Source organism: Pseudomonas sp. Z1-29 (genome assembly GCF_051131995.1).
Lineage (GTDB): Bacteria > Pseudomonadota > Gammaproteobacteria > Pseudomonadales > Pseudomonadaceae > Aquipseudomonas.
Window position 1 is genome coordinate 2,512,397 of record NZ_CP071645.1, and the last position, 57,671, is coordinate 2,570,067.

Sequence of the window (57,671 nt, forward strand, 5' to 3'; positions counted from 1 at the left end):
CCATGCGCGGGTTCCAGCGCTTGAGGTGCTGCATTTCGACGTTGAAGCGCTTGGCAACGACGTAAAGCGAGTCGCCTTGCTTGACCTTGTATTGGGTCTGCTTCTTCTGTTCGTTGCTCTTGGCGGCTACGACAGTGTTGATGCGTTTGCCGCTGGCCTTGGTTGCCTTGGTGGCCTTGACGTCTTGCATGACCAGGGTCTGGCCGACCTTGAGCTTGTTGCCGCTGAGCTTGTTCCAGCGTTGCAGGTCCTTGGTCTGGACGTTGTTGGCCTTGGCGATCTGGGCCAGGTTGTCGCCGCGCTTGACCCGGTAGCTGCGCCGTACACCTTCCACTTCGCTGTCATCGGCGTTTTCGAAGACCGGCTTGAGCGAGCGCGGGCTGATCAATTCTTCTGGGCGCATGGTCGACAGGCTGGCGGTCAGCAACTGTGCCTTGGAGGTCGGGACCAGCAGGTGTTGTGGGCCGTCGACGGTGGTGCGTTGCTTGAACGCCGGGTTGAGCTGGAACAGCTCGTCTTCGTCGATGTTCGCCACCGCTGCGACTTTTGAAAGGTCCATGCGCTGGTTGATCTCGACGACCTGGAAGTAGGGTTCGTTGGCGATCGGGTTGAGGTTCACGCCGTAGGCATCGGGGGCCAGTACCACTTGGGACAGCGCCAGCAGCTTCGGCACGTAGGCCTGGGTTTCGCTGGGCAGAGGCAGGTTCCAGTAGTCGGTGGGCAGGCCGAGCTTTTCGTTGCGCTCGATGGCCCGGCTGACCGTGCCTTCACCGGCGTTGTAGGCCGCCAGCGCCAACAGCCAGTCGCCATTGAACATGTCATGCAGGCGCGTCAGGTAATCCATGGCGGCCGTGGTCGACGCAGTGATGTCGCGACGTCCGTCGTAGAAACGCGTCTGGCGCAGGTTGAAATAACGCCCGGTGGAGGGGATGAACTGCCACAGGCCCACCGCGTTGGCGCGGGAATAGGCCATCGGGTTATAGGCGCTTTCGATCACCGGCAACAGCGCCAGCTCCAGCGGCATGTTGCGCTCTTCCAGGCGCTCGACGATGTAGTGGATGTACAGGCTGCCGCGCTCGCCGGCGTTTTCCAGGAAGGACGGATTGCTGGCGAACCACAGGCGCTGCTGCTCGATGCGCGGGTTGACCCCGGCGGTTTCCTGCAGCTGGAAGCCCTGGCGCATGCGTTCCCAGACGTCCTGGGGCACTTGCGGGCTGGGTTTTTCCGTCAGCCAGACGGGTTTTTGCTTGGCTCGCGCGGCGATATTCGGCGTATGCGCGACATCGGCCTGCGGCACCTGGCTGGTGCTCTGGCAGCCGGCCAGCGTGGCGGACACAGCCACCGCGATGGCTTGAGCCAAGCGGGTCAATGTGTCTGACTGGACGGACCTGCGAATAGATGACGACATTGGCTGGAAGTAAGTTCCGGGCAAAAATGTCGGCCGATTCTAGGAAGCGCACCCCAACAGGTCAACCATTCAGAATTTTTGTATCAATTGATAGCGGGCTTAGAACTTATCTTTCCAGGCCCTCAAGGCCGCAAAAACCTCACTCGCCGTCTGGTTACGCTGGCCGTTCCGTTCGTCTGCTTTTTCTTTAACGGATGTTTCAGAGATGCGCAAAAACGGATTGGTGAGCTTTTCCAGGGCCAGGGTCGACGGCAGGGTGATGACACCCTGGCTGCGCTGCTCGGTGACTTTCTCCAGGCGCGCGGCAATGTCCGGGTTGGCCGGCTCGACCGCGACGGCAAACTTCAGGTTGCTCAGGGTATATTCATGGGTGCAGTAGACGAGCGTATCGTCGGGCAGTGCGGCGAGGCGGCTCAAGGAGTGGTGCATCTGCTCGGGCGTGCCCTCGAAGAGCCGGCCGCAACCGGCGGCGAACAGCGTGTCGCCGCAGAACAGCAGGCCGCGATGGTAGTAGGCGATATGCCCAAGGGTGTGTCCGGGCACGGCGTGAATATCGAAGTCCAGGCCCAGCACGTTGACCTTGGCGTTGTCCTCCAGGGCGATGTCCCGCGCCGGGATGTTTTCGCTGGCCGGCCCGTAGACGGTGGCGTTCGTCGCGCTTTTCAGCGCCGCGACACCGCCGACATGGTCATGGTGGTGATGAGTGACCAGGATGTCGCTCAGGACCCAGCCCGGATGGGCGTCGAGCCAGGCCCGTACGGGGGCGGCGTCGCCCGGGTCGACCACGGCGCAGCGCTGGGTCGAGTGATCCTGTAACAACCAGATGTAGTTATCGGTAAACGCGGGCAGGGCACTGATCTGTATCATCGCTGAATTCGCCAAGCTCAAAACAAAGGCGCATCTTAGAACTTCCTGGCGCGTTGGAGAATGCAATGACCGATGAAGCGTTCGCTCAGGCTGATCCTGAATGGCTGGCATTGATCAGTTCCGCCCGTGAATGGCTGTCCGGCCCTGTCGGGCAATTCCTGCTGGAAGAAGAACGGCGCATGCTCGAAGACGAGTTGGGCCGGTTCTTCGGCGGCTACCTGGTGCATTACGGCCCCTCGGCGCAGACCCCACCGTCGGCCCCGCAGGTGCAGCGCAACGTACGCCTGGGCGCGCCGTTGCCTGGCGTGGAAATCGTCTGCGAGGAGCAGGCCTGGCCGTTGAGCGAGCATGCCGCCGACGTGGTGGTCATGCAGCACGGCCTGGATTTCTGCCTGTCGCCCCATGGCCTGTTGCGCGAGGCCGCCAGCAGCGTGCGTCCCGGTGGCCATTTGTTGATTGTCGGCATCAACCCCTGGAGCAGTTGGGGGCTGCGTCATGTATTCGCCGGCGACGCGCTGCGCCAGGCCCGTTGCATCTCGGCATCGCGAGTGGGCGACTGGCTCAACCTGCTCGGCTTCGCGCTGGAGAAACGCCGCTTCGGGTGCTATCGTCCGCCGCTTGCGTCGCCCAAGTGGCAGGCCCGTCTGGCCGGCTGGGAGCGCAAGGCCGGTGACTGGCAATTGTCCGGCGGCGGCTTCTATCTGCTGGTGGCGCGCAAGATCGTGGTCGGCTTGCGCCCGGTACGCCAGGCGCGGCGCGAGCCGGTGGGCAAGCTGATTCCCTTGCCGATGGCCAAGGTCAATCGCCGTCACATCGAGCCGTAACTTTTATTTCCAATGGTTCTGGCCGGCATTCGGCTTCGGGCGTCGAGCGTTCCCGGCCGGTGGGCCTTTGCATTTTTTCTGGATAGATTGGAATGAGCGATAGCGTAGAACTTTTCACTGATGGCGCCTGCAAGGGCAATCCGGGCCCGGGTGGCTGGGGTGCGTTGCTGGTGTGCAAGGGCGTGGAAAAGGAACTCTGGGGCGGCGAAGCCAATACCACCAACAATCGCATGGAACTGATGGGCGCCATTCGCGGCCTGGAAGAACTCAAGCGGCCATGTGATGTGCTGCTGGTGACCGACTCGCAGTATGTAATGAAAGGCATCAACGAGTGGATGGCCAACTGGAAGAAGCGCGGCTGGAAAACGGCGGCGAAGGAGCCGGTCAAGAACGCTGATCTGTGGAAGCTGCTGGACGAGCAGGTCAACCGCCACAACGTCACCTGGAAATGGGTGCGCGGGCACATCGGCCATCACGGCAACGAGCGGGCCGACCAGTTGGCCAATCGTGGGGTGGATGAGGTGCGGGGGTACAAGCAGGCTTGATCCAAAAGCGGTCCCGGGCTTATCCCACCGAATAGCGTGCTAACATCCGCGCTTTTGCAAGACTGCCCGTTTGAGAGCTGAACACTGATGGCCAACAGATCTGTAGTACTGGATACCGAAACCACCGGCATGCCGGTGACCGACGGTCACCGGATTATCGAAATCGGCTGTGTCGAGCTGATCGGTCGACGCCTGACCGGTCGTCATTTCCACGTTTACCTGCAACCGGACCGCGAAAGCGACGAGGGTGCCATTGGCGTGCACGGCATCACCAACGAATTCCTGGTGGGCAAGCCGCGTTTCGCCGAGGTAGCCGATGAGTTCTTCGAATTCATCCAGGGCGCGCAGTTGATCATCCATAACGCGGCGTTCGACGTCGGGTTCATCAACAACGAATTCGCCCTGATGGGCCAGCACGACCGGGCCGACATCACCCGGCATTGCACTATCCTCGATACCTTGATGATGGCGCGGGAGCGGCATCCGGGCCAGCGCAACAGCCTTGATGCCTTGTGCAAGCGCTACGGGGTCGACAACTCCGGTCGTGAGCTGCACGGCGCCTTGCTCGACTCCGAGATCCTCGCCGACGTCTACCTGACCATGACTGGCGGTCAGACCAGCCTGTCCCTGGCCGGCAATGCGTCTGACGGCAATGGCACCGGCGAAGGTTCGGGTAACCAGGCGAGCGAGATCCGGCGTTTGCCGGCAGACCGCAAGCCGGCCCGGATCATCCGCGCCAGCGAAAGCGACCTGGCCGAACATGCCGCGCGTCTGGAAGCCATCGCCAAGTCCGCCGGTGCCCCGGCATTGTGGACGCAATTGGTCGAGGCGCAGGCTGCCGCGAGTTGATGAGATATCTGTGGGAGCGAGCCTGCTCGCGAAAGCGCTGGGTCAATTGGCAACTGTCGAATGTGCCGACGCCTTCGCAAGCAGGCTCGCTCACACAAGAGCTTTCATCATGCAGTTTCCGGCGCAATCGCCAATACCTTCCAATCTGAAGTAAAGGCAGGCCATGGTTATCCGCGTGACGTGTGAAGATTCGACAAGCAAGGGCAATGGATGGCTTCGCGCCGTTGGTTGTCTCAAGGAATGAGGACCTTCCCCAGTATGCAACCGGTCATGAATCCCAAGCACCCCGGCCTGTCGGTGCGCGTCGCCGATGACGGCTTCGCCGCTTATATCTGGGGCAGCGATTTCAGTTTCGAAGTCAGCGTCTATGGCACGGCGCAGATCGGCCGGCCGGTGAGCCAGTGGCCGGTGACGCCGATCGTTCCCTACCGCAAGTGCTACGGCATCGACCCTGAAGAGTTCGGCAGTTTTCGCGATGCCCCGGACAGCGAAATCTTCATGGCCTACCTGGACGACCAACCGGTCGGCCATCTGGTCGTCAGCACCAATTGGAACGGGTATGCCCATATCGACGAGCTGGCGGTGCATGCCCCGGCTCGCCGGCATGGGGTGGCCAAGGCCTTGCTCGATGTGGCCCAGTTCTGGAGCCGCAAGAAAAAACTGCCGGGCATCATGCTGGAAACCCAGAACAACAACCTGGGCGCCTGCCGGCTTTACGAGCGCTGCGGCTATGTGCTCGGCGGCATCGATCACCTGCGCTATCGCGGCATTGACCGGCACACCGCCGAGGTGGCGCTGTTCTGGTACCGGTTGTTTGACGATCCGCTGGGCATGACGGTCAGTGGTTCAGCAACGCCTCGGCTTGTTCCGTGATCCGTTCCAGCAACGACTGGACCGCCGGTGAAGGCGTGGCACCGTTCAGGCTCAATGCATAGAGGCAGATGGGAACGGCCGGCGATACCGGGCAAATGTCCAGGTCGCCGCCTCTGGCCCCCGAGGCGGTAAACGGGTCGACAATCGCCAGGCCTTCGCCGGCCTCGACCATTGCCCGCATCATCTGATGAGTCTGCACGCGTATCTGCACCACCGGCGCCGGGCGCAGTGCGCCAAGCTTGTGGTCGAACGCCGGGCTCAGCGGATCATGCCCCTCCAGGCCGACCAGCGACTGGCCCGCCAGATCCTGAACCGACACGTATTTCTGTCGTGGTTGCAGCCAGCCATGGGGCGCCAGCAGCTGCAGTTTGCCTTGGGCGATCATCTGGCAATCGATGTCGGGATGTTCTGGGTCGTGCAGGCTCAGGCCCAAGTCGCTTTCACGCAGCAGCAGGCTTTTGACGATTTCCCGGATCGGCTGGCTGAGCAGGGTGCACGGCGCATCCGGATGGCGCCGACGCAGGGCGGCAATGCTCAGGGGTAACAGCTGTTGGGCCAGTGGTGGGGTGCAGATGATGCGCAGGGGCGGCGCCTGATAATGCTTCAGGCTGGCGGCCATTCGCTGTATCGGTTCGAGGGTGTCGTACAGCCGCGTGATGCCTTCGCGTAATTCCAGGGTTTCCCGCGTCGCCTGCAAGCGTCCGCGCACGCTGGCGAACAGCATGAAACCGAGCTGGGCCTCCGCATCGCGCAGGATCGAGTCGACTTCGGCCACCGGCAATTGCAGCCATTCGGCCGCGGTACCCAGGTGGCCAGTCTGCAGCAGCGCCTGGATCACTTCGATGTGGCGTAAACGCATGCAAGAGGTCCGTATTAGGCAGGTAAGCCATTGAGTGGCTGAATCCTAACCCAATTACGGGTGCGACTTCTGCTCATGCAAACAGTTATAGAGCGATCTGCGTTTCGACTGGCGCCTGAGGCTGCCGTGGCGTTTCAGGCTCGCGGGTCAGGTGGATGCCGGTTTGCACCAGGATGAACGTGTCCTCGTCGACTTTGCTGACCCGATCTCCAATGGCCAGCTTATAAGTGATGACATCCTTGCCAATGCCGTCTTGTGACGGGTCTGATTCTTGGAATTCATGCACCGAATAGACGCGACCTTCGGCGTCCCGTGCATGAAATTGTCCGACAAGTACTGCTGCCATTGCTTGGAACCTCTGAAAATAGATCACTCGATTTGCGGTTCTGTAGACCTTGGTCAAGTGCGGTAAGTTTTCCTACAGTAAAAAAATAGTCCGGTTGGCAGGTTTTGGGTGATCCACTGGTCCAATTGTGGTGCCGATCATCTATAACTACAGGCTCCCTTTGAGCCGATAGTCGAGAAGCCTCTCATGAGTAATGTCTACACAGTGGCGGTTTTAGTGGGCAGCCTGCGCAAGGCGTCGATCAACCGAAAGGTCGCGTTGGCCCTGGCGGACCTGGCGCCGTCCAACCTGAAACTGGAAATCGTCGAAATCGGCGAACTGCCGCTCTATAACGAAGACATCGACGTCTCGCCGCCGGCGGCCTATACCGCGTTTCGCCAGAAGGTCGGCGCGGCGGATGCGTTGTTGTTCGTGACACCGGAATACAACCGCTCGGTGCCGGCCCCGTTGAAGAATGCCATTGATGTCGGCTCGCGCCCCTACGGTCAGAGTTGCCTGAGCGGCAAGCCGGGCGCAGTGATCAGCGCCTCACCCGGCGCCATCGGCGGTTTTGGCGCCAACCACCATTTGCGCCAATCCCTGGTTTTCCTCGACGTGCCTTGCATGCAACAGCCGGAAGCCTACCTGAGCGGTGCGGGAACGGCGTTCGACGAGGCGGGCAACCTGTCGGAATCGGTGCGGCCGTTTTTGCAGAAGTTCATCGATGCCTATGGCAAGTGGGTGGAGCAGCATAAGAAGGTTTGATACCTCCGTGAAACCCGTGGCCAGGGAGCTTGCTCCCTCGCCACAAGTGCATCCATGACCGCATAAGCCGTTCAATTCCTGCTTTACCGAATATTCGAAACTCCCTATCTTCGCCGTTCGCTGGCGCAGTGGCGTCCTGCTGCTGGTTTTTTCTTTTTCTTTCAAGGCTGTAACGCATGCTCATCGCGTCATTGATTTTCCTGCTGACCATAACGCTGGTGATCTGGCAGCCCAAGGGGTTGGGCGTCGGCTGGAGTGCCACCCTTGGTGCACTGTTGGCCTTGCTGAGCGGCGTGGTACAGGTCGGGGACATTGCCCTGGTGTGGCAGATCATCTGGAATGCCACCGGTACGTTCGTCGCGTTGATCATCATCAGCCTGTTGCTGGACGAGGCCGGGTTCTTTGCCTGGGCCGCGTTGCATGTGGCCCGTTGGGGGCGAGGCAGCGGCCGCAAGCTGTTTGCGTTCATGGTGTTGCTCGGGGCGCTGGTCTCGGCATTGTTCGCCAACGACGGAGCGGCGCTGATCCTGACGCCCATCGTGATTTCCATGCTGCTGGCCCTGCGGTTCTCGCCGGCGGCGACCTTGGCGTTCGTGATGGGCGCCGGTTTCATCGCCGATACCGCCAGCCTGCCTCTGGTGGTATCGAACCTGGTGAACATCGTTTCCGCGGATTTCTTCGGCATCGGCTTCAACCGCTACGCTTCGGTCATGGTGCCGGTGAACCTGGTCAGCGTCGCGGCCAGCCTGGCGATACTGCTGTGGATGTTTCGTCGCGATATCCCGCGCGACTATGACCCGCAGCAGCTGGACGACCCGGCAAGCGCCATCCACGATACGGCAACTTTTTATGCCGGTTGGGTGGTGTTGGCGATCCTTTTGCTGGGCTGCTTTGCCCTGGAGCCGCTGGGCATTCCCATCAGCGCGATTTCGGCGGTCTGCGCTGCACTGCTGTTGGCGGTGGCGGCTCGAGGACACAAGATCTCCACGCGCAAGGCGATGAAAGAAGCGCCCTGGCAGATCGTGATCTTTTCCCTCGGCATGTACCTGGTGGTCTATGGCCTGCGCAACGCCGGCCTCACCGGCTACCTCGCCGCCTGGCTCGATGGCTTCGCCGGTTATGGGGTGTGGGGCGCGGCCATGGGGACCGGGCTGTTGACCGCGCTGCTTTCATCGGTGATGAACAATCTGCCGACGGTGCTGATCGGCGCTTTGTCCATCGATGCCAGCCAGGCCACTGGCGTGGTCAAGGAGGCGATGATCTACGCCAACGTCATCGGCAGTGACCTGGGGCCGAAAATCACTCCGATCGGCAGCCTGGCAACCTTGCTTTGGCTGCATGTGCTGGCGCGCAAGGATATCCGCATCGGCTGGGGTTATTACTTCAAGGTCGGGATTGTGCTGACGGTGCCGGTGTTGCTGGTGACGTTGGCGGCGCTGGCTGTGCGGTTGTCGCTCTAGGCCGTGGCGACGCCTTCGCGAGCAGGCTCGCTCCCACAGGGGAATTGATTCCTCCAAGGGCACTGCATTCCAGATGTGGGAGCGAGCCTGCTCGCGAAGGGCCCCTGACAGCCCCCCAAACCTCAACCATTACCCGGCACATCCGGCCAAAGATCCGCCACCAGGAACGCCCGCTCGGCTTCTTCCCATTCGCCCTCGGCATTTTCGGTCAGGCGCACCATCAGTTGCGCCGGTGCCATGGGATCAAGGGCGGTTCGCCAGGCCTCCAGTTGTCCGGCAGTCCAGACCTGGTCAACCGGGTAATGGGCCGGGGCCAGCCAGGCCGCGCGGGGCAGGGGCTGCCAGCGCCCCGGCGGGCGCTGGGTGACGAATCCGGGCCAGTCCCGCTGGTGCAACCAGCGGCCGCGCAAATGCCGGGGGTGCGCACCGCTCGGCGGTTCGGCCTCGCCAGGCCAGGGGTAGAGCAGATAGCCGCCGAGCCAAAGGTGCGAGCGAAACGATTCGATGCCCAGCGCTGCCAAGGCCTCGCGACTTTCCGGGCGTGCCGAGATCGGCAGTTGATGCTCATGCAGATGCGTCAGCTTGCGGTCGAGTCGGTCATGGCAGCCGGGCCCAAGCCATTGCGCGGTATCCCGCCCGCTGCTTTGTTGCGGGCCCAGGTACAACTTGATCGCCAGCTCCAGGTGATGCACACCTTCATCATCGCGCAGCAGCAGGTCCAATTCGCCCAGCGTATGGCCCTCGCGCCGGATCGGCAGGTTCGCCGCGATCAGTTCGATGCCCGGCGCATGCTGCACGGCAAATTGCCAGAGCCTTTCGTAATACAGCCCCAGGCGCCGCGTGCGCCCCTGGGACAGGCACTGCAACAACGGATAGCTGTCGCGGTCCAGTTCGCGCAACCAGTGTTCCAGGTGATGGGGCTGCTGCACCCAGCCGCTGCCCGCCAGCGGATGACGCTGGGGCCAGGGCGTGTCGATGAGCATCGGCGGGGCGACGATCACCCACGCCAGGTCCCGTACTTCGGGATGGCGCAGGCGGCGGGGCAGGTCGAGCAATTCGGGAAACAGGATCATGTTCCGAGCATAGCCGTTGCGCTGAAGGCTTAAAGGATTTTGTCTACGGCGCGGTTTCGCCCATAATCGGGTTTTTCGCCCGTCGCAGACCTCGCAGGAGCCTCATGGAGCAATTTCGCAATATCGGCATCATCGGTCGCCTGGGCAGTTCCCAGGTGTTGGACACCGTTCGCCGTCTCAAGCGCTTCCTCCTGGAGCGGCACCTGCACGTGATCCTCGAAGATACCATCGCCGAAGTGCTGCCGGGCCACGGGCTGCAGACGTCGTCACGCAAGATGCTCGGCGAAGTCTGCGACATGGTCATCGTGGTCGGTGGCGACGGCAGCCTGCTGGGCGCCGCCCGGGCCCTGGCGCGGCACAACATCCCGGTGCTGGGGATCAACCGTGGCAGCCTGGGCTTCCTCACCGATATCCGCCCTGACGAGCTGGAGATCAAGGTCGCCGAGGTGCTGGACGGCCATTACCTGGTGGAAAACCGCTTCCTGCTGCAAGCCGAGGTGCGCCGTCACGCCGAGGCCATCGGCCAGGGCGATGCGCTCAACGACGTGGTGCTGCACCCTGGCAAATCCACGCGCATGATCGAATTCGAGCTGTACATCGACGGCCAGTTTGTCTGCAGCCAAAAGGCCGACGGCCTGATCGTCGCCACCCCGACCGGTTCCACGGCCTACGCGCTGTCGGCCGGTGGCCCGATCATGCATCCCAAGCTCGACGCTATTGTGATTGTGCCCATGTACCCCCATACCTTGTCTGGGCGACCCATCGTGGTCGATGGCAACAGTGAGCTGAAAATCGTCGTGTCCAAGGATATGCAGATCTACCCGCAAGTGTCCTGTGACGGCCAGAACCATTTCACCTGCGCGCCGGGTGACACCATCACCGTCAGCAAGAAGGCGCAGAAGCTGCGCCTGATCCATCCGCTGGATCACAATTACTACGAAGTCTGCCGGACCAAGCTCGGCTGGGGCAGTCGTTTGGGGGGTGGAGGCGACTGATGCTCGATCCCGCGCGCAGTTACGATCTGATCGGCGATGTGCACGGATGCGCCTTGACCCTGGAACACCTGCTCGACCGACTCGGTTACCGCAAGCAGGCCGGGGCCTGGCGACATCCTTCGCGCATGGCGGTGTTCCTCGGCGACATCATCGACCGGGGCCCGCGGATTCGCGAGGCGCTGCACATCGTCCACGACATGGTCGTGGCCGGCCAGGCGCTGTGCATCATGGGCAACCACGAATTCAATGCCTTGGGCTGGAGCACCCCGGCATTGCCGGGCAGCGGCCAGCGCTACGTGCGCGAACACACGCCGCGCCATGCCCGCTTGCTCAACGAAACCCTGACCCAGTTCGATCAGCACCCGGGTGAATGGCGTGATTTCCTCAAGTGGTTCTACGAGCTGCCGCTGTTTGTCGACGCCGGGCGCTTCCGGGTCGTCCACGCCTGCTGGGACGCGGGCCTGATCGAGCCATTGCGCGGCTTGTTCCCGGAAGGCTGCATCGACGAGCATTTTCTCCAGGCTTCGGCCGAATCGGGCAGTTTTGCCTGCACAGTGTTCGATCGCCTGTTGCGCGGCACCGACATGCGCCTGCCCCATGGCATGACCCTGACGGGCGGCGACGGCCTGACCCGCGCGTTCTTTCGCACCAAATTCTGGGAAGACAACCCGCAGACCTACGGCGACATCGTCTTCCAGCCCGACGCATTGCCGGAGCCGGTGGCCCGCACACCGTTGTCACCGGACGAAAAAAACAACCTGCTGCGGTATGGCGTCGATGAGCCGATGTTGTTCGTCGGCCACTATTGGCGCAGCGGCAAACCGGCGCCGATCCGCCCGAACCTGGCCTGCCTGGACTACAGCGCGGTGCTCTACGGCAAGCTGGTCGCCTATCGACTCGACCAGGAAACCCGTCTGGACCCGCACAAGTTCGTCTGGGTCGATGTCGAGCGGCCGGAGATGGGGCGATGAGCGTCGTCGCCGTCCTGCGCCTGCCCCTGGCAGTGGACCTGAGCGGTTTCGTCAAGCTGCTGCAGCGCATGCAGGTGCCTCATCGCGTCAGCGAAGAGGCGGGCGAGCAGGTGCTCTGGGTGCCGGATGAAATCAGCGAAAACGTGCGTTCGTTGTACGAGCGTTTTCCCGCCGGCGATCCCGAGCAACAGCTGGAACTGCCTGACACCGGCAGCACGTCCCGGCGGGCAGGGTTCGTTCAGCAACTGGCCCGCAGTCCGGTGACGGCCCTGATATTGCTGCTGAGCCTGATCGTCAGTGCCGTGACCCTGCTGGGGGAAAATCTTCAAACCCTGCGCTGGTTGACCTTCCTCGAGTTTCGCGTCGTCGGCGACTACATCCAGTTCACGCCGTTGGCCGACAGCCTCGCGGCGGGGCAGTGGTGGCGGCTGGTGACGCCAATGCTGGTTCACTTCGGCTTCCTGCACATCGCCATGAATGGCATGTGGTACTGGGAACTGGGACGCCGGATCGAAGCGCGCCAGGGCGGGATCAACCTGCTGGGGCTGACGCTGCTGTTCAGCCTCGTGTCCAATTTCGCCCAGTACCTGTTCAGCGGCGCGACCCTGTTCGGCGGGCTTTCCGGGGTGTTGTACGGCCTGCTGGGCCATTGCTGGATCTACCAGTTGCTCGCGCCGAACCCGGCCTATCACTTGCCCCGTGGGGTGCTGGTGATGATGCTGGTGTGGTTGCTGCTGTGCCTGTCCGGGCTGGTTTCGCTGATCGGTTTCGGCGAGATCGCCAACGCAGCCCACGTCGGCGGGCTGCTCGTCGGCTGCTTCACGGGCTTGTTGGGCGGGCTGTTCGGCCGCCGTAAAATGGCCCTTTGATCGGCGCCTGTGCCTTTTGAGAATGCGCAATTGCGCGGAGAACCCATGTCTTCCTTCAACGAAATGATCAACAACATCACCCCCGACATCTACCGCAGCCTGAAGCTGGCGGTGGAAATCGGTAAATGGGCCGATGGCAACAAGCTCACCGCCGAGCAGCGCGAGTTGTCGCTGCAAGCGATGATCGCCTGGGAAATCCAGAACCTGCCCGAAGAAGAGCGCACCGGCTATATGGGCCCGCAGGAGTGCCAGTCGAAAGCCACCGTCGTGCCGAATATCCTGTTCAAGTCGGACGCCATCCATTGATCGAGATTGGCCGCGGTGCAATCAGCAAGATGTCGGCACGCCTTGACGGGCCGACCGTTCAATACGCCTTTCGCCTGGGCGATATCGAGGTGCCGGTCAACCCGTTGATCGGCAGCAGGGTTCGCCTGGAATACCTCGGTGCGATCCACTGTACCCATTGCGGACGGCGGACCAAGACCAGTTTCAGCCAGGGTTATTGCTACCCCTGCATGACCAGACTGGCCCAATGCGACCTCTGCATCATGAGCCCCGAGCGTTGCCATTTCGAGGCGGGTACCTGTCGCGACCCGGCCTGGGGCGAGCAGTTCTGCATGACCGATCATGTGGTCTACCTGGCCAACTCATCGGGCGTGAAAGTCGGCATCACCCGCGCCACGCAACTGCCGACTCGCTGGCTCGACCAGGGTGCAAGCCAGGCGCTGCCGATCCTGCGGGTCGCCACCCGCCAGCAGTCGGGTTTCGTCGAAGACCTGTTCCGCAGCCAGGTGGCGGACAAGACCAACTGGCGCGCCTTGCTCAAGGGCGACGCTGCGGCGGTGGACTTGCGGCAGATCCGTGATTCACTGTTTGAAAGCTGCGCCCAGGGCCTGCAGGGTTTGCAGGAACGATTCGGCTTGCAGGCGATCCAGACCATAGCGGACGTCGAACCGATCGAGATCCGTTATCCGGTGCAGCAGTACCCGGCGAAGATCGTCAGCTTCAACCTGGACAAGGACCCGATCGCCGAAGGCACGCTGCTGGGAATCAAGGGCCAGTACCTGATTTTCGACACCGGCGTGATCAATATTCGTAAATACACGGCCTACCAGCTCGCCGTGCATCAGTAGAAGGATTCGACCCATGCGCACCGAACAACCGAAGATGATCTACCTGAAGGACTATCAGGCGCCTGAATACCTGATCGACGAGACGCACCTGACCTTCGAGTTGTTCGAGGACCACAGCCTGGTCCATGCGCAACTGGTGCTGCGCCGCAACCCCGAGCGCGGCGCCGGATTGCCGCCGCTGGTGCTCGATGGCCAGCAGCTGGAATTGCTCTCGATCAAGCTCGACGACGCCGACCTGGGGCAGGGCGACTACCAACTGGATGACAGCCACCTGACCTTGCAGCCCAAGGCCCAGGCGTTCACCGTCGATACCACCGTGCGCATCCATCCGGAAACCAACACGGCCCTGGAAGGCCTGTACAAATCCGGCAGCATGTTCTGCACCCAGTGCGAGGCCGAAGGCTTTCGCAAGATCACCTATTACCTCGACCGCCCGGACGTGATGAGCAAGTTCACCACCACCGTGGTCGCCGAACAGCACAGCTACCCGGTGCTGCTCTCCAACGGCAACCCGATTGCCAGCGGCCCTGGGGAAGACGGCCGGCACTGGGCGACCTGGGAAGACCCGTTCAAGAAGCCGGCCTACCTGTTCGCCCTGGTGGCCGGTGACCTGTGGTGCGTCGAAGACACCTTCACCACCATGACCGAGCGCACCGTGGCGCTGCGCATTTACGTCGAGCCGGAAAACATCGACAAGTGCCAGCACGCCATGACCAGCCTGAAGAAGTCGATGCGCTGGGACGAAGAGGTGTACGGGCGCGAATACGACCTGGACATCTTCATGATTGTCGCGGTCAACGATTTCAACATGGGCGCGATGGAGAACAAGGGCCTCAACATCTTCAACTCCAGCGCCGTACTGGCCCGCGCCGAAACCGCCACCGACGCCGCGCACCAGCGAGTCGAGGCGATCGTCGCCCACGAATACTTCCATAACTGGTCGGGCAACCGCGTGACCTGCCGCGACTGGTTCCAGCTGTCGCTCAAGGAAGGCTTCACGGTGTTCCGCGACGCTGGGTTCTCGGCGGACATGAACTCGGCCACGGTCAAGCGCATCCAGGACGTGGCGTACCTGCGTACCCACCAGTTCGCTGAAGACGCCGGCCCAATGGCTCACCCGGTGCGCCCGGACAGCTTCATCGAGATTTCCAACTTCTACACCCTGACCGTGTACGAAAAGGGCTCGGAAGTCGTCGGCATGATCCATACCCTGCTGGGCGCCGAAGGCTTCCGCAAGGGCAGCGACCTGTACTTCGAGCGCCACGATGGCCAGGCCGTGACCTGCGACGATTTCATCAAGGCCATGGAGGATGCCAATGGCGTCGACCTGAGCCAGTTCAAACGCTGGTACAGCCAGGCCGGTACGCCACGGCTGGCGGTGAGCGAGTCCTACGACGCTGCGGCGAAGACTTACAGCCTGACGTTCCGCCAGAGCTGCCCGCCGACGCCGGACAAGGCCGAGAAACTGCCCTTCGTGATTCCGGTCGAGTTGGGCCTGCTGGACAGCAATGGCGCCGAAATTCCACTGCGCCTGAGCGGCGAAGCGGCGGCGAGTGGCACGACCCGGGTGATCTCGGTGACCGAGGCCGAGCAGACCTTTACCTTCGTCGATATCGCTGAAAAGCCCCTGCCTTCGTTGCTGCGCGGCTTCTCGGCGCCGGTGAAGCTGAGCTTCCCGTACGACCGTGATCAACTGATGTTCCTCATGCAACACGACAGCGACGGCTTCAACCGTTGGGACGCCGGCCAGCAATTGTCGGTGCAGGTCTTGCAGGAAATGATCGGCCAGCACCAGAAAGGCGAAAGCCTGGTGCTCGACCCTCGGCTGGTCAGCGCCTTGCGCAGCGTGCTGTCGGATGAGTCCCTGGATCAGGCGATGGTCGCGGAAATGCTCTCGCTACCAAGCGAAGCCTACCTGACCGAAATCAGCGACGTGGCGGACGTCGAGGCGATCCACGCCGCCCGCGAATTCGCTCGTCGGCAGTTGGCCGAAAACCTGTTCGAAGCGCTGTGGCTGCGCTACGAGGCCAACCGCGACCTGTCCCGGCGCACGCCGTACGTGGCCGAGGCCGAGCACTTCGCGCGGCGTGCGTTGCAGAACATCGCGCTGTCCTACCTGATGCTGACCGACAAGCCCGAAGTGTTGAGCGCCACGCTTGAACAGTTCGACACCGCCGACAACATGACCGAGCGCCTCACGGCGCTTGCGGTGCTGGTCAACTCGCCGTTCGAGACCGAAAAGTCCAAGGCCCTGGAAGTGTTCGCGGAGAACTTCAAGGGCAACCCGCTGGTCATGGACCAATGGTTCAGCGTCCAGGCCGGTAGCCCGCTGCCGGGCGGGCTGGCGCGGGTCAAGGCGTTGATGGAGCACCCGGCGTTCAACATCAAGAACCCGAACAAGGTGCGGGCACTGGTCGGCGCGTTCGCCGGGCAGAACCTGATCAACTTCCACGCCGCCGACGGTTCCGGTTATCGCTTCCTGGCGGACCTGGTGATCCAGCTCAACGCCTTCAACCCGCAGATCGCCTCGCGGCAACTGGCGCCATTGACCCGCTGGCGCAAATACGACAGCGCCCGCCAGGCCCTGATGAAGGGCGAGCTGGAGCGCATCCTGGCGTCCGGTGGGCTGTCGGCCGATGTGTTTGAAGTGGTGAGCAAGAGCCTGGCTTGACCTTGATGCCGCGGTCTGCCTGGCGGACCACGGTGCCCCTTTCGCGAGCAGGCTCGCTCCCACAATGGATCTTCTGTGGACACATACTCTGTGATCGACGTGGATTCCTTGTGGGAGCGAGCCTGCTCGCGAAGGGGGCGCGATTATTATCCACTTGAAACTCGCGCCATCACCCCACCGAATACCCCGCCATTCACCCTTGTCACCAACCCCCCACGGTTAACAAAAGATAACGTGGCGTCGATTGTCAGACCTTTCGAAAGCCCGATAGGATAGGTCCAGCTTGCGAAGCGGCTCTAGATTGCAGGTTTCAGGACTATGCTTCAGGACTGCAACGTACCAAGCCATAACAATAATAAATGGGGGAAAGGTCTATGAGTGAGCCTGTGATGGCTGTGGGCCGCTGCCGCCCGCCAGTGCTGCGCAGAGTTGCGCTGCTGGTCTCGGCGCTCTCGCTGCTGGGCTCTGCCGTTTTGTCGGCGCCGGTGCTGGCGGTTGCAGCGTCGACGGCCGATGTCATCTATTCTGTCGAATCGGCCAAGGCCAGCAAAACCCTCATGCTCGATGTGGTCCACGCCGGCCAGCGCCTGGTCGCGGTCGGTGACCGTGGGCATATCGTCTTTTCCGATGACCAGGGCAAATCCTGGACCCAGGCCAAGGTGCCGACCCGCCAACTGCTCACTGCGGTCTTCTTTGTCGATGACAAGCACGGTTGGGCCGTGGGGCACGACGCGCAGATCCTCGCCAGCGAGGACGGCGGCACCACCTGGACCAAGCAGTTCGAAGACCTCACCCGTGAAGCACCGCTGCTCGACGTCTGGTTCAAGGACGCCAGCAATGGCCTGGCCGTGGGCGCCTACGGTGCGCTGTACGCGACCACCGATGGCGGCAAGCACTGGGAGCAGGCCGGCGACCGCCTCGAGAATGAAGACCAATATCACCTCAACGCTATCGCCGCGGTAAAAGACGCCGGGCTGTTCATCGTCGGCGAGGCCGGCAGCATGTTCCGCTCCGCCGACTGGGGGCAGACCTGGGAAAAACTCGAAGGTCCGTACGAAGGCTCGCTGTTCGGCGCCATCGGCACCGCCCAGCCTTCGACCCTGTTGACCTACGGCCTGCGCGGCAATCTCTATCGCTCCACGGATTTCGGCGACACCTGGGAGCAGGTCGAGCTGAAGGCGGCCCGTGGCGCGCTGGAATTCGGCTTGTCGGGGGCGACGCTGTTGCCGGATGGCTCGATCGTGATCGTCGGCAACGGCGGCAGCGTGATTCGCAGCACCGATGATGGCGTGACCTTCAGCGTGTTCAACCGTCCGGATCGCATTTCCGTGGCGGCCGTCACGGCGGCGGGCAACGGCAACCTGATCCTGGCGGGACAGGGTGGCGTACGCGCTACCACGCCCACTGGCGCCGAACTGAGCAAATGAGCCGGGCCTGTCAGACGGGCACAATAACAAGAAGGCGGACCCCATGAGCAGTCATCACCAAGACAAGGCGACGTTCCTCGAGCGCCTGATTTTCAACAACCGCCCGGCAGTGATCATCATTTGCCTGCTGGTCAGCATTTTCCTGTTCTGGCAGGCCACGCTGATCCGGCCGTCCACCAGTTTCGAAAAAATGATTCCCCTCGAGCATCCGTTCATCGAGAAGATGCTCGAACACCGCAATGACCTGGCGAACCTGGGCAACACGGTACGGATTTCCGTGGAAGCTACCAACGGCGATATTTTCTCCAAGGAATACATGGAGACCCTGCGCCAGATCCACGACGAGGTCTTCTACATCTCCGGCGTCGACCGCTCCGGCCTGAAGTCGCTGTGGAGCCCGAGCGTGCGCTGGACCGAAGTGACGGAGGAGGGCTTCGCCGGTGGCGAGGTGATCCCGCAGAGTTACAACGGTTCGGCCGACAGCCTCGACCTGCTGCGCAACAACGTACTCAAGTCCGGCCAGGTCGGGCGCCTGGTGGCGAACGATTTCAAATCGAGCATCATCGATATCCCGCTGCTGGAGTCCTATCCCGACCCGCAAGACCAAGGCAAATTGCTCGCCCTCGATTATCGGAAGTTTTCCCACGAGCTTGAAGACAAGATCCGCAACAAGTTCGAAGCGCAGAACCCGAATGTGCAGATTCACATCGTCGGCTTCGCCAAGAAGGTCGGCGACCTGATCGATGGCCTGGTCATGGTGGTGCTGTTCTTCGGCGTGGCCTTCGTCATCACCCTGATCCTGCTGTACTGGTTCACCAACTGCATGCGCAGCACCGTTGCGGTGTTGAGCACCACCCTGGTGGCGGTGGTCTGGCAACTGGGGCTGATGCACGCGGCCGGTTTCGGCCTGGATCCATATTCGATGCTGGTGCCGTTCCTGATCTTCGCCATCGGCATTTCCCACGGCGTACAGAAAATCAACGGCATCGCCTTGCAGTCCAGCGAGGCGGACAACGCCTTGACGGCGGCGCGGCGGACCTTCCGCCAGTTGTTCCTGCCGGGAATGATCGCGATCCTGGCCGATGCCGTCGGCTTCATCACCTTGCTGATCATCGACATCGGCGTGATTCGCGAACTGGCCATCGGCGCGTCCATCGGCGTGGCGGTGATTGTGTTCACCAACCTGATCTTGCTGCCGGTGGCGATTTCCTACGTCGGTATCAGCAAGCGCGCGGTCGAGCGCAGCAAGAAAGATGCGACCCGCGAACATCCGTTCTGGCGCCTGCTGTCGAACTTTGCCAGCGCCAAGGTCGCGCCGGTATCGATTGCCCTGGCCGTGCTCGCGTTTGGCGGCGGCCTCTGGTACAGCCAGAACCTGAAGATCGGCGACCTCGACCAGGGCGCGCCGGAACTGCGTCCGGACTCGCGCTACAACCAGGACAACAACTTCATCATCAGCAACTATTCCACCAGTTCCGATGTGCTGGTGGTGATGGTCAAGACCAAGGCCGAAGGCTGTTCGCGCTACGAAGCCATGGCGCCCATCGACGAGCTGATGTGGAAGATGCAGAACACCGAGGGCGTGCAGTCGGCGATTTCCCTGGTGACCGTGTCCAAGCAGATGATCAAGGGCATGAACGAGGGCAACCTGAAATGGGAAACCCTGTCGCGCAACCCTGATGTACTGAACAGCTCCATTGCCCGGGCCGACGGCCTGTACAACAACAGCTGTTCCCTGGCGCCGGTGCTGGTGTTCCTCAACGACCACAAGGCCGAGACGCTCGACCGCGCCGTGACGGCGGTGCAGGACTTCGCCAAGGAGCACAACCGCGATGGCCTGGAGTTCATCCTCGCCGCCGGCAACGCCGGGATCGAGGCGGCCACTAACGAAGTGATCAAGGAGTCGGAACTGACCATCCTGATCCTCGTGTATATCTGCGTGGCGACGATGTGCATGATCACCTTCCGTTCCTGGGCAGCGACGCTGTGCATCGTCCTGCCACTGGTGCTGACCTCGGTGCTGGGCAACGCGCTGATGGCGTTCATGGGCATCGGCGTGAAGGTCGCGACACTGCCGGTGGTAGCCCTCGGCGTAGGGATCGGCGTGGACTACGGCATCTACATCTATAGTCGTCTGGAAAGTTTCCTGCGGGCCGGCCTGCCGTTGCAGGAGGCCTATTACCAGACGCTCAAATCCACCGGCAAGGCGGTGCTGTTCACCGGACTGTGCCTGGCCATCGGTGTCTGCACCTGGATTTTCTCGGCGATCAAGTTCCAGGCGGACATGGGCCTGATGCTGACGTTCATGTTGTTGTGGAACATGTTCGGTGCGCTGTGGCTGCTGCCCGCGCTGGCGCGTTTCCTGATCAAGCCGGAGAAGCTGGCGGGGCAGAAGGGCAATTCGTTGTTTGCTCACTGACCGGACGCTGGACCGAAAAAGCCGCAACCTGAGGTTGCGGCTTTTTGCATCCGGCTTCGCACAAGCGTGCCGATAGCTCAGCGATTATTGGTCCAGGGGCAAGAACCAGCGTTGCGCCAGAGGTTTGCCGATCTGGCCGCGATGCACGTTCACGACGGCGTAGGGGCCTTCAGCTTTGGACAGCATTGAATAGTAGCTTTCCTTCCGTTGCTCCTTGGTTTTCACGTGTGCAACGCTGTAGTCGGCTTTCGGGGTGTCGGCCTTTTCATAGTGAAAATGGGCATACCAGAGGGGGAAGCCGTTACGGTCGTTGATTGCATATTCCTGAATGAAGTCCTTGCGGACTCCGCTCATGGCTGTGCGGTCGCCGTACTTGCTGACCTGGATCAATTCTTTTGCAAACAGATAGCGGAGATTGCCGTCGGTGGGTGGCAGTTTCAGGCTCAGCTCGGTGCGCAGGTAGCCGCCCTGTGCTGCAAGGCGGGTGGCGGCCTTTGTCAGTTCCTCGATTAAGGTCTGGTCTCGCGGGCCGGGCTCTGTTGGGGAAGCCTTGACGGCTTGTTCAAGCTCCTCGGCAATTTTGCGAAAACGATCCGCCTCGTTGTTCATGACTTCCTCGATTTCCTGCGGGTAACGGCACTGGGCTTTATAGCTTTTTGCCCTTTTCAGAAGTCTTTCCAGTTGCCCGAGCAGTTTTCGTGCGGCGCCTTTGATTTCACTGACAGGTCTCGTTTTCAGCGGCGCGGCCGGTCGCTCTTCCTTGACGAGGTCCCAGGCGTCTTCATGACGGGAATAGGTGCCTAGCAACTGGTTATCGTTTTCGGAGCGCAGCTCGACGACATCAATCTCCAAGGTTGTACCGGCAGGTCTCAGGTCGCCAACCAATACACCATTGTGGCGGGTTCGGATCACTTTTTTCTGAGGGCGTCCGGCGGATGTTCCGGTGCGTTTGGAAGCGCGCGCGCGCGGTTTCGGTTCGGGTTTTATTTCCGTGGCCAGTTCCTGGGAGACCTCCTCATACAATTCTTCGACCAAGGTGACCAGCTTGTCGAAATAAGGCAGGTCCATCTCATCGGCGTGAAGCACTTTCACGATCTGTAGGGCATCCAGCGCCTTGCCATAGTGTTCGGACAAGCTCTCCAATACCTCGAGCCGTTCCGAGAAGTCGTACGTCCACAATGTAGCGTGAGATTGTATTTGTTCCTTTAGCGGCTTGCTGATGGTTCGCAGGTGCTCCCTCGACTCGCTCTCGCCGCGCGAAGCGAGCACTGTGGCCAACGTCGTCTGGAGCTCTTGGCCAGCCAACGAAGCGGTTTTCGCCACCGGTCGGTCATGGGTCAGGCGATCGAACATTTCCCGGCCCTTGCTGCCCCGGTTCAATAACGTATCAAGCGTGCGGTGTTCAAGCTCCAGCCAATGGATCGAGCGCTCATTGAGCTCAAATAACTGCGCGGCGAACCTCAAATAGCCCTGCGGATCATGTTCAACTGCCTCCAGAATGTCAGACGCAGACGGTCCCACGAATGAGGAATGGGCAGCATTCAGAGCTTGTATATCCTTTACGACAACGGCAATGGCTGTACGACAACATTCGATCAACGATTCAGTGATCTGGGAAATATTCCCGGGGGAAATTGGGCTATTCAGCTTGATGGATTCGAGCTCGTTCCCCAGTATCTTCAGATCGGCTTCGGCCTGCTCCTTTAACTGTTCATGAAAGCTTTTACGTATGGGGGCCATCCGCTTCTCATCAGGGGGCGTACCGATCTCCAATAAGCTCAGCAGGTCGTGGGTGATATCCAGCTTCTTTTTCCGCTCGGCACTTTTTTCGAAGAACTCCCTGGTTTCCGCCGCGATTTCCGCTTTTCTTTTTTCGTTGAAGCGACGTTGTTCCTCCACGCGCTTGGGCGGCATCCCGCCACGCAGGCCCAGGCCCAGGTCCAAGGACCAGCTGCCGTGGCCGTCCGATATTAGCGCCGGCCCCCTGCGTGCCGGGTCGTGCGGGTCGACGATCTGTACGGTGCTGTTCCATGTGTCGACTTGATACAACTCGCCCTCAACCACGGCATGCCATTTTTTATTGATCAGATAAAGGCCGGTATAAGGGCCAGAGGGAAGGGAAGCGGGCATCACTGCGGGACGCTGCACTGTCAGGCGCTGCAAGCGGGTGCGTTGCTCCAGCGTCAGGCGCCGACGGGCGCTGGCGAAACTGAAGTCGAGGTGCTCAAAAGCAGCTTGGGCGTGTTCCCCGGGCAGGTAGACGGGGCCTTCGATGACGTCTGGCAGGGCCGGCTTGGGCCATTGCTCGGGAACGATGCGTGGCGCAGGCGCACGCATCGCCTGGTCTTCCAGTTCGTGGGGCAGTGGCTTGCGAACAGGCTCGTCGAGGGACAACGCCTGATGTCCGAGCATGGCGAAGTTCAAGAGAAAGTCGACGGTAGCGAGCTCCCGCGTAGTCGGATCTCCGCTCTGCATGGCCGGGATGTCTTGCCCGGCGACGGCGATCACGTTCCATAACCAGCCGACGCTTATCAATGGGCCGCGCAGGATCGGCACCAACAGTGTGTTGAACAACAGGCCGCCTCCCTCGAGAAGGGTAGCCCAGCGGCTCTCGGCGTTGGACACCGAATCCCTGTCGGCCTGCGCGACCAGGGCTCGGGCGTTACTGCCGTAGAGATACTCCATCAGCTTGCCGTTGTGCAGGAATTGCAACAACTCGTCGTTGTCACCCTCGATTGCGAGTGTCGCCGGGGTCGGCTTTTCGAAAGGGGCGAATTCATCGCCTGGAAGAAAGCGCACGATGTGTGGCTCCAGGAACCCCCCATTGGCGTACACCGGACGCGCGGTATCCGATAACCAGGTCAAGACGCTGGTCTGCAGTTCGCCGTCCAGGCCAATGGCAGTCAACAGCGCCTGGCGTGTCGGGAACTCAATCAACGAGGGCGAGTGAAGCGGGCGATACAGCAGGTGTGGTCCCGTTTCGACGGCTTGCGGTTCGATGATGAACATATTCGTCACAACATCAGGTCGTGCCTTCGGTTTACGCAGAAAGGCCAGGGGACGAATCACCACCGGACGACCGTCGACCTGTTGTTCCTCGACATCGGCTTGAAGGACGGCTTCGAGAAGGTCCAGGCCTTGACGGGTCATGCTGTTCTGGTGGTCGAGCTTTTGCTTGAGCGCTTCGAGAAGCAGCTCTGTCGGGACCTGGTCGGCGAATCTCTGTTGACGCAGGGTAGGCAAATCGTCAAACAGCTTGTGCTGCAGATATCGGGGGTAGGCGGTGCCGATGTCGACCTGTTCAATCAGCCCGCCCTGGCGGGTGATGTAGTCCGGGGTCAACCATTCGGGCAGGGTCAGGCCCAGGCGATGGCTGAGGATCGGGTTTCCACTGGGGCGGGCGACGAGATTGCGGATGGCCAGTTCGCTCAGTTTCATCGATTTTTTCTCGACAATCCCGATCGTACCGGGGAGGCCCGCCGCCACGGTGAAAGTCAGTAGCACGTCGTCGGGGTTGTAGCGGGAGGGTTGGGCCTGGGTCGACGAGCTATCGTTTGTTCGACCCATGCGCTCAAGCAGGGCTTGGGACGTGAAGGAGTGGATATTCTCGATATCGCTGAGGAAGGTTTGGCCTGGACTGCGTTTCTTGGCGCTGGCCAACGCCAGGCAGTAATGCTGGTGCCTGGTCTGGTCGACAACGGACGCTTCCTTCAACCATTCGGGCACCAGCGGCGCAATGAGCTTCGACATCTGAGGAGACGGGTACGGGGTGTCAAGCAGGTAGCGGGCCGGGTCGCTCAGTTCGTGGTACAGCGCACGCAGGTGCTGCGAGCCGACGCGGGAAGGCAATTCCACCGCCCGGAGGTCGGCCAGCTGTTGCTCCAGGATCAGTGCTGCCTGGGTCTCGAACACGTTGCCAGCGATCTCGGTGCGTGTGCAAGTGACGGTGTCGACAAGGTACCGGCTGGCGATGAGTTCACTCCAGTGACGGTGAAAGTCCTCCAGCGATTCAAAGGGTTTGACGGCGCTGCCAGGGCTGCACAGCAGCAGGAGGGTCCCACCTTCGGTGGTGCGCGTCAGTAGAATCTCGCTACCGTATATGACCGAACGGGAAGCGGCTTTAACGAGCGTGCTTTCCAGGCTGTAGGCGTAGACGCTGGACTGACCGTCGGCGCGCAAGTGTTGCTTGCTGACAGGCCGGCGGGTGATCTGGTCGAGCATCTCACGTGCCGGGTCGCTGAGCCCTGGTTGCTGCAAGCCACGGGTCTGCAACAGGTTTCGCAGTGCACCGCTGAGCCAGTTCCAGCGGCTGGTGCCTTGATGGGGGTCAATGTCGGCATTCCAGTAGCGGACCAGCGCATCCTCGAATCCGATCGGTACTGTCCAAGGCAGTTCAAGTAGCAGCTTTTCCAGCGTGAGCATGTCCTGCGCGTCCAGCTTGAGACGGTGCGGCATCGTTTCGGAAAGGAAACAGCCACGCTCGCTCCACTCCTCGAAGTCGATGGGCGTGCCGGTAGCCAGGTAATCGAGGACGAGCGTCATGAGGCGGGTAGTCGTCCAGCTTTTAGAGGCCCTGTCGGGAGTTGCCAACAGCACCTTGGACAGGTTGAGCGCATTCCAGGGGTATTCCTTTCGAATAGCCTGCTGAAACGTGCTCAATACAACCTGCTCGAAGGTGGGTCGACCGGCAAATTGCAGGCTGACGTTCTGTGCCTGTGTGTTGGCGTTGTCAGCCGGGGAAGGCGATGCCATGTGAAGTTCCTTTTCATAAACCCATGGTCGTCAGGATGACGACTCGCGCAGTATCGCCATGACTGTCCCAGGCGTGCGGTACATAGGTACCGCACCCTTGAATGCCAGGCGTGCAGGTTTGTGAAGGGCTCCAGTAAAATCGGCGGTGAATCAGGCGGGATCGCTGCCCAGCACGACATTCAGCGCACTGCGGGCGTCATCCAGTTGCACCAGCGTGGCATGGCGGGCGCCGAGGGCATCGCGGTTCTCGATGGCGGTGAGGATCGCCTTGTGCCGTGGCATCGCCAGCTCGTGCAGGTTGGGCCGTTGGTTGGAGTGCTTGAGGGCTTCGGCGATGGCCACCGACAGCATGTTGCAAAGGTTGGCGAGCAGGTCGTTGTGGGTGGCGTCGGCGATGCGGCTGTGAAAGTCCAGGTCCGGTTGCAGGAGGGCTTCCGGGGTCGGGGCGGCTTCCATGCGCTGGTAGGCTTCGCTAATGGCGGCGATGTCGGCGTCGGTGGCGAATTGCGCGGCGAGGGCGGCGGCGGCCGGCTCGATGATGCTGCGCACGCTGGTGAGCAGTCCGAAGAACTCGTTCTGCGGGCTGCTCTGCATCAGCCAGTGCAGCACATCGGGGTCGAGCATATGCCATTCCCGACGCGGCTTGACCACCGTGCCCACTCGCGGCCGCGAATACACCAGGCCCTTGGCGACCAACACGCGCGTGGCTTCGCGCAGCACCGGGCGGCTGACGGCATATTCTTCGCACAGCAAGGCTTCGGCGGGCAGTTTGTCGTCGGGCTTGAAGCGGCCAGAGACGATCTGCATGCCCAGTTCCTGGACGATGCGCGCGTGCATGCTCTTGCGATCGGAGGGTTTGCGGTAATCCATGGGGAGCGGCGCGATCCTGTGTGCGAGGGGTGCTGCGCATGATAGCAGGCGCGGCGAGGGCGGGTCGCTAGTGCGATTTTCAATGCTGACTCAACCCCCTTGTGGGAGCGAGCTTGCTCGCGATAGCGGTGGATCAGTCAGCAGTGATACCAGCTGATCCGACGCCATCGCGAGCAAGCTCGCTCCCACAGGGGGGATGGGGCGTCAATGGGAGTGACGCGGCACCTCGGCGCCGCGGCAGCCCACCAGGAAGTCGAAGTCGCAACCCTGGTCGGCTTGCAGCACATGGTCGATGTACAGCTGGCGGTAGCCACCGACCAGCAATTGCTGCGGTGGCGTCAGGTCGGCCAGGCGCGCGGCGAGTTCGGCGTCGGGGATGTCCAGGTGCAGGCGGCCGCTGGCGCAATCGAGTTCGATCCAGTCACCTTCTTTCACCGCGGCCAAAGGCCCACCGGCCGCCGCTTCCGGTGCCACATGCAGCACCACGGTGCCGTAGGCGGTGCCGCTCATGCGCGCGTCGGAAATACGCACCATGTCCGTCACGCCCTGGGCCAGCAGTTTGGCTGGCAAGCCCATGTTGCCGACTTCGGCCATGCCCGGATAACCCTTCGGCCCGCAGTTCTTCATGACCAGGATCGAGTCGGCATCCACGTCGAGCTCCGGATCGTTGATCCGCGCCTTGTACTCGTCGAAGTTCTCGAACACCACCGCGCGACCGCGATGCTGCATCAGTTCGGCGGTGGCCGCGGACGGCTTGAGCACTGCGCCCAATGGCGCCAGGTTGCCGCGCAGTACGCAGATGCCGCCGTCGGCGCGGATCGGGTTGTCCAGGGTGCGAATGACTTCGTCCTGGCCGTAGATCGGCGCGTCCTTGGTGTTTTCGCCGAGGCTCTTGCCGTTCACCGTCAGTGCGTTCGGGTGGGGGATCAGGTTCGCTTCGCCGAGACGACGGAGCACGGCGGGCAGGCCACCGGCGTAATAGAACTCTTCCATCAGGAAGCGCCCGGACGGCTGCAAGTCGACGATGGTCGGCATGCCGCGACCGATGCGGGTCCAGTCGTCCAGGTCCAGTTGCACGCCGATGCGCCCGGCGATGGCCTTGAGGTGAATCACCGCGTTGGTCGAACCGCCGATGGCGGCGTTGACGCGGATGGCGTTTTCGAAAGCTTCCTTGGTCAGGATCTTCGACAGCTTCAGGTCTTCGCGGACCATTTCCACGGCGCGCATGCCGGACATGTGGGCCAGCACATAACGGCGCGCATCCACCGCCGGGATCGCCGCGTTATGGGGCAGCGAAGTGCCAAGCGCCTCGGCCATGCAGGCCATGGTCGACGCCGTGCCCATGGTGTTGCAGGTACCGGCCGAGCGGGACATGCCGCCCTCGGCCGCGAGGAAGTCATCGATGGTGATGGTGCCGGCCTTGACCTGTTCGCTCAGTTGCCAGACCACGGTGCCCGAGCCGATGTCCTGGCCCTTGTGCTTGCCGTTGAGCATCGGCCCGCCGGTGACGACGATGGCCGGCACGTCGCAACTGGCGGCGCCCATCAGCAGGGCCGGAGTGGTCTTGTCGCAACCGGTGAGCAGTACCACGCCATCAATCGGGTTGCCGCGAATCGCCTCTTCCACGTCCATGCTCGCCAGGTTGCGGGTCAGCATGGCGGTGGGGCGCAGGTTCGATTCGCCGTTGGAGAACACCGGGAATTCCACCGGAAAGCCCCCGGCCTCGATCACGCCGCGCTTGACGTGCTCGGCGATCTGCCGGAAATGCGCGTTGCACGGTGTCAGCTCCGACCAGGTGTTGCAGATACCGATGATCGGCTTGCCATGGAACTGGTGGTCGGCGATGCCCTGATTTTTCATCCAGCTGCGGTACATGAAGCCGTTTTTGTCGGCGGTGCCAAACCATTGGGCCGAGCGCAGGGAGGGTTTCTTATCAGACATGATCGATTCTCTTATTGTATGACTATATTGTTCGAGCTGAAGCGTAACATAAGCGCAATTTACGCCGTTTGGAAGTGTTGTTGGGTAAATAGTATTACTATATAGTCCGATTTAACGGAGGGGTTGTCCTGGCGGTCATTCGCGAGAGAAATCCCCCGAGGTTCTATAACAACAACAATCGGAGACCGGTCCCATGAGCCAGGAATTGCGGCTTATACGTCGCATCACACTCAAACTGATTCCCTTCCTGATCCTGCTTTACCTGATCGCGTACGTGGATCGCTCCGCCGTGGGCTTCGCCAAGCTGCACATGGGCGCGGACATCGGCATCGGCGACGCCGCCTACGGCCTCGGCGCGGGCCTGTTCTTCATCGGTTATTTCCTCCTGGAGATTCCCAGCAACCTGATGCTGGAGCGCTTCGGTGCGCGGCGCTGGTTTGCCCGGATCATGATCACCTGGGGCGCAATCACCATCGGCATGGCTTTTGTGCAGGGGCCCTATAGTTTCTACGTGATGCGCTTTCTGCTGGGCGCGGCCGAAGCCGGGTTCTTTCCGGGCGTGCTGTATTACATCACCCAGTGGTTCCCGGTGCGCCATCGCGGCAAGATCCTCGGGCTGTTCATTCTTTCCCAACCCATTGCGATGATGATCACCGGCCCAGTTTCCGGTGGCTTGCTGGGCATGGACGGCATCCTCGGCCTGCACGGCTGGCAGTGGTTGTTCATCGTCATCGGCCTGCCGGCGGTGCTGTTGACCTGGCCGGTGCTGCGTTATCTGCCGGACGGCCCGCAACAGGTCAAATGGATGGACCAGTCCGAGAAGGACTGGCTGACCGGTGAGCTGAAAAAGGACCTGGAAGAATACGGCCAGACCCGTCATGGCAACCCGCTGCATGCGCTCAAGGACAAGCGCGTCCTGCTGCTGGCGCTGTTCTACCTGCCGGTGACCCTGAGCATCTACGGCCTGGGGCTGTGGCTGCCGACGCTGATCAAGCAGTTCGGCGGCAGTGACCTGGTGACCGGCTTTGTCTCTTCCGTGCCGTATATCTTCGGCATCATTGGCCTGCTGATCATTCCTCGCAGCTCCGACCGCCTGAACGACCGTTACGGTCACCTGGCCGTGTTGTATGTATTGGGCGCCATCGGTCTGTTCCTCAGCGCCTGGTTGACCGTGCCGGTGCTGCAACTGGCGGCGTTGTGCCTGGTGGCGTTTGCACTGTTTTCCTGCACGGCGGTGTTCTGGACCTTGCCGGGGCGGTTTTTCGCCGGTGCCAGCGCGGCGGCGGGCATTGCCTTGATCAACTCGGTAGGCAACCTGGGCGGCTATATCGGCCCGTTCGTGATCGGCGCCTTGAAGGAATACACCGGTAACCTGGCGTCCGGGCTGTACTTCCTGTCGTGCGTGATGGTGTTCGGCCTGGTATTGACCGGGGTGGTCTATCGCTTGCTCGAACGCAAGCACGTATTGCCGGCTGACCAGTTCGCGGCGAGCGCCCGCGGGGCGACGCGTAGCTGATTTATTGCAGCTTTTGTGGCGAGGGAGCTTGCTCCCGCTCGACTGCGCAGCAGTCGCAATATGGGCGATGTGTTTTGCCTGAATGAACTCGGCGCCTGAAAGTAGGGGGGCTTCGCCCCCCAGCGGGAGCAAGCTCCCTCGCCACAAAAAGCCTGCAAAGCGATTCGGCGTTCATATTCAAGTTTTGTTTACAGGGAGAAACCCATGCGTTTAGTTCAGTTCGAATTGAGTAACGGCGAACGCCGCGTCGGTGTAGTTGACGGCGAGCAGGTGCGCGAAGTGCAGGGCGCCACGACGGTGCGCGACCTGGCGCTGGCCGCCATCGAGGCGGGCGTCAAGCTTGAGCAACAGGTCGACGGCCTGGGCCTGGGAGCGAGCCATGACTATGCGCAACTGCTGAGCGAATTGCGCATCCTGCCGCCGCTGGATCACCCGGACCCGGCGCACCTGCTGGTCAGCGGTACCGGCCTGACTCACCTGGGCAGCGCCTCGGCCCGGGACAAGATGCACCAACAGGCTGGCGACGAGAGCGCCATGACCGACACCATGCGCATCTTCAAATGGGGCGTGGAGGGCGGCAAACCCGCCGCCGGGCAGGCTGGCGTTCAGCCGGAATGGTTCTACAAGGGCGACGGCAGCATCGTCGTCCGTCCCGGCCATCCGTTCCCGCTGCCGCCCTTTGCCGAAGACGCTGGCGAGGAGCCGGAAATCAGCGGCCTGTATGTCATCGGTCACGACGGCAAGCCATATCGGCTGGGCTTTGCGGTGGGCAACGAATTTTCCGATCACGTCATGGAACGCAAGAATTATCTGTACCTGGCCCATTCGAAACTGCGCAGTTGCAGCTTCGGCCCGGAACTTCGCGTGGGCGAACTGCCTCAACATCTGTCCGGGACCAGTCGTATCCTGCGCAACGGCGAAGTGCTGTGGCAGAACGAATTCCTCAGCGGCGAGGCGAACATGTGCCACAGCCTCGAGAACCTCGAGTTCCACCATTTCAAGTACAGTCAGTTCCTGCGCCCCGGGGACGTGCACGTTCACTTCTTCGGCACCGCGACGCTGTCGTTCGCCGACGGCATCCGCACCCAGCCGGGGGACGTGTTCGAAATCAGCCAGGCCGAATTCGGCGCACCGCTGATCAACGGCATTGCTCCGGTAGACGCGGTGTTCAACCCAGGTACTATCGGCACACTTTAAAAGGAGACTTGCGATGAATCAGATCCTTGGCCACAACTACATCGGTGGCGCCCGCAGCGCGGCCGGCCAGACTCGCCTGCAAAGTTTCGACGCCAGCACCGGCGAGGCCTTGCCGCATGATTTCGTCCAGGCCACGGCGGAAGAAGTCGACGCCGCCGCCAAGGCCGCCGCGGCGGCTTATCCAACCTACCGCAGCCTGAGCGCGGCGCGCCGGGCCGAATTTCTCGATGCCATCGCCGATGAGCTGGACGCCTTGGGTGATGAGTTCGTCGCCGTGGTCTGCCGCGAAACCGCATTGCCGGCCGCACGGATCCAGGGCGAGCGCGGCCGCACCAGCGGGCAGATGCGCCTGTTCGCCAAGGTCTTGCGCCGTGGCGATTTCTACGGCGCGCGCATCGACCGGGCCTTGCCGGAGCGTACGCCGCTGCCGCGCCCGGACCTGCGCCAGTACCGCATTGGTCTCGGTCCGGTGGCCGTGTTTGGCGCCAGCAACTTCCCATTGGCATTCTCCACCGCTGGCGGTGACACCGCTGCCGCGCTGGCCGCCGGTTGCCCGGTGGTATTCAAGGCCCACAGTGGCCACATGGCCACCGCCGAGCATGTGGCCGATGCGATCATTCGCGCGGCTGAAAAGACTTCGATGCCGGCCGGTGTGTTCAACATGATCTACGGCGGTGGCGTCGGCGAGTGGCTGGTCAAGCATCCGGCGATCCAGGCCGTCGGCTTCACCGGTTCCCTGAAAGGCGGGCGTGCCCTGTGCGACATGGCGGCCGCGCGGCCCCAGCCGATCCCGGTCTTCGCCGAGATGTCGAGCATCAACCCGGTGATCGTCCTCCCGCAGGCGTTGCAAGCGCGCGCCGAAAGTGTTGCTCGCGACCTGACCGCCTCGGTGGTGCAAGGCTGCGGTCAGTTCTGCACCAACCCTGGCCTGGTGATCGGTATCCGCTCACCTGAGTTCACTGCCTTCACCCAGCAGGTGGCTGCGCTGATCGGCGACCAGGCGCCGCAAACCATGCTCAATGCCGGCACGCTGCAAAGCTACGGCAAAGGCCTGCAAAAATTGCTGGCCCACCCAGGCATCGAACACCTGGCCGGTCGCGAGCAGCAAGGCAACCAGGCGCAACCGCAATTGTTCAAGGCTGACGCCAGCCTGTTGATCAACGGTGACGAGGCGTTGCAGGAAGAGGTCTTCGGCCCGACCACGGTGTTTGTCGAAGTGGCGGACCAGGCGCAATTGAGCGCTGCGCTGCATGGCCTGCACGGCCAGCTCACCGCCACGATCATTGGCGAACCGGCAGACTTCGAACGGTTCGGCGAACTGACGCCGCTGCTGGAGCAGAAGGTCGGCCGCATCTTGCTCAACGGTTATCCAACTGGTGTGGAGGTCTGCGATTCGATGGTCCATGGCGGGCCTTACCCGGCGACGTCCGATGCGCGTGGCACTTCGGTCGGCACGCTGGCGATCGATCGGTTCCTGCGTCCGGTGTGCTTCCAGAACTACCCCGACAGCCTGTTGCCAGAGCCGTTGAAGAACGCCAACCCGCTGGGGATCCTGCGGCTGGTAGATGGCGTGCCGGGGCGCGAGGCGCTCTGAGGAGCTGAACAGGCCGTTGCATTCATGTTGAATGCGCCGGCCTTTTCGCGAGCAGGCTCGCTCCCACAGGGGATTTCTGGTGGGTATGAATCCTTTGTGGGAGCGAGCCTGCTCGCGAAAGCGATAGGTCGGCCAGCACCGCTTTCGAACCTTATGGCCCAAGCTCCACTCTGACATTGGGTTATCATGCCGCTTTTCCCAATGACTGACTGATCGCTATGACTGCCCCGACCGACACTCTGCTGCACGCCCTCGAACACTGCGACATGCTGATCATCGACGGGCTGCACGCTTTCGATTTTTCCCTCGACGAGCAGGACCAACTGCACGTCGAATGCATGAACGGCCGCACCCTCGAGCATTGGCGTTTCACGCCGGCACAGATGCAGGCCGCGACTTTCGACACAGCCTCGAAACATTGGGTCATCACCAGTGATTCGGGCGATCACCATCTGGAATGCGTGGAGGCGACCAGCGGCCACGACGACGAGGACTCCGAGCATGAAGATGCGTAGTTTCTGGCCATTGCTGATGGCCGGCAGCGTGGGCGCCATGGGCGTCCAGGCAGAAACCGCCGAACACTATCAATTGCTGGTGGGCTCCTACACGGCGGACCAGAGCCAGGGCATCTACCGCATGCAGTTCGACAGCCGGACCGGCCAGCTCGACGCCAAGCCCCTGCAGGTGATCAAGACGGACAACCCGTCCTGGTTGACCCTTTCCAAGGACCTGAGCCGGCTGTTCGTGGTCAACGAAAACGGCCCGGGCCAGAAAGACCCGGTGGGCAAGGTCAGCAGTTACGCCGTTAACCCCAAGACCCATGAACTGAGCCTGATCAATCAGGTCCAGTCCCTGGGCAACGAGCCGACTCATTCCAGCCTGAGCCATGACGGCCAGCATCTGCTGGTGAGTAATTATTCCGTTCTGGAAAACCCGGGCGGCACCTTGGTCGTGCTGCCAGTGGGGGCGGATGGCAAGCTCGCGCCGGTGGTGCAGTCGGGCAGTCATCAGCCGAGTCGGGTCAACCCTGAGCGGCAGAAGTCGGGGCATGTGCATTCGGCGGTGCCTTCGCCGGACGGCAAGTATGTGTTTGCCAACGACCTGGGGGCGGACAAGGTATTCGTCTACCGCTACGACCCGAAAGCCAACCCCGAGCTGCCGCTGACGCCTGCCGATCCGGCATTCGTGCAGTTGCCGCCGGGCAGCGGGCCGCGTCACCTGCTGTTCAGCAACGATGGCAAGCACGCCTGGCTGACCATGGAGATGACCGCCCAGGTTGCGGTGTTCGACTACCAGGATGGCCGCCTTACCCAGCGTCAACTGGTCGACCTCGCCGCCGGCAAGCCCCAGCCGGGTAAAGCGGCGGCAGCGCTGCATGCGTCCAGGGACGGCAAGTTCCTGTACGTCAGCAATCGGGGCACCACCAACGAACTGGTGGTGTTTGCCATCGACCCGGCGGCTGGCACGCTGAAAGAACTTCAGCGGCGCTCTGTCGAGGGCGACCATCCTCGGGAATTCAGCCTCGACCCGAGTGAAAAATTTGTCCTGGTGGCCAACCAGAAGAGCAACCAGATCGTCATCATCGAGCGTGATCCGAACACCGGCCTGCTGGGTAAAACCGTCCAGAAGCTGGCGATGGATGCGCCGAGCGACTTGAAATTCATGGTTCGTCAATAAGCTGAAGGCCCCGATTTACGGGGCCTTCGCCGTTGTATCAACAAGACTGATAGTCGCTAGTATTACAAAGCATTTCAAGACGAGACGCCTCGGCGCGTAAGTTTGCTTCACGGCCCCACCGGGCAAATCAGCAAACTGAATCCGAGGACTACCGCCATGAATCTGAATCTCTTCTCCGTTATTGCCGCTTCCGCTATCTCTGCTACCGTGGCATTGCCAGCCAGTGCCAGCATCGAAATCAGCGACAAGAAAAACCGCACCCAGAGCTACACTGAGAAATACCTGCAACAGAGCGCCAACTTCTACGCCGCACTGGATCACAAGACCCAACACTGAATCACGCTGACCCTGAAGCCTGCGATCTTTTCATTTCCTGCTGGATGCCAGCGGAGAGAAAAGATCGCAGGTTTCGTGCGTGGGCAGAAAATCCCGTTGTGATATCACATGGCCATGTGTTTAAATTTGACGCTAGTTAATTGACTCCTTACCAATAAGGATCGACACCATGGCGATGCGTCTGGCAGTGATGCTGCTGTTTCTCTACTCCACTCCGATTGTCTCGGCGGCCCAGCCAATTCCTGGAGAGCTGGAAGTGGCTCGCGAGCGATTGTTGAGCTTGGTCAACGACTGATTTCAGGGTTTCATCAATCAATAAACCTGATGGTGACTATGCATAATCGTCGCTATTCATAACGGTTTATTTGATTGATTCTGTGGGCATCGAAACATGCCCACGGAGAACCCCATGGCCCGCGCAATCCTTTCTTCCGCCAGACACGGCGCTTACATCGCCATCGGCCTTTACGTCGCATTGGTGCTGGTGGTCAGCGTCGGCGCCCAATACCAAGGCTTCGTTGATGCATCGCTGCATGCGTCGGTTTCCACTGTCGCCGCCGAACGCGGCGCAGGCAAAGGGGCTGTCGGCGCATGAGCAGATGCAGGTTCTGGGTGATTGCCTTCCTGGCGTTTATCACCAACGGGTTTTCGTTGCTTGGATTGGGGCAGGCGTCGGCGGGGTCGTTGGCGCGGACGATCGAGTGCAACCACAACATCGCCCATAACATCCTCACCGCCAGGGCATTGGGGGTGTTGGTGGGTAATCCGCCGTCGACGCCGAGGGTGGCTGAGTTTGGGCCGTTTCAGGTTGATTGCGCGGTGGTGCGCATGTGCAGCGTCGCCGCTTGAAGGGATCTACGGGCTTTTGTGGCGAGGGAGCTTGCTCCCGCTCGGCTGCGCAGCAGACGCCTTGGGTGTAGACCGAATGGGCCTGCTGCGCAGGCCAGCGGGAGCAAGCTCCCTCGCCACGACGGCGATGCAGCTCACTTGGCCATGATCGCTACGAACAGCTCGGAATCCAGGGATTTCTGCAACCAACCTTGCAGCCGCGGATAGGGCGCCTGGGCAAACCAGTCGCGATTGACATGGGCGAACTGGCGTATGAAGGGCATCACCGCCACGTCGGCCAGGCTCTGATGCTCCGCCGCCAGGAACGGACGGGTTTCAAGCAGTCCTTCCAGTTTGCGCAGAAAAACTTCGCCTTCGCTGCGGTAGTGTTCCTGCGTGTATTCGGGATGCCGCTCCGGGTATTTGTAGCGGTTCAGGTGAAGCTTGAATACCTGGTCGTTTTCCTCGATCAACGCTGCCGTCAACGCCTGGGCCTTGGCATCGTCCCGTAGCTGCCAGTCCTGCGGATCGTGTTGGGCCAAGGCCCAGTTGATGATCTCCAGGCTTTCATCGATCACCCGGCCATCGACCTGCAACACCGGCACCGTGCCTTTGCTCGAGAGTGCAAGCATCTCGGCGGGCTTGGCCTTCAGGCCGACTTCGACGATCGTCAGTTCGACCGCGCTGTAACGCAACGCCATGCGTGCGCGCATGGCATAGGGGCAGCGACGGAAGGAGTACAGCGTGGCGCGGCTCATTTCACCTCCAGCGTGCTAAGCCCATTGCCCTGGCGACGGACCTGGATCTGCACCGGGATCCGCTCGTGCATTTCCTGCACATGGGAGATGACCGCGACCTTGCGCCCCTGGGCCTGCAAGCCGTCGAGGGCGTCCATCGCCAGTTGCAGCGATTCGGGGTCGAGGCTGCCGAAGCCTTCGTCGATGAACAACGATTCGATTCTCAGCGTGCTGGACGCCATCGAAGCCAGGCCCAGCGCCAGGGCAAGGGAGACCAGGAAGGTCTCGCCGCCGGACAACGAATGCACCGAGCGCAGTTCATCGCCCATTTCCGTGTCCATTACCAGCAGGCCAAGCATGCTGCCGCCGCGCTTGAGCCGGTAACGGCGAACCAGTTGGCGCAACTGGGCGTTGGCATGGTGGACCAGCAAGTCGAGGTTGTACGCCTGGGCCAGTTTGCGGAAGCGGTCGCCGGTGGCCGAGCCAATCAAGGCGTCGAGGCGCGCCCAGCGCTGATATTCGGCATAGGCCTGCTCAATCTGTCGGGCCAGGGCCTGGTTGGCATGCTGCCGACGCTGGTCTTCAGTCTGTTCGGCACGCAACTCGGCGCAGCGCTGTTCGCTGGCGGCAAACTGCTCCTGCAGCACCGCCAAGGCTTGGGTCAGTTCTTCAGGCGGCAAATTGCCGTTGTGTTGGGCCTGGTGGTTGTGCAGGCGCTGCTCGCGTTCGGTGAGCAGGACGCGGGCCTGCTCGATGGCTTTTTCGCTGGTGAGCAGGCGTTGCCGCAGTTGACTGACCTGTTGCTCGCCGAGGCCGAGCAAGGCATCGAGCGCGGCGTCGTCGAGTTCCGGATGAGAAACGCGCCATTGGGCGATGCCGGCGGCGAGCGTCTGCTGTTCGGCCTCAAGCGACTGGGCCTGCTCATGCCGGGCCTGGAGCTCGGCAGCCAGTTGCACAAGGGTATTGCGCAACTCCTGTAGCTGCTGACCGGCCGCTGCCTCGGCATGGCGGGCCTGTTCCAGGGCCTGGTCGAGTTGTTGCTGCCATTGTTCGGCACTGGAATGTTCGCCCAGCAGTTGCGTGAGTTTTTGCTGGCAGGTCTGCTGTTGTTCATTCAGTGCGTTGAATTGCTGCTGCGCCGCTTCGAGTTGCTGCACGCGGGTCTGCTGGCGGTCCTGCTCTTTCTCCAGGGCTTGCTGGCGTTGAAGTTGTTCGCCGAGTTCTTCGCGTTGCTGTTCCAGTTGCGCCAGGCGCTGGGTGATCCGCTGGTCGAGTCGCATGAACGTCGCGGCGGGATCGCTGCGCAGGGCCTGCAAGGTATCGGCCGGCAGCAGCGCACTGAAATGCCCGAGCTCTTCGTCCAGGCGCTGGCGGTCGCGGGCCATTTCCTGTTGCTGGTTGCCCAGGTGCAGTGACGCCTGCTGGCTGGCGGTTTCCGCTTCGCGCAGTTGCTGCGCCAGGCGCGTGGCGTCCTGTTGCAGGGTGAGCAGGGCGGCCTGGCGTTGTTCGTCCTGGCTGATGCGCAGGTTCAACTGGCTGTTTTGCTGGGCCAGCCAGGCGTCGCGCTGGTCTGGATCCTGAGCCAGCAACTGTTCCGACAACGGATGGGCTTCGAGGCTTGGCGCGAGGCCTTGTTGCTGGGCGGCGAGTTGTTCCTGTTGCTGTTTGAATTCCTTGAGCTGGGCAATGACCCCACTGTATTGCGCTCGCAGATCGATGACTTTTTCATTGAGCAGGTCGACGACTCTGCGCGCATTGGCCTCTTCGCTTTCATCGAATCGGCCGAGGCTTTGCAGCAGCGCTTCGGGCTGATGGTACGGGTGTTCGACGCTGCCGCAGACCGGGCACGGCTGGTTGTCCTGCAACTGTTCGCGCAGTTGCTCGACGCTTTCGCTGCGAGCCAGGCGCTGGCGTTCCAGCAGTTCACGGGTGACAGTCAGGGTCTGTTCGGCAATGGTCAGCTCGGCCTTGGCTTCGCCGCCTTCGCGCACCAGCCGGTCGCGCTCCTGCAAGGCTTGCTGCTGGCGTCGCTCCAGCTCTGCGCTGCGTTTGTCCAGCTCCTGCTGGCTGGCCCAAAGCCGGGCCAGTTCTTCGAATGCGCGCAGTTGCTTGCGATTGTCTTGCAGCAGGTTGCCGAGCAACTGGATCTGTTCCGCCACCGCTTGCGGTTCGGCCCCGGCTTCCTTGTAGAGCACTTCGAGGTTTTGCCGGCGGGTTGCCAGGTCATCGGCGGCGCGAGTGGCGCTTTGTTCCAGCAGCGCGAGTTCGTCCTGGCCCTTGTTCAGCCGGTTGCCGATCAACATCAACTGTTGCAGGCGATCACGGTAGGCGGACCAGGCATCGCCCAGCGGTGCGAGATCGGTACTTTGTTCCAGTTCGCCGGCGATCCTTTGCAGGCGCTCATCAACCTGCCGTTGCTGTTCGAGCAGGGTGTCGATGCTGCGCTGGCCGTCGGTGCAAGCCTGTTGGACCTGTTGCAACTGTTCGGCGCCTTGGCCGGTTTCCCTGGCCAGGCGGGCGAGGCTGCTCTGTTCATCGAATGCCTGGCGTAGCAGCGGTGCGTTGTCGGCGCTCTGCTGGCGGGCGGCGGCCAAGGCCAATTGCGCCACGCCCAGGCCCTTCTCCAGTTCGGCCTGTTGCTCATGCAATTCGACTTGCTGCTGGGTCAGTTGCTGGATCCTGACTGCCAGCGGCTCCAGCTGGCGGTTCAATTCCGCCTGGCGGATGAACTGGTGCCGCTGGGGCGCCAATTGTTCCAGGCGTGTCAGTTTCAGGCGTTCGTCGGCCAGCGCAGCCCAATCGGCCTGTGCCTGTTGCAGTTGTTCAGCGGCGCTGGCCTGTTCGTCCTGCAACTGGCGCAGGTCCCTGAGCCAGGTGTGCTGCTGTTCCAATTGCTTGAGCTGTGCCTGCTGGGTCTTGAGCAGTTGCTGGGCGTCGTTGAAGCGTTGGTCCAGCTCGGCGCGGGCTTCGGCGGCCAGCGGCGTGACCCCGTTGGCCTGGTCTTGCAACTGCTTGTGGGTTTCCCTGGCCTGCTTGGCCTTGTCGAAGGCGCGGCGGCCCAGACGCGTATACAGGGCCGTGTCGGTGAGCTTTTCCAGCAGCTCGCTGCGGTCGTTGTCGTCGGCCTTGAGAAAGGCGCTGAACTCGCTCTGGGCCAGCAGCACGGCGCGGGTGAACTGCTCGAAGTTCAGGCCCAAGGCGGCTTCGAGCTGGGTCTTGTATTCGCCTTTCTGGCTGGCCAGCAGTTGGTCATTGTCCAGGTCGCGCAGGCTCTGGCGGCTGGCCTGCAATTTGCCGCCGGCTTTTTCCCGGGCGCGATTGGCCTCCCAGCGAGCCCGGTAGCGGCGCCCGTCGATACCGCGAAAATCCACTTCGGCATAACCGTCACCGGTGCCACGGCGCAGCAGCGTGCGCGGATCGCCCGTGGCGATCTCGCCATCGGCATCCGGTACCTTGGCGTCACGACCGGTGTTGTTCAGGCGCGGCACCGCACCAAAAAGCGCCAGGCACAAAGCATCGAGCAGCGTGCTCTTGCCGGCGCCGGTGGGGCCGGTGATGGCGAACAGGCCGGCGCTGGCCAACGGCTCGGCGGTGAAATCGATTTCAAATGGCCCGGCGAGGGAGGCGAGGTTCTTCAGGCGGATCGCGAGGATCTTCATGGCTGCTCGCTCTCCATCTGCACGTCTTGCAACAACACGGCAAAATCCTTGAGGGTCTGTTCGTCCACTTCGTTGCCGTAGGTGTCCTGCCAGGCACGGCTGAACAATTCGTGCGGGCTCAACTGGTCCAGTTCGACCAGCGCGGTGCCGTCCTCGACACCGCTGGAGCCGCCAGTGCCGGCGTACTCGGCGGCAATGCGCACCAGGCGCACGGCTTTGCCTTGCAGTGCCGTCTCCACTTGATGGCGCAAGTCGGGCTGCGGCTCGTCGAGGCGTACTCGAACCTCCAGCCAGGGCTGGCGCTGCACGTCCGCCAGCAGGTCGATGTCCGGCAGGTCCTTCAGTTGTCGGAGGATATCGGCCAGCGGCGCCGGGCCCAGGCGCTGCAGGTTGACGGCGCGGGGAATCAGCCGGGGTTCGACGTTCACCAGGGTTTCGCCGTCCAGGGTGACGTCGAGGATCTGGTGCTGATAGCCGATCTCGGAGAACGACAGCGGGATCGGCGAGCCGCTGTAGCGGATGCGCTCTTCACCATTGACCTTCTGCGGCTTGTGCAGGTGGCCGAGGGCGACGTAACTGATGCTCGGGCCGAAGAGGCTGGCGGGCAGCGCTTCGGCATTGCCGATGATCAGGCTGCGCTCGGAGTCCTCCGATACCGAGCCGCCGGCCATGTGCGCATGGCTGACGGCGATCAGTGCCTGGCCTTTCTTGCGTTTGTCATTGGCAGCGGCGATCAGCCATTCATGGACCTGGCCGATGCCGCGCAGGTAATCATCCCCCAACTGCGCGCCGGTGACTTCCGCCGGCCGCAGGAACGGCAGCGCCAGGCACCAGGCGCGGACCTTGCCCTTGGCGTCGGGCAATGGCAGCAACAGGCGCTCGACGTCCAGTTGTCCATCATCCAGCCACAGCACCCGGCCCAGGGCATGGGTGCGCAAGCGCCGCATCAACGGCGCCGGCAGTTCGATGCGTGAGCCGGAGTCGTGGTTGCCGGCAATCATGACGATGGTCAGGTTGGCGTTTTGTTCGTGGGCGCTGACGATGAAGTCGTACAGCCGCTCCTGGGCTTTGACCGGCGGGTTGACGGTGTCAAAGATATCGCCGGCAATCAGCAGCACATCGGGCTTTTCGCTGCCCAGTTGACGCAGCAGCCAGTCGAGGAAACAGGCGTGTTCGAAGTCGCGATCCTGGCCGTGGAGGTTTTGCCCCAGGTGCCAGTCGGAGGTGTGAAACAGACGCAAGGCAGACTCCAGAATACAGACGATGGCCGCGGGAGGAGAGGCGGCGCAAAAATGCAGAGTTTACTGGGAAACGCTGGGGAGGGGCTGCCCAACTTTGTCGGATGGACCGGCGCGGCTGTTGTGGCGAGGGAGCTTGCTCCCTTGCCACAACAGCCCTGCGCAACAAAACCGGGTTATTTGGGATAGAGCGGCGGCAGGCTCGAATCACTGGCAGCGTCCGGCGCTCCTTCCAGAGGCGGAATGGTCCGGATCGCCCGCCACAGGTCTTCCCCTTGCCAATACTGGCCGGTTTCGCTGTAGAGGGCGCCGTTCAAGCCGTCGAGGGCGTCGGACAGTGGCACGAAACGCGCCGCCATGTCGGCCAAGGTTTCCGGTTGCTGTCGAGCCCAGGCATCCAGCGCCTGGCGGGTGGCGTGCGAGTCGTTGGCCAGGCAGGCGCGCTTGAGGTCATCCAGAAGTGTGCGTGGACTCGGCCCGGCCTGGGCCGAGCGCAGGATCGCCGGTTGCCAGCGCGCGCGCCACCACAGGCCGAAGCCGAGCAACGTCGTGCAGGCCAGGATCAACGTACTGAGTTGCCAGTACCAGAGGGTTTCGCTGTCGACAGTGGTGACGATCTGAGTGGCGCCTGCGGGTGTGTCGACCATCAGGCTCGGGTTGTTCGCCACTTGCAGGGTCCGGGCCGGCAGGCTGGTGCGGTCCAGGTGGTCTTCCAGGGTGTTCCACCAGACCACTTCCACCGGCGGCAGCTCGATGGTGCCGCTACGATTGGGCACCAGGGCTTCGCGGTCCTCGCGGCTGCCAACCAGGCCGCGCTCGCTGCTGCGGCTGCTCAGCACCGGCTGGTCGGGGTAGCGCCGCAGGCCATTGATTTCGGTAGGCGGAAGCGGCGGCAACTGGGCGCTGGTCAAGCCTTCCGCCTCCAGGGTCAGGCTGCGGGTGAGCGAATCGCCGACCTGGCTGTGAGTCGGTTCCGGGCTCCAGCTTTCGCTCAAGGACAAGCTGCGCGCCGGCAGCCAGGGGAGGTCGGCCGGGTAACTGGCGGGCTTGGGCTTGACGGTCAGTTGCAGTTGCGTGGAACTGACGCGCATCAACTGGCCGGGTTTGGCGCCCGGTGCTGCGGTGCCCTGGGCCGTTGGTTCAACCAGCGTGGCGCTGAAGGTCTGGGCCGGGATCGCCAGTTCGCCGCTGCGCTGCGGGTAGATGCCGTAACGCAACTCGATGACGCCGTGGCGCACATCGTTGATGACTTTTTCGTAGGTGCGCGATTCGCCCAGTTGCTCGGTGCGCGCATCGGGAATATGCAGCGGTGTCAGGCTGCTGTCGTCGTACAGCGACACCGAATGGTAGATGCGCAGCGTCAGGATGGCCTGGGCCTGCACGTACACCTCGCGCTGGTCGAGGCTGGCTTCGATGAACACCGGCGCGAGGGTGCCAGAGGCGTTGCGGGTTTCGCTTTCGATCACCTGCAAAGTGATCGGCTGGCTGCTGACTTCGCCCAGTTGCAGCGGCGGGATCACCACCGTGCCGCTCTGACGCGGCAGCAGCGTGACGATCCAGCGGGTAGTGGCGCGATTCTCGCCGTCAAGGGTGGTCAACTGGTTGACCTGGCGGGTACCGCGCACATCAAACAGTGCCTGGAGCGGGCTCAGGTCAGGTTTGCCGAACAGCGTGGCATCGTTGGACTCCAGCGTCAGCTCGACGGTCTCCCCGGAGTTCAGGCGACTGCGGTCCACGCTGGCAGTCAGCTGCGCGGCCTGGGACCCGGCAGCCCAGAGCAGCAAGACGAGGAGATAGGCGGTGAAGCGGGTCATTGGTGTTTTTCCTGAGCCTGGTGGCTTTGCTGTTCATACCAGAATTTTCGCCTGAGCAGTTCGCCCGGGTTGTCCGGGATCTGGCGCAGCCATTGTTCCAGTGCCTGGCGCTGTTCTTCGGCGTTGCGCTGGCCCGCGGCCGGGCGCAGTGGCGGGGTGGTGGTCTGCTCGTCGGGCAGTTCGCTGCCGGGCACGTCCTCGGCGCGGGTCGGTGGCGCCTGGGACGCCGGGGATTGCTCCGGCGTCGCTGGCGCCTCGGAAGAAGGCTGGCCCGGCTCGGACGACTGATTCGGGGTATCGCTATCCGGCGATTGCTCGGTGGGCGCGGGGTCCTGGTTTTCGTCAGGCTTGGTGGTGTCCGGTGGCGCAGCCTGCTCTTTCAGCAGGCTTTCCACCAAGGCCTTGTTGGTCTGCGCCGGGCGCAGGTCCGGCTGCAATTCCAGCGCTTGCTCATAGGCATCGATCGCGGCCTCCAGTTCGCCGCTGCGGGCCAGCGCATTGCCGCGATTGTAATGCGCGCGGGCATCGTTGCTTTCAGCGAAACGCCGGGCGGCCTCGCTGTACTGGCCGGCCTCGTAGAGGGCGACACCTTGCCATTGGCTGTCCTCGAAGCGAGTGGCGGCCTCGGCCGGGCGTTTCTGCTTGAGCAGGTGCTGGCCCTGTTGATCGGGGCGCAGCCACAGGTCCTCGAATTCGAAGGCATGGCTGGTCTGCGGCAGCGCAAACAGCAGCGGCAGGCAGAACAGCCAGCCCCGACGCCCGGCGCAGGCGGCCAGCAGCAGGAGCGGCAACAGCAGCCAATAACCCTGGTCGGCCCAGGTGTCCAGGCGCAGTTTCTGGCCATCGCTGCGCAGGCGGCGCGGACCGTCCAGCAGGCCCAGGCCGCGCAGGTCGCTGTCGTCCAGGTGCGCGGGACGGTAACGGCCGTCCAGCTCATCGAGAAATGACTTGAGGCTTGGGCTGTCCAGGCGCGGCACCAGGATCGCGCCTTGGGCATCCTTCAGGTAACTGCCGTCTTCCTGGGCCACGGGCGCACCTTGACGCGTACCGATGCCGAGCATCAGCAAACGAGTGGCGGAACCGTCGAGCACCTGGCTTATGCCAAGGCGTTCCTGCTCGTTCAGGGATGAACCGATCAACAGGATCCGGCCGTGGCCGAGCCCGGCCTGGTCCAGCAACGCCATGGCCTTGTTGACGGCCAGGTCGGCACGGTGGCCGCCTTGCGGCATGATCGATGGCGCCAGGGCTTCGAGCAGGTTGGCGCTGGTGGCCAGGTCGTCGGACAGCGGCACCAGCGTATGAGCGCTGCCGGCATAGACGATGATTGCGGTCTGCGCGTCGCTGCGGTTCTGCAGCACGTCGAGCACTTTGCGCCGGGCCTGTTCCAGGCGCGTGGGCGGGACGTCGGTGGCGAGCATCTCTGGCGTCAGTTCGAGAATAACCACCAGCGGATCGGCGGGTTTCTGGCTGGTCTGTTCGACCCGCGTCCAGCTGGGGCCGAGCAAGGCCAGCACCACCAGCAGCCAGCCCAGCCCGAGGGCGATCCACGGCAGCTTGCTTTCGCGACCACTGCCACCGGTGAGCAGCACGGCATGGAACGCCGGCGGCAGGATCATTTGCCAGCGGCCCACGCGTTTCTGTCGGTGCCACAGTTGCCAGAGCAGCCAGCCCAACAGGGGCAGCAGCAAGATAAAAGCGGGACGCAGCCAATGCGGCCAGAGCGCGATCATCGGCGCCTCCGCAGTCGCAGGCGCTTGAGCCGCTGGCGCCATTCAGAGGTTTGCGAGGGTTGAAACAGCGGCTGGGTGAACAGGCGTTGCAAGGGGTTGTCCGGCCAGCGCTCACGAACCACCAGCAACATGCTCAACAGCAAGGCAACGGCCAGCGGCCAATGATAAAGCGCCTGGGCGGGACGGGCCTGGGTCGGCTGCTGGGTCACCGGTTCGAGTTGGTCGAGGGTGGTCTTGATCGCCAGCAACTGCTCGCCATCCTGGGCGCGGAAATACCGGCCGCCGGTGATCTGAGCGATTTCCCTGAGTGTCGCTTCGTCGAGATCCAGGCTGGGGTTGACGCCGAGAAATCCCGCCGTGCCACTTTGCTCCGGATCGGCACCCACGCCGATCGGGTAGATTTTCACGCTTTCGTCGGCAGCCAGCTGGGCGGCAGTCAGCGGGTCGATTTCGCCGCCGTTATTGGCGCCATCGGTCACCAGGATCAGCACGCGGCTGTTGGCCGGGCGTTGCCGCAGGCGTTTGAGGGCCAGGCCAATCGCATCGCCGATCGCCGTGTTCTTGCCGGCGATGCCGATGCGCGCCTCGTCGAGCCAGTGGCGTACGGTGCGGCGATCGAAGGTCAGCGGCGCCTGCAGGTAGGCCTGGCTGCCAAACAGAATCAGGCCGACCCGGTCACCTTCCCGACCTTCGAGAAAATCCCCGAGCATGTGCTGGACCAGCGCCAGGCGACTGATGTCCTCGTCTTTCCACTGCATGTCAGGAAAATCCATGGACCCGGAGACATCCACCGCCACCAGCAGGTCGCGACCGCTGGCGGCAATCGGCAACGGCTCGCCCAGCCACTGCGGGCGGGCGGCGGCGATCAGCAGCAACAACCAAAGCAGGATGAAAGGCGCCTGCTGGCGCCATGTCGGCAGATTGGCCCGGGCCCGGCGCCCGACCAGCCCTTCGAGGTCCTCGAGGAAACTCACTTTGAGTGCCGGTTCGCCACTGTCTGCTGCAGGCAGCACCATGCGCATCAGCCAGGGCAGCGGCAGCAGGGCGAAAATCCACGGCCAGGCGAACTCAAACATGTTTGCGAATCCACGTCTCGACCGCTTGCGTCAGGCCGGCGATGGCTTTGTCGTCAAGCTTGCATTCGGGCTTGTAGGCACCTTCTACAAGGATCATCCAGCGGGTCAGGCCGGCGGCCGGGCAGCGGTTGTCGAGGAAGGCCAGCCATTTGCGCCCGTTGAGAGTATGGCTCTGGCTGTAGGGGTAATGGTTGCGGCACAGGCGCTTGAGCAGCCCGTTGAGTTGCTGCAGCCAGGCCCCGGCCGGCGCGCCGTCGTAGGGCTTGGGCAACCGCGCCAGCTCGGCCAGCGCGGCCAGGCGCACCGGATCCAGGGGTTGCTCGGCGCGGTCCTGGGTGCGCTTGGCGGGAATGAACCGGCGCAAGTGCCACAGGCCCAGGCCCAGCAATGGCAGTAATACCAGCAGCAACCACCAGCCCGGCGCGGGCGGCCAGAAGCCGATGGTCGGTGGCGCCATCAGTGGTTGCAACTGATCGAGGCTGCTCATCGGGTTTTCCCCGGGCGCTTGGGGTTCAGGTACTCGCGCAGTTGTTCGACCATGTCGCCTTGAGTGCTCAAGGGCAGCATCAGGATCCGCAGCTTCTGCGCCAGCATTTCCCAGCGCTCCAGGCGCGCCTCGGCCTGGGCGCGGTAGGTCTGGCGCAGTTCCAGGTTCAGCGTGTCGAGCTCCAATTGCTCACCGCGCTGGGCAAACCGCAGCAGGCCGGCGGCGGGCAGGGCGTGGTCCAGCGGGTCGGACAGCGGCAGCAGCAGCAGGTCGCAATGACGCGACAGCAGGCTCAACTGCTGCTCGGCACCGTCGGAGAGGGCGCGCTCGTCACAGATCACGATCGCCAGGCTGCCGGGCCGCAGGACTTCCCTGGCCCGGCGCAAGGCGACACCAAAGGAGTCGCGGTCCGACTCGCCTTCGGTGTGCAACGACTGATTGACGCGCACCAGGCGGTTGAGCAGTTGCAGCAGGCTTTGTTTGCTGCGCCGAGGCTTGACCTCGTAGTGGCTGTTATTGCCGAACACCAGGCCGCCGACCCGGTCATTGTGCCCCAGCGCGGCCCAGCCGATCAGGCTGGCGGCCTGGGCGGCGAGTACCGACTTGAAGACCTGCCCGGAACCGAAGAACAGGCGGTGGCTTTGCTCGATCATGATGAAGATCGGCCGTTCGCGTTCTTCATGGAACAGTTTGGTGTGGGGCTCCTGGGTTCGGGCGGTGACGCGCCAGTCGATGGTCCTCACGTCGTCGCCGGCCTGGTAGACCCGCACCTGATCGAAGTCCACTCCGCGCCCGCGCAGCTTGGAATGGTGCAGGCCGATCAGCGGGCTGCGCTGGCCAGGGGTGGAGAACAACTGCACTTCGCGCACGCGATGGCGCATCTCGATCAGCTCCGAGAGGCTGACGCGGATGCCCGGGACGGGCGCCAGTGGGTTATTCATGATTCATGCTCAAGCGACAGCGACGACGTCGAGAATCCGCTGCACGACCCGGTCCTGGTCGATGCCGGCGGCTTCGGCTTCGAACGACAGGATGATGCGATGGCGCAGCACGTCGAACAGCACGGCCTGGATGTCTTCCGGGCTGACGAAGTCGCGTCCGGCCAGCCAGGCGTGGGCCCGGGCGCAGCGGTCCAGGGCAATCGAGCCCCGCGGGCTGGCACCGTAGGCGATCCACTCGGCCATCTCCGGGTCGAACTTGGCCGGGTTGCGAGTGGCCATGATCAGTTGCACCAGGTACTCCTCCACGGCGTCGGCCATGTACAGCCCGAGGATCTCCTTGCGCGCCGAAAAAATTGCCTGCTGGCTGACGCGACGTTCAGGCTTGGTTTCGCCATTCAACGCCTCACCGCGTGCCTGCTGCAGGATCCGGCGCTCGACCGCGGCGTCCGGAAACCCGATCTTGACGTGCATCAGGAACCGGTCGAGCTGTGCTTCGGGCAGCGGGTAGGTGCCTTCCTGCTCGATCGGGTTCTGCGTGGCCATCACCAGGAACAGTGGCGACAGCTCATAAGTACTGCGCCCGACGCTGACCTGCCGCTCGGCCATCGCTTCGAGAAGGGCCGACTGGACCTTGGCCGGGGCACGGTTGATTTCGTCCGCCAGCACCAGGTTGTGGAAGATCGGCCCTTGCTGGAACACGAAGCTGCCGGTTTCCGGGCGATAGATCTCGGTGCCGGTGATGTCAGCGGGCAACAGGTCGGGGGTGAACTGGATGCGATGGAACTGCGCTTCGATGCCCTCGGCCAGCTCTTTGATCGCCTTGGTCTTGGCCAGCCCGGGCGCGCCTTCCACCAGCATGTGGCCGTCGGCGAGCAGGGCGATGAGCAGGCGCTCGATGAGTTTTTCCTGGCCGAGAATCTGCGTTGAAAGAAAGGTTCGCAGCGCCAGCAGCGCTTCACGATGTTCCATCGGTGACTGTTCCTGGAAAGGGTGGCCCAGGCGTTCGGATAACGCCGGGGCTGGGGGCGATACTTTAATGCATGGCGGGGGGTGGCGACTAACGGGATTTTGATGGAGCGTGCGGATTTGTGATCGGCTTCGGTGTGGTGTGGAAACAACTACCCTGGATGGTTTATTCAGCCGGCCTGTTTCTCACGGCATACTTCGATCCCATTGTGGGAGCGAGCCTGCTCGCGATGGCGGTCTGACAGCTGGCCTGGGGTTTGTTGACTGGGAACATATCCGTTGCTGCGGTAATGGCTGCTTATGGTTCCGCTTTTACAGCGGCTCACTTTTATGAAACCCGGAAGCCGGCCCAGTCAAAAGTAAGCAAAACGCTTTTGCCCCACCACTCGGCACCTCGCTCAGGCTCGGTGTGCCCTCACTCCGGCATTGCTCCGTGGGCCGCCGCGAAGGGCCGTCCCTGGCCCAGCGCGGCTATCCCGGCATCCATGCCGGGATGCCCACTGCGCAACGCCTGCGTTCGGCCAGCGTGGTTAACGGGGCGCCGAAATCAACGTCCACCGCGAGGCGGCCTTACGGCCGACCTGTCTCTCGGCTATGTTCCAATCCCAATGTGGGAGCGAGCTTGCTCGCGAAGACGGCCGACCATTCAGCCTCCATGTCGCCTGATCCACCGCTAATACGAGGGAGCCGAGCTTCTAGAGAAAGCTGGAGTTCAGGTCTATTTCCCGTATTTCGGCTAGGGTCCGGTCTTGATGTCATCAAGCAACAATTTGATTGCTGGCCTGTTGACCAGCTCCCGCCAGTGTCCGTCGTCAACGATTGCACCGTTGTGCAGGACAATCACCCGATCAAAGCGCAACAGATGATCAAGATCATGGGTGACACAGATCAGCCCGCGTTTTGAGAAAATATCAAACAGCAGGTCCCATAAGGCATTGGTCAGCCCGGGCTCGATTGATGCACTAGGCTCGTCGAACAAGTTGAATCGTCCAGGCTTGTTGATAAGACGCAGCAGCGACAGACGCTTGGCTTCACCTCCGGAAATATTCGATGCGTGCTCACCGATGGTCCGGTCAGAAACGATTGTTTGAAGCTGCAGTCGCCGTATTGCCCGGTCGAGGCGAGGCGATGATTTAGCGCCGAATAGAACGGAGCGTTCAAAGCGACCTTCCAAAAAACGCGGTTGTTGAGGGCAGTACCTCAACGCATTCAAATGAACGCGAGGGTTCAATAGGGAAATCGGGGTGCCATCGATACTGAGCTGACTTCGCGTTTCCAGGTCCAGACCGGCAAGAACTTCCAATAACGTAGACTTGCCTGCACCGCTCTGACCGATGATTGCCACTGATTGATTCTGAATGAAAGTCAGCGCTTGCGTAATCGACAGGCGTACGTCGTCGTTTTCGGTGAGTCCGCATGGCAGCAGAGTCAGTGTCGATGACTCCCGAAAAGAGACCTCCGATTTCCGATCGCAATGGTCAAAGTTTGGGAGCGAAAGCAGGCTCTGAAGTCGACGCTGATCGGCAAGAAACTGATCCGTTACTCGATAGCCCTCCGTCAACGCTGCGATATTCAATAAATAGCTGCCGGCGATTGAAAAGATGGCGACCAGTTGACCGACACTGATACTGGGCTGGATCGAAAGCTGATCAATAACCCCCCATCCCAGCAATCCACCCGTGGAGAGGCTAACGAACAGAATCTTGGCGGCACTCAGAAAACCACCCGAGGTTGCCGCGCCCACCGCAGCGTCGGCGTAGCCTTTAAAAGCCTCGTTTAGCGGTTGTATCGCGGTGGGCTCGGCATTTTCCAGCTTTATTGCTTTGCCGGCATTGAGGGTGTTGTACAAATGAGCGCTCAATTCATCTTCCTGCTCGTTGACGGCATCAATGTGTTTTCTGCGCCATCTGATAATCCTGTGGGTAGCAGCTAGATAGATGATTCCTAAACCGGTCATTCCCGCAAAAACTTCACTGCCACCCATGTAAAAAAACGCACCGCCAACAATCAGGAATTCCAGGCACAACGGCAGTCCCACGGTGACAAAAAATGTCAATAGTTGCTCGTGAGCGTTAATCCCACGCTCGACTGATTTTATGAAGTGGCCTATTCGCCATGAGTTGAATCGAGCAAACTCCTTTCGCATCAGGTTTGTCAGCCACTCAATAGACGCGGCCATGACAACCTGTTGAACCAGTTTTGATAGAAAATGGATTTGCAGTGGGCTGATAATCGCTTGGGCGCATCCGGCGGCGACAAGGCCCGCCGTTAGCATGAGTAATGTGTTCGCCGTTGCATCACTTTTGCCATATAACGTGTCGATGATGGTCCCTAGAAGCAGGGGCGGGGCGAGTGCTACTAACTTGAGGGTTATTATTGTTGCGATGGTCGTTAACAGAAGTGTCGTATGTTTTTTGCAGGCTGTTCTAATAAATGTTTGCATAGGGTGCGTACGACCATCTGCGGGTTGTTTAGAGGGTTCGAGGATCAGCAGTTGCGCAATATGTGTTGGGGCACTACAAGGCGCCCATTTCGAATGATGTTGAAGCGCTCTAATCCTGGGATGTAGGCTTGAGTGACGATGCTGTTGTTTGAGTAGCGCGCTACAGTTCTATGGAATATTTTCTTGCCAGAGCTTGATAGTAACTTATGTAAGGTTTCCATTTGTACTGAGACGGAGTCGGTGTTGTCATGTGACGGGCAATCAAGCTCAGGGAGCTTTAAGGTTTTAACCGGAGCCAAGTCAATCAGGTTTTTGAGCTTGTCTGAGCGTGACAGCATGCTGGAAGTTCTTCTATCCGATGATTCTTCAAAAACGTCGTACAGGTCGCTGGATTGGAATTGTTCTGTCACCGCTCTTTGAATGGCGATGCAAATGTCCAGCGAGCAGCCTGAGCCAATTGGCGAAAGGTGCTGGTCCCCTGGACCTGCTTTGGGAAATGCAACGGCAAAGTAAACGGATAATACGTCCTTCACGATAATAATCTGAAGCTCATCGGCAGACTCCATGGCGGATGCGTTGTTTAACAGCGCCTTGGCCAGCAAACCCTTCGACGGATTGTACAGTTGCATATCGGGGCCGATTCCGCATACCGCCATGAAGAAAAGGGATAACACATGTCGTTCGATTACTTCTTGAATACCATGCAGTAGCGCTTCGTTTTCTGTACAACCGAAAGCAATGCCTGAATTGGATGAGTAGCGAGACAGGAATTGTAGGGTAGGGCTAGCGTGATCGGAGATGTTTTGGGCCACCGCGGGGCATAGCAGAGCACTTGGAACGATCAGCTTTTCTTTTCTGTCCAGTGAGGTGAGGGTGAAACAGTCTATCGGCTCCTCGCTGCGGGGGAGTCCGATAAAGAACCCGTCGTGTAAAGTTGCCTCCTGAGTGACAATATCGTCGGTCTGGTGCCATGTTGATTCATTGGTTTGAAAGGTGCTGAAGTGCTCAATGCTTTCAGCCAGCGCGCCTATTAATGAGTCCGGCCCTTTGCCCGCGCCTGACTGAATGAAATTGTTGTCGCCATCAAAAATCTCCGCTGTTGCTACCAGTCTTGACGGAGTTGTATATCGTGCCTCGGCTCGGAAATCGAGCGCGTGAAGGGTGGACATGATGTTGAATAAGGCTTCGGGAGCTGTTAGTTCTCGTTCAGACATGGCAACCTCTGGTTTGCTGAGCGCCGAAAGGTATAAGCCTTTCGGCGCTGTTTAGGGCACTTTATCGATCAATGACTTCAGGTGGTCAGAGAGGCGAAAAAGTTTGCTTCAGTTGCCAGAAGTCCTTTGGAAAAGCCCATGGCTTGCGGAAGGCCGTCAAAGGTATTTATTTCAGAGCGTTTACTGCCCATATCGTTTTACTCCTCTGTTGATGACTCAGTGTCGCGTCGCGATCACCTGACTTGCACGGTTATGTGCAAGTGCATAATTAATAACAGTAGGCTTATGGATGGGCTAGGGTGCAACTTCCGATGCTTGCGTAGGTTTGGTCTTGGTAAGCAGTAGGACGCGCCTGTAAGAAACCGGTTTTCTGTTGAAACTGTTCTTTTTGCTTGTCCAATTCAATGGGTTGAGATGTTTACTCATTCTCAAAAGGAGAGGGTGCGAGATTAATTAGGTGATTTAGGCCTGAGCAACGCCAGTCAGTCATCAATATTCGGCATAGGTGGAACGGTGGCGAGGAAACGAGCGCCTCGCCACGTGGAAAAAACCGCTCAGCCTTTCCAAACCCCCGGATTCACCAGATTCATCGGCCGCTCACCCGCCAACGCCGCCAGCAGGTTGTCCACGGCGCAGCGCGCCATGGCCTCGCGTGTCTCGTGGGTCGCCGAGCCCATGTGCGGCGTCGCGACCACGTTGTCCATCTGCAACAGTGGCGAGTCCGGGCTCAAGGGCTCGTGTTCGAACACATCCAGCCCGGCGCCACGGATCTGCCCGCTGCGCAGGGCTTCGATCATCGCCGCTTCGTCCACGACCTTGCCCCGGGAAATATTGATGAAGATGCTTTCGGGCCGCATCCGTGCAAATGCCTGCGCATCGATAAGCCCTTGGGTCTCAGCTGTCAGGGGCAAGGTCAGGCAGATGAAATCGGCTTCGTGCAGCAGTGTATCGAGGTCGCAGTAGCGCGCATTAAAACGTTGTTCCACCGCAGGCTTGGGCGAGTGACTGTGATAGAGCACCGGCATGCCAAAGCCGAAGTGGCCGCGCTGGGCCAGGGCTTCGCCAATGCGGCCCATGCCGACGATGCCCAGGGTCTTGCCATGGACATCGCTGCCGAAATGCCGCGGGCCGATACTTTGCTGCCATTGGCCGGCCCGAACCAGATTGGCCAGTTCGACGACGCGTCGGGCCGTAGCCAGGATCAAGGCGAACCCGGTATCGGCGGTGGTTTCGGTCAGTACATCCGGCGTGTTGGTGAGCAGGATCCGGCGTTCGCTCAGGTAATCGATGTCGTAGTTGTCGACCCCGACCGAAACGCTGGCGATGGCCTCAAGGTCAGGCGCCAGGTCCAGCAGCGGCGCATCGAGCCTCAGGCTCGCGCCGAGCAAGCCATGCGCACTGGGCAGGGCCTCGCGCAATTGCGCAAGACCCTGGGCGTCGAGGCGTTCGATGAGGGTGACCTGGGCCTGCGCTTGCAGGCGCTCCATCAGTTGCGCTGACAGCGTTTTGTACAACACCACGTGTTTTTTCATGGGAAGTCTCATTCAGGAACGTGCTGGCGCCGGGTTTGGCGTCGCGGTTTTGGACACGACCCGGTCACTGGCGCCGGGCTTGAGGGCTAGGGTCAGCACCACCGACAGCAGCAACGCGCCACTCATCAGCAGGAAGGACATGCCGGTGGAGCCGGTGGAGCCATTGAGGTAGCCCACCAGGTACGAGCCGCCGAACGAGCCCAGCGCGCCCATGCTGTTGATCAGCGCCATGGCGCCGCCGGCGACGTTGGCCGGGAGGATTTCCGGAACGATGGCGAAAAACGGACCGTAGGGCGCGTACATGCACGCGCCGGCAAGCACCAGCAAGGCGTAGGACCACCAGAAATGTTCCGCCCCGAGCAAATAGGAGGCGTAGAAGGCGATGGAGGCGATCAGCAGCGGCGGCCAGACAAAACGCTTGCGCTTCTGCACCTTGTCCGACGCCCAGGAGACGATCAGCATGGCGATTACCGCCGCCAGATAAGGCAGCGATGACAGCCACCCGGCCTCGACCATGTTCATTTTCAGGCCGGCCTTGAGGATCGACGGCAACCACAGCACAAACCCGTAGACGCCGATGCTCCAGCAGAAAAACTGCAGGGCCAGGATGATCACCTTGGGCGAGCGGAAGGCCTCGGCATAGTTTTTCACTGCCTTGATGCCGACCTGTTCGGCCGCCAGCACGGTTTCCAGGTCTTGTTTTTCCTGGTCGCTGAGCCACTTGGCCTGGGCCGGGCGATCATCGGCCAGGCGCCACCAGACAAAGGCCCAGAGCACCGCCGGCAGCCCCTCGATGATGAACATCCAGCGCCAGTCGAATTGCTCCACCAGATAGCCTGAGACCACTGACATCCACAACATGGTCACCGGGTTGCCGAGGATCAGGAAAGTGTTGGCGCGCGAGCGTTCGGCCCGAGTGAACCAGTGACACAGATAGACCAGCATCGCCGGCATCACGGCGGCTTCCACCACGCCGAGCATGAAGCGGATCACGATCAGCCAGTACGCGTTGGACACCACCCCGGTGAGGGTCGCCAGCGAGCCCCAGAGGATCAGGCTGACGAAGATCAGCTTCTTGACGCTGTGCTTTTGCGCGTATATCGCTCCCGGCACCTGGAAGAAAAAATAGCCGAGGAAAAACAGTGCGCCGAGCAACGAGGACAGCCCAGGGGTGATCATCAGGTCCTCGGCCATGCCCGACGCGGCGGCGAAGCCATAGTTGGCGCGGTCGAGGTAGGCCAGGCTGTAGGTGATGAACACGATGGGCATGATGTACCACCAGCGGCGGGTGGCGAGGTTGAGCGTTTGCATGTTGTGACTCCTGAGCTTGTTGTTTTTGTTCAGCAGGTGCGTTTGTGGTGGCCTTTTCGCGAGCGGGCTCGCTCCCACAGGGTCAGCGGCGGCCCTTGTGGGAGCGAGCCTGCTCGCGATCGGCAGTTTCAAATTCGGCCAGTAATTCTTGGCGTGTCGGCAAGCCTTCCATATCCCCGCGGCTCTGCACCGCGCGGCTGCCGATCCAGTTGGCGCGCTGTACCGCCTCGCTGACGTCGCGGCCTTCGAGCAACGCGCTGATCAGGCCGACGGCAAAACCATCGCCGGCACCGACGGTGTCCACTACTCTGGACACCGGCACGCCGGCGACAAATCCCTGGCCCAGCTGGGTGCGGTAGTAGGCGCCGTCCGGGCCAAGCTTGATCACCACGACTTCGGCACCTTGGTCCAGGTAAAAGGCAGCAATGTCGGCCGGGTCGTCAAAACCGGTCAGCAACCGACCTTCGCCGAGGCCCGGCAAGACCCAGTGGGCGAGGGCGGCATGGCGGTTGATCTCGCTGATCATCAACGCTTCGCTGGCCCACAGGCTCGGGCGCAGGTTGGGGTCGAACGACAGGCTGCGGCCGGCCTCGCGCATGCGGCTCATCAATTCGAAGGACATTGCTCGGGCTGTGTCCGACAGCGCGGGGACGATGCCGGTAGCGTGCAGATGACGGGCGCGGAGCAGGGGCGGTGCGATGGAATCGATCGACAAGTGACTGGCCGCCGAGCCGCGACGGAAGTACTCGACCTGCGGATCGCTGCCGTCATCGGTGCGGGACTTGAACTGGAATCCGGTGGGGTGCGCCGGATCGACCGCCACGTGGCGGCAATCCAGGCCTTCTCTCTCCAGCGTCTGCACCACGAAGCGTCCCAGGGAGTCGGCGCCGACCCGGCTGAGCCAGGCCACCTGGAAACCCAGCCGCGCCAAGCCGATGGCGACATTGCTGTCGGCCCCGGCGATGCGTTTGTGAAACTGGTCGACGCTGGCCAGGTCGCCGCTCTGGTCGGCCACCAGCATCGCCATGGTTTCGCCGAACGACAATACATCGAACTCAGGCATGAGCACTCTCCCGACGCGATTGCCCGAGGCGGGACAGGGTGGCGACATGTTCAGCGGTCAGTTGCGCCAGGTCGTCGCCTTGCAGCGGATACTCGGCGGCGCGCATCACCCCGACGGGCATGTGCTTGAGCAATTGTTCCCACAGGTGCAGGTCTGCCAGCGCCGGGGGCACGGCGATCAGCTTGCCGTCGTCACGTCGGGCCACGGCCTTGCAGTGCACATACGCCACATGCCGTCCGAGTTGGCGCGCCGCCACGGTGGCCGATTGGTCCTGCCACTGCCAGTTGCCAATGTCGAAGGTCATGGCGACGGGCAACCCCTGTGCTTCAACTGCCGTGAAAAAACGCTGCAGGGGTTCGATCCGTCCGCCCTGCAGGGTCTGGTCGTTTTCCACCAGCAGTTGCAACGGGCTTGTCGCCAATATTGGCGCCAGGGCCGAGAGATCATGGGAATCGGTGAAGTGGCCGAGGGACACTTTCAGCCAGGACGAGCCGAACGCCTCGCAACGTTGCAAGGCGACCAGCAGAGCGGGATTGGGCCTGGGTTGGCCGGGCAGCCAGAGTTCGAGTGGCGATGAATAAATGCTTGCCAGCCCTTGAGCCCGGGCGCCAGCAGCCAGCTCGTCGGGCTGTTCGTGGGTGAACAGTTCCTCGCGCCATTCGATGCGCGAGGCACCGGCGGCGGCCAGCAGTTCGACGAAGCTGCCTTGGCCGCGTTGGCGCACGAGGTCGGCGCCGAAGCTGGATAGGCTGATGGAAACGTGTGGTCTGGTCATTGTTGTTGTACCTCTGAAACCGGTTTCAGTTCTGTTCAAAAAAAGGGTTTTGCTTCAGGGCCGCTTCGCGAGCAGGCTCGCTCCCACAGGGATCTCCAGTGCGACGCCGATCCAGTGTGGGAGCGAGCCTGCTCGCGAAGGGGCCAGCCCGATCACCGCAAGTTTCCCCGTGTCGACCCGCGCTCAATCAACCGCGCCGCAAAATCCAGGGTCTGCACCGGCCCGTTGTCACCGCGCAAGCGCTTGAGCAGGCATTCGAATGCACGGGCGCCGATTTCGGCGGTGGGTTGGGCGAGGGCGGTGATGCCGCTGCCCACCAACGGGTACCAGTCCAGGTCATCCAGGGCGATCAGGCCGATGTCGTTGAACAAATGGCAACCGAGGTCGCGCAGTACCTGAGTGGCGGCCAGCGCGGCGATGCCGTTGGCGCAGAACAGCGCCTTGGGGCCCCGGTCCGGCTGGGCGAGAAAGGTCTTGATGCGCGCAAGGAGTTGATCGCCGGTTTCCACCACGGCCCCGGCCAGGGCTGGACGCCGTTGGATGCCGGTCTTGAAACTCTCGACCCGTTCGATCCGCGAACTCGTGCCATCGAATGGCTCGGTCACCAGCAGCAGGTCGCGGTAGCCTCGCTGGTCAAGGTGATCGAGGGCCATCTCGACGGCCGCCGGATTGTCCAGCCCGACCAGGTCGGTGTCGAGCCGGTCGACCTTGCGATCTACCAGCACCATGGGCATTTCGCTGCGCAGCTCGAACAGCTCGTCGCGGTGATGACCCAGGGTGTTCACGATCAGCCCTTCGATGTTGTAGGCGCGCAACAGCGCCAGGTGCTGGCGTTCCTGCTCGTCATCGCGGTCGGTGTTGCACACCACCAGGCTGTAGCCGTGGCGACGGCAAGCGGTTTCCACGCCATGCATCACGGCAATCGAATAAGGGTTGCGGATATCGGCCACGAGCATGCCGATCAGGCGGGTGCGGCCGCGCTTGAGGCCGCGGGCCATCTGGTTGGGCCGGTAGCCCAGCTCGTCGATCGCCTGCTCGATGCGCCGGGCGATGGCTTCGGAAAGCAGGGCGCGGTCTTCGCCAATGAAGCGCGAGACACTGGCCTTGGAGACCCCGGCGCGCTCGGCGACATCAAGCATGGTCACGCGGCTGCGCTGGGCGGCGGAGAAAGAAGTCACGGATTTAAACCTGCTTATTGGATTTATTAGCGGTTCTGAAACCGGTTTCAGGAAACACCAGAAGCTCATCGGGCGTCAAGGGCGGCGCGTCACAGGAGCGACCAACGGTGCTTCGCAGCCGCGGGGCCGTGGCGACGCTTCAGGCAGGTCTTGTCAGAACCGGGCCAGGCAGGCGATTTGCAGCGCGCCAGGCCGTGTGTTTAGCTGCCTGACGTTCCCAGCCCCTTGACTGCCGAAGCCACCATGAACCTTACCCAGCCTCGTTTGAGATTGCTGTCGATATTGAGTGTGATCGTATTGGTGATAGGCGGTATGTCCTACGCCCTGTTTCGTCACAGCGGCGCGCCGCAAGACGAAGGTTTTGTCGCCGGGGAAATCAACGAAGGGGGCCTGGAAGACATCGGCACGCTGGCGTTGCCCGAGGTGGAAAAGCGCCTCAACTATTTGCTTCAGGACACCGGGC

Annotated in this window: 48 protein-coding genes (2 of these 48 running past the window's edge); 24 read left to right on the plus strand and 24 right to left on the minus strand. The window is 61.9% G+C overall.

Annotated elements, in window-relative coordinates:
• On the minus strand, positions 1–1,408 hold the 5' portion of the coding sequence (locus J3P84_RS11635; RefSeq protein ID WP_434630302.1) for a transglycosylase SLT domain-containing protein. The gene continues 50 nt to the left of window position 1, outside the view; only the first 1,408 of its 1,458 coding nucleotides appear in the window; the start codon lies at positions 1,406–1,408; its stop codon lies off the left edge, out of view.
• 99 nt (positions 1,409–1,507) lie between these two features.
• Positions 1,508–2,275, minus strand: a complete 768-nt coding sequence (gloB, locus tag J3P84_RS11640) for a hydroxyacylglutathione hydrolase (protein ID WP_434630304.1) — start codon at positions 2,273–2,275, stop codon at positions 1,508–1,510.
• A gap of 65 nt (positions 2,276–2,340) precedes the next feature.
• Here gloB and J3P84_RS11645 point away from each other — a divergent pair, with 65 nt between their 5' ends.
• From J3P84_RS11645 to J3P84_RS11660, 4 genes are all read left to right on the plus strand, one after another.
• Positions 2,341–3,099 carry a class I SAM-dependent methyltransferase gene (locus tag J3P84_RS11645; protein ID WP_434630306.1) on the plus strand — a complete coding sequence of 253 codons (759 nt, stop codon included), beginning with the start codon at positions 2,341–2,343 and terminating at the stop codon, positions 3,097–3,099.
• Between the two features lie 92 nt (positions 3,100–3,191).
• Complete coding sequence (gene rnhA / locus J3P84_RS11650) at positions 3,192–3,644, plus strand: ribonuclease HI (RefSeq protein ID WP_030142629.1); 453 nt, start codon at positions 3,192–3,194, stop codon at positions 3,642–3,644.
• Between the two features lie 87 nt (positions 3,645–3,731).
• Positions 3,732–4,493, plus strand: a complete 762-nt coding sequence (gene dnaQ, locus J3P84_RS11655; protein ID WP_434601099.1) for a DNA polymerase III subunit epsilon — start codon at positions 3,732–3,734, stop codon at positions 4,491–4,493.
• 258 nt (positions 4,494–4,751) lie between these two features.
• Positions 4,752–5,366 (plus strand): GNAT family N-acetyltransferase, encoded by a 615-nt coding sequence (locus J3P84_RS11660; RefSeq protein WP_434573605.1) that lies wholly within the window; start codon positions 4,752–4,754, stop codon positions 5,364–5,366.
• Here J3P84_RS11660 and J3P84_RS11665 read toward each other — a convergent pair.
• Both J3P84_RS11665 and J3P84_RS11670 read right to left on the minus strand, forming a co-directional pair.
• Positions 5,332–6,225, minus strand: coding sequence for a LysR substrate-binding domain-containing protein (locus tag J3P84_RS11665; RefSeq protein ID WP_434630308.1), 894 nt, complete (start codon positions 6,223–6,225; stop codon positions 5,332–5,334). The genes J3P84_RS11660 and J3P84_RS11665 overlap by 35 nt on opposite strands.
• An 85-nt stretch (positions 6,226–6,310) precedes the next feature.
• A complete protein-coding gene (locus J3P84_RS11670; RefSeq protein ID WP_434631270.1) occupies positions 6,311–6,571 on the minus strand; it encodes a hypothetical protein in 261 nt (86 codons plus the stop codon).
• Positions 6,572–6,757: 186 nt separating this feature from the next.
• Between J3P84_RS11670 and J3P84_RS11675 the strand changes: the two genes are divergently transcribed.
• The gene (locus tag J3P84_RS11675) at positions 6,758–7,315 is read left to right on the plus strand and encodes an NADPH-dependent FMN reductase (RefSeq protein ID WP_305500446.1); all 558 of its coding nucleotides are present in this window, start codon (positions 6,758–6,760) and stop codon (positions 7,313–7,315) included.
• A 176-nt stretch (positions 7,316–7,491) separates the two neighbouring features.
• On the plus strand, positions 7,492–8,775 hold the full coding sequence (locus J3P84_RS11680) for an arsenic transporter (RefSeq protein WP_305500447.1): 1,284 nt from the start codon (positions 7,492–7,494) through the stop codon (positions 8,773–8,775).
• 122 nt (positions 8,776–8,897) lie between these two features.
• On the opposite strand, the gene J3P84_RS11685 is transcribed toward J3P84_RS11680, so the two are convergent.
• Positions 8,898–9,848: a DUF1853 family protein gene (locus J3P84_RS11685; protein WP_434630311.1), complete on the minus strand. Its 951-nt coding sequence runs from the start codon at positions 9,846–9,848 to the stop codon at positions 8,898–8,900.
• Between the two features lie 104 nt (positions 9,849–9,952).
• Between J3P84_RS11685 and J3P84_RS11690 the strand changes: the two genes are divergently transcribed.
• The 8 genes from J3P84_RS11690 to J3P84_RS11725 all read left to right on the plus strand — a co-directional run bounded on the left by J3P84_RS11690 (position 9,953) and on the right by J3P84_RS11725 (position 20,333).
• Entirely contained in the window at positions 9,953–10,843 is an 891-nt protein-coding gene (locus J3P84_RS11690; protein WP_003180647.1) for an NAD(+) kinase, read from the plus strand.
• The gene (locus tag J3P84_RS11695; RefSeq protein ID WP_434631272.1) at positions 10,840–11,814 is read left to right on the plus strand and encodes a metallophosphoesterase; all 975 of its coding nucleotides are present in this window, start codon (positions 10,840–10,842) and stop codon (positions 11,812–11,814) included. The genes J3P84_RS11690 and J3P84_RS11695 overlap by 4 nt, the downstream gene beginning before the upstream one ends.
• A complete protein-coding gene (locus J3P84_RS11700) occupies positions 11,811–12,683 on the plus strand; it encodes a rhomboid family intramembrane serine protease (RefSeq protein WP_434630313.1) in 873 nt (290 codons plus the stop codon). Before J3P84_RS11695 ends, J3P84_RS11700 begins: the two co-directional genes overlap by 4 nt.
• 45 nt (positions 12,684–12,728) lie before the next feature.
• A complete protein-coding gene (locus tag J3P84_RS11705) occupies positions 12,729–12,989 on the plus strand; it encodes a YeaC family protein (RefSeq protein ID WP_305500450.1) in 261 nt (86 codons plus the stop codon).
• Complete coding sequence (locus tag J3P84_RS11710; protein WP_434630316.1) at positions 12,986–13,816, plus strand: DUF2797 domain-containing protein; 831 nt, start codon at positions 12,986–12,988, stop codon at positions 13,814–13,816. The genes J3P84_RS11705 and J3P84_RS11710 overlap by 4 nt, the downstream gene beginning before the upstream one ends.
• 13 nt (positions 13,817–13,829) lie before the next feature.
• Positions 13,830–16,487: an aminopeptidase N gene (pepN, locus tag J3P84_RS11715; protein ID WP_434630318.1), complete on the plus strand. Its 2,658-nt coding sequence runs from the start codon at positions 13,830–13,832 to the stop codon at positions 16,485–16,487.
• 374 nt (positions 16,488–16,861) lie between these two features.
• On the plus strand, positions 16,862–17,914 hold the full coding sequence (locus J3P84_RS11720) for a WD40/YVTN/BNR-like repeat-containing protein (RefSeq protein WP_434630320.1): 1,053 nt from the start codon (positions 16,862–16,864) through the stop codon (positions 17,912–17,914).
• A 43-nt stretch (positions 17,915–17,957) separates the two neighbouring features.
• Entirely contained in the window at positions 17,958–20,333 is a 2,376-nt protein-coding gene (locus tag J3P84_RS11725; protein WP_434573619.1) for an efflux RND transporter permease subunit, read from the plus strand.
• 84 nt (positions 20,334–20,417) lie between these two features.
• On the opposite strand, the gene J3P84_RS11730 is transcribed toward J3P84_RS11725, so the two are convergent.
• The 3 genes from J3P84_RS11730 to J3P84_RS11740 all read right to left on the minus strand — a co-directional run bounded on the left by J3P84_RS11730 (position 20,418) and on the right by J3P84_RS11740 (position 27,896).
• Positions 20,418–25,085, minus strand: coding sequence for a dermonecrotic toxin domain-containing protein (locus J3P84_RS11730; protein ID WP_434630322.1), 4,668 nt, complete (start codon positions 25,083–25,085; stop codon positions 20,418–20,420).
• Between the two features lie 150 nt (positions 25,086–25,235).
• Positions 25,236–25,955, minus strand: coding sequence for a FadR/GntR family transcriptional regulator (locus J3P84_RS11735; RefSeq protein WP_434573623.1), 720 nt, complete (start codon positions 25,953–25,955; stop codon positions 25,236–25,238).
• A 204-nt stretch (positions 25,956–26,159) separates the two neighbouring features.
• Positions 26,160–27,896: an IlvD/Edd family dehydratase gene (locus tag J3P84_RS11740; protein ID WP_434630324.1), complete on the minus strand. Its 1,737-nt coding sequence runs from the start codon at positions 27,894–27,896 to the stop codon at positions 26,160–26,162.
• A gap of 193 nt (positions 27,897–28,089) precedes the next feature.
• Between J3P84_RS11740 and J3P84_RS11745 the strand changes: the two genes are divergently transcribed.
• The 9 genes from J3P84_RS11745 to J3P84_RS11785 all read left to right on the plus strand — a co-directional run bounded on the left by J3P84_RS11745 (position 28,090) and on the right by J3P84_RS11785 (position 35,065).
• Positions 28,090–29,412 carry an MFS transporter gene (locus J3P84_RS11745; RefSeq protein ID WP_434573625.1) on the plus strand — a complete coding sequence of 441 codons (1,323 nt, stop codon included), beginning with the start codon at positions 28,090–28,092 and terminating at the stop codon, positions 29,410–29,412.
• Between the two features lie 204 nt (positions 29,413–29,616).
• Positions 29,617–30,609, plus strand: a complete 993-nt coding sequence (gene araD1 / locus J3P84_RS11750) for an AraD1 family protein (protein WP_434630327.1) — start codon at positions 29,617–29,619, stop codon at positions 30,607–30,609.
• A gap of 13 nt (positions 30,610–30,622) precedes the next feature.
• Entirely contained in the window at positions 30,623–32,203 is a 1,581-nt protein-coding gene (locus J3P84_RS11755) for an aldehyde dehydrogenase (NADP(+)) (RefSeq protein ID WP_434630329.1), read from the plus strand.
• Positions 32,204–32,421: 218 nt separating this feature from the next.
• Positions 32,422–32,718: a DUF5629 family protein gene (locus tag J3P84_RS11760; RefSeq protein ID WP_305500466.1), complete on the plus strand. Its 297-nt coding sequence runs from the start codon at positions 32,422–32,424 to the stop codon at positions 32,716–32,718.
• Positions 32,705–33,880, plus strand: a complete 1,176-nt coding sequence (locus J3P84_RS11765) for a lactonase family protein (RefSeq protein ID WP_434630331.1) — start codon at positions 32,705–32,707, stop codon at positions 33,878–33,880. Before J3P84_RS11760 ends, J3P84_RS11765 begins: the two co-directional genes overlap by 14 nt.
• 156 nt (positions 33,881–34,036) lie before the next feature.
• Complete coding sequence (locus J3P84_RS11770) at positions 34,037–34,216, plus strand: hypothetical protein (protein WP_018611529.1); 180 nt, start codon at positions 34,037–34,039, stop codon at positions 34,214–34,216.
• 169 nt (positions 34,217–34,385) lie between these two features.
• Complete coding sequence (locus J3P84_RS11775; RefSeq protein WP_305500469.1) at positions 34,386–34,511, plus strand: hypothetical protein; 126 nt, start codon at positions 34,386–34,388, stop codon at positions 34,509–34,511.
• A gap of 114 nt (positions 34,512–34,625) precedes the next feature.
• Positions 34,626–34,811 carry a hypothetical protein gene (locus J3P84_RS11780; RefSeq protein WP_434630333.1) on the plus strand — a complete coding sequence of 62 codons (186 nt, stop codon included), beginning with the start codon at positions 34,626–34,628 and terminating at the stop codon, positions 34,809–34,811.
• Positions 34,808–35,065, plus strand: a complete 258-nt coding sequence (locus J3P84_RS11785; protein WP_434630334.1) for a hypothetical protein — start codon at positions 34,808–34,810, stop codon at positions 35,063–35,065. The genes J3P84_RS11780 and J3P84_RS11785 overlap by 4 nt, the downstream gene beginning before the upstream one ends.
• Before the next feature lie 134 nt (positions 35,066–35,199).
• Here J3P84_RS11785 and J3P84_RS11790 read toward each other — a convergent pair whose 3' ends face one another.
• The 16 genes from J3P84_RS11790 to J3P84_RS11865 form a co-directional block, all read right to left on the minus strand.
• Complete coding sequence (locus J3P84_RS11790; RefSeq protein ID WP_434630336.1) at positions 35,200–35,802, minus strand: glutathione S-transferase; 603 nt, start codon at positions 35,800–35,802, stop codon at positions 35,200–35,202.
• The gene (locus J3P84_RS11795) at positions 35,799–39,440 is read right to left on the minus strand and encodes an AAA family ATPase (RefSeq protein ID WP_434630338.1); all 3,642 of its coding nucleotides are present in this window, start codon (positions 39,438–39,440) and stop codon (positions 35,799–35,801) included. Before J3P84_RS11795 ends, J3P84_RS11790 begins: the two co-directional genes overlap by 4 nt.
• A complete protein-coding gene (locus J3P84_RS11800) occupies positions 39,437–40,681 on the minus strand; it encodes an exonuclease SbcCD subunit D C-terminal domain-containing protein (protein ID WP_434630340.1) in 1,245 nt (414 codons plus the stop codon). Before J3P84_RS11800 ends, J3P84_RS11795 begins: the two co-directional genes overlap by 4 nt.
• Before the next feature lie 173 nt (positions 40,682–40,854).
• Positions 40,855–42,492 (minus strand): BatD family protein, encoded by a 1,638-nt coding sequence (locus J3P84_RS11805; RefSeq protein ID WP_434630342.1) that lies wholly within the window; start codon positions 42,490–42,492, stop codon positions 40,855–40,857.
• Positions 42,489–44,222 carry a tetratricopeptide repeat protein gene (locus J3P84_RS11810; protein ID WP_434630344.1) on the minus strand — a complete coding sequence of 578 codons (1,734 nt, stop codon included), beginning with the start codon at positions 44,220–44,222 and terminating at the stop codon, positions 42,489–42,491. Before J3P84_RS11810 ends, J3P84_RS11805 begins: the two co-directional genes overlap by 4 nt.
• Entirely contained in the window at positions 44,219–45,298 is a 1,080-nt protein-coding gene (locus J3P84_RS11815; protein ID WP_434630346.1) for a vWA domain-containing protein, read from the minus strand. The genes J3P84_RS11810 and J3P84_RS11815 overlap by 4 nt, the downstream gene beginning before the upstream one ends.
• The gene (locus J3P84_RS11820) at positions 45,291–45,785 is read right to left on the minus strand and encodes a DUF4381 domain-containing protein (protein WP_434630348.1); all 495 of its coding nucleotides are present in this window, start codon (positions 45,783–45,785) and stop codon (positions 45,291–45,293) included. Before J3P84_RS11820 ends, J3P84_RS11815 begins: the two co-directional genes overlap by 8 nt.
• The gene (locus tag J3P84_RS11825; RefSeq protein WP_434573652.1) at positions 45,782–46,726 is read right to left on the minus strand and encodes a DUF58 domain-containing protein; all 945 of its coding nucleotides are present in this window, start codon (positions 46,724–46,726) and stop codon (positions 45,782–45,784) included. The genes J3P84_RS11820 and J3P84_RS11825 overlap by 4 nt, the downstream gene beginning before the upstream one ends.
• Before the next feature lie 9 nt (positions 46,727–46,735).
• Complete coding sequence (locus tag J3P84_RS11830; RefSeq protein WP_039589986.1) at positions 46,736–47,695, minus strand: AAA family ATPase; 960 nt, start codon at positions 47,693–47,695, stop codon at positions 46,736–46,738.
• A 733-nt stretch (positions 47,696–48,428) separates the two neighbouring features.
• Positions 48,429–50,135, minus strand: a complete 1,707-nt coding sequence (locus tag J3P84_RS11835) for an ATP-binding cassette domain-containing protein (RefSeq protein ID WP_434630350.1) — start codon at positions 50,133–50,135, stop codon at positions 48,429–48,431.
• A 44-nt stretch (positions 50,136–50,179) separates the two neighbouring features.
• Complete coding sequence (locus J3P84_RS11840) at positions 50,180–51,349, minus strand: YcaO-like family protein (protein WP_434630352.1); 1,170 nt, start codon at positions 51,347–51,349, stop codon at positions 50,180–50,182.
• A gap of 554 nt (positions 51,350–51,903) precedes the next feature.
• Positions 51,904–52,881: an NAD(P)-dependent oxidoreductase gene (locus J3P84_RS11845; protein ID WP_434630354.1), complete on the minus strand. Its 978-nt coding sequence runs from the start codon at positions 52,879–52,881 to the stop codon at positions 51,904–51,906.
• 12 nt (positions 52,882–52,893) lie between these two features.
• Positions 52,894–54,192 (minus strand): MFS transporter, encoded by a 1,299-nt coding sequence (locus tag J3P84_RS11850; RefSeq protein ID WP_434630356.1) that lies wholly within the window; start codon positions 54,190–54,192, stop codon positions 52,894–52,896.
• Positions 54,193–54,274: 82 nt separating this feature from the next.
• A complete protein-coding gene (locus J3P84_RS11855; RefSeq protein ID WP_434630358.1) occupies positions 54,275–55,255 on the minus strand; it encodes a sugar kinase in 981 nt (326 codons plus the stop codon).
• On the minus strand, positions 55,248–56,030 hold the full coding sequence (locus J3P84_RS11860) for a sugar phosphate isomerase/epimerase family protein (protein WP_434630360.1): 783 nt from the start codon (positions 56,028–56,030) through the stop codon (positions 55,248–55,250). The genes J3P84_RS11855 and J3P84_RS11860 overlap by 8 nt, the downstream gene beginning before the upstream one ends.
• 152 nt (positions 56,031–56,182) lie before the next feature.
• The gene (locus tag J3P84_RS11865; RefSeq protein WP_434630363.1) at positions 56,183–57,208 is read right to left on the minus strand and encodes a LacI family DNA-binding transcriptional regulator; all 1,026 of its coding nucleotides are present in this window, start codon (positions 57,206–57,208) and stop codon (positions 56,183–56,185) included.
• A 243-nt stretch (positions 57,209–57,451) separates the two neighbouring features.
• Between J3P84_RS11865 and J3P84_RS11870 the strand changes: the two genes are divergently transcribed.
• Positions 57,452–57,671, plus strand: partial view of a WG repeat-containing protein gene (locus J3P84_RS11870; protein ID WP_434630366.1) — the beginning only. The gene runs 1,934 nt beyond the window's last position; only the first 220 of its 2,154 coding nucleotides appear in the window; the start codon lies at positions 57,452–57,454; its stop codon lies off the right edge, out of view.

Bases quoted from the DNA above. Each gene is read 5' to 3' on its own strand.
- J3P84_RS11680 (WP_305500447.1), top strand. From the start codon at position 7,492: ATGCTCATCGCGTCATTGATTTTCCTGCTGACCATAACGCTGGTGATC.
- J3P84_RS11735 (WP_434573623.1), bottom strand. From the start codon at position 25,955: ATGGATTACCGCAAACCCTCCGATCGCAAGAGCATGCACGCGCGCATC.
- J3P84_RS11665 (WP_434630308.1), bottom strand. From the start codon at position 6,225: ATGCGTTTACGCCACATCGAAGTGATCCAGGCGCTGCTGCAGACTGGC.
- pepN (WP_434630318.1), top strand. From the start codon at position 13,830: ATGCGCACCGAACAACCGAAGATGATCTACCTGAAGGACTATCAGGCG.
- J3P84_RS11645 (WP_434630306.1), top strand. From the start codon at position 2,341: ATGACCGATGAAGCGTTCGCTCAGGCTGATCCTGAATGGCTGGCATTG.
- J3P84_RS11850 (WP_434630356.1), bottom strand. From the start codon at position 54,192: ATGCAAACGCTCAACCTCGCCACCCGCCGCTGGTGGTACATCATGCCC.
- J3P84_RS11740 (WP_434630324.1), bottom strand. From the start codon at position 27,896: ATGTCTGATAAGAAACCCTCCCTGCGCTCGGCCCAATGGTTTGGCACC.
- J3P84_RS11795 (WP_434630338.1), bottom strand. From the start codon at position 39,440: ATGAAGATCCTCGCGATCCGCCTGAAGAACCTCGCCTCCCTCGCCGGG.
- J3P84_RS11855 (WP_434630358.1), bottom strand. From the start codon at position 55,255: ATGCCTGAGTTCGATGTATTGTCGTTCGGCGAAACCATGGCGATGCTG.
- J3P84_RS11825 (WP_434573652.1), bottom strand. From the start codon at position 46,726: ATGAATAACCCACTGGCGCCCGTCCCGGGCATCCGCGTCAGCCTCTCG.
- rnhA (WP_030142629.1), top strand. From the start codon at position 3,192: ATGAGCGATAGCGTAGAACTTTTCACTGATGGCGCCTGCAAGGGCAAT.
- J3P84_RS11725 (WP_434573619.1), top strand. From the start codon at position 17,958: ATGAGCAGTCATCACCAAGACAAGGCGACGTTCCTCGAGCGCCTGATT.
- J3P84_RS11860 (WP_434630360.1), bottom strand. From the start codon at position 56,030: ATGACCAGACCACACGTTTCCATCAGCCTATCCAGCTTCGGCGCCGAC.
- J3P84_RS11720 (WP_434630320.1), top strand. From the start codon at position 16,862: ATGAGTGAGCCTGTGATGGCTGTGGGCCGCTGCCGCCCGCCAGTGCTG.
- dnaQ (WP_434601099.1), top strand. From the start codon at position 3,732: ATGGCCAACAGATCTGTAGTACTGGATACCGAAACCACCGGCATGCCG.
- J3P84_RS11760 (WP_305500466.1), top strand. From the start codon at position 32,422: ATGACTGCCCCGACCGACACTCTGCTGCACGCCCTCGAACACTGCGAC.
- J3P84_RS11660 (WP_434573605.1), top strand. From the start codon at position 4,752: ATGCAACCGGTCATGAATCCCAAGCACCCCGGCCTGTCGGTGCGCGTC.
- J3P84_RS11690 (WP_003180647.1), top strand. From the start codon at position 9,953: ATGGAGCAATTTCGCAATATCGGCATCATCGGTCGCCTGGGCAGTTCC.
- J3P84_RS11775 (WP_305500469.1), top strand. From the start codon at position 34,386: ATGGCGATGCGTCTGGCAGTGATGCTGCTGTTTCTCTACTCCACTCCG.
- J3P84_RS11845 (WP_434630354.1), bottom strand. From the start codon at position 52,881: ATGAAAAAACACGTGGTGTTGTACAAAACGCTGTCAGCGCAACTGATG.
- J3P84_RS11675 (WP_305500446.1), top strand. From the start codon at position 6,758: ATGAGTAATGTCTACACAGTGGCGGTTTTAGTGGGCAGCCTGCGCAAG.
- J3P84_RS11755 (WP_434630329.1), top strand. From the start codon at position 30,623: ATGAATCAGATCCTTGGCCACAACTACATCGGTGGCGCCCGCAGCGCG.
- J3P84_RS11745 (WP_434573625.1), top strand. From the start codon at position 28,090: ATGAGCCAGGAATTGCGGCTTATACGTCGCATCACACTCAAACTGATT.
- J3P84_RS11805 (WP_434630342.1), bottom strand. From the start codon at position 42,492: ATGACCCGCTTCACCGCCTATCTCCTCGTCTTGCTGCTCTGGGCTGCC.
- J3P84_RS11840 (WP_434630352.1), bottom strand. From the start codon at position 51,349: ATGTCTGAACGAGAACTAACAGCTCCCGAAGCCTTATTCAACATCATG.
- J3P84_RS11785 (WP_434630334.1), top strand. From the start codon at position 34,808: ATGAGCAGATGCAGGTTCTGGGTGATTGCCTTCCTGGCGTTTATCACC.
- J3P84_RS11820 (WP_434630348.1), bottom strand. From the start codon at position 45,785: ATGAGCAGCCTCGATCAGTTGCAACCACTGATGGCGCCACCGACCATC.
- J3P84_RS11835 (WP_434630350.1), bottom strand. From the start codon at position 50,135: ATGCAAACATTTATTAGAACAGCCTGCAAAAAACATACGACACTTCTG.
- J3P84_RS11700 (WP_434630313.1), top strand. From the start codon at position 11,811: ATGAGCGTCGTCGCCGTCCTGCGCCTGCCCCTGGCAGTGGACCTGAGC.
- J3P84_RS11815 (WP_434630346.1), bottom strand. From the start codon at position 45,298: ATGTTTGAGTTCGCCTGGCCGTGGATTTTCGCCCTGCTGCCGCTGCCC.
- J3P84_RS11830 (WP_039589986.1), bottom strand. From the start codon at position 47,695: ATGGAACATCGTGAAGCGCTGCTGGCGCTGCGAACCTTTCTTTCAACG.
- J3P84_RS11730 (WP_434630322.1), bottom strand. From the start codon at position 25,085: ATGGCATCGCCTTCCCCGGCTGACAACGCCAACACACAGGCACAGAAC.
- J3P84_RS11770 (WP_018611529.1), top strand. From the start codon at position 34,037: ATGAATCTGAATCTCTTCTCCGTTATTGCCGCTTCCGCTATCTCTGCT.
- gloB (WP_434630304.1), bottom strand. From the start codon at position 2,275: ATGATACAGATCAGTGCCCTGCCCGCGTTTACCGATAACTACATCTGG.
- J3P84_RS11810 (WP_434630344.1), bottom strand. From the start codon at position 44,222: ATGATCGCGCTCTGGCCGCATTGGCTGCGTCCCGCTTTTATCTTGCTG.
- araD1 (WP_434630327.1), top strand. From the start codon at position 29,617: ATGCGTTTAGTTCAGTTCGAATTGAGTAACGGCGAACGCCGCGTCGGT.
- J3P84_RS11670 (WP_434631270.1), bottom strand. From the start codon at position 6,571: ATGGCAGCAGTACTTGTCGGACAATTTCATGCACGGGACGCCGAAGGT.
- J3P84_RS11780 (WP_434630333.1), top strand. From the start codon at position 34,626: ATGGCCCGCGCAATCCTTTCTTCCGCCAGACACGGCGCTTACATCGCC.
- J3P84_RS11765 (WP_434630331.1), top strand. From the start codon at position 32,705: ATGAAGATGCGTAGTTTCTGGCCATTGCTGATGGCCGGCAGCGTGGGC.
- J3P84_RS11685 (WP_434630311.1), bottom strand. From the start codon at position 9,848: ATGATCCTGTTTCCCGAATTGCTCGACCTGCCCCGCCGCCTGCGCCAT.
- J3P84_RS11790 (WP_434630336.1), bottom strand. From the start codon at position 35,802: ATGAGCCGCGCCACGCTGTACTCCTTCCGTCGCTGCCCCTATGCCATG.
- J3P84_RS11705 (WP_305500450.1), top strand. From the start codon at position 12,729: ATGTCTTCCTTCAACGAAATGATCAACAACATCACCCCCGACATCTAC.